Origin of the sequence: Enterococcus sp. DIV0213h, from assembly GCF_051711285.1 — a bacterium.
GTDB classification, from domain to species: Bacteria; Bacillota; Bacilli; order Lactobacillales; family Enterococcaceae; genus Enterococcus_D; species Enterococcus_D casseliflavus.
Genome location: NZ_JBIOMH010000001.1, coordinates 3,352,831 through 3,410,501, shown reverse-complemented (window position 1 = coordinate 3,410,501; position 57,671 = coordinate 3,352,831). Strand labels below are relative to the sequence as shown.

Here is a 57,671-nt window from a genome sequence, read left to right as displayed (position 1 = left end):
TTGGTGCAGTATTATGTGCAAGGAAAAACCACGTTGAAAAGTGTAGCGATCGCGCCAACGAATCCCTTATCGGCAGCCGAAAAGAAAACCTTCTTCCGAGCAGTCGTTCTGGTTCTTCTCGCATTGGCAGTGTTGTTTGGCGCAGCAGCTGCAACTGGCCATCTGACGGTGGATTTCTTCATCAACTTTATCAGTGTTCTAGGTATTTTCTTACCGATCTACTACTTTACCAAAATGCTCCGTTCGAAAGATGTCACACCAGATGAAAAGAAAAAAGTGTTGGCCTACATTCCGCTGTTTTTGTCAGCGATCGTCTTTTGGTCATTGGAAGAACAAGGCTCATCGATCTTGGCATTGTTTGCCGCTGACCGTACGCAATCAACGTTATTCGGCATCAATATTCCAGCAAGTTTGTATCAAACCTTAAATCCACTTTTTGTCGTCTTATTGACACCTGTCTTTGTCTGGTTGTGGACCAAACTAGGCTCTCGTCAGCCACGGACAGAAGTGAAGTTTGCCATCGGTTTAGTCTTAGCCGGTTTGTCCTTTCTATTGCTAATGCTGCCAAGCCTCTTGTTTGGAGTAGAAGAACGGGTCAGCCCATTATGGTTGGTATTGAGCTTCTTCATTATGATTGCAGGGGAAATGTGTCTTTCACCGGTGGGCTTGTCGGTGACGACTAAACTTGCGCCGAAAGCCTTCGAAGCACAAACCTTGGCGATTTGGTTGTTAGCAGACGCTTCTTCACAAGCCATCAATGCGCAAATCGCTCGGTTCTACACACCGCAAACAGAAGGGATGTACTATGGCATCGTCGGCGGAGTAGCCGTTGTTGTCGGTATCATCTTGTATTTAGCTAGAAAACCGATCCGCAACTTGATCGGCAACATTCATTGATCAAAAAATAAAAACTTGATTTTCCGCCTATGCATGGATTGAACAACCCATGCATACGGTAGGAAAATCAAGTTTTTTTGTTGCGAATCAATCTCTTAATCAATCAAGGGGCTCAATGGCTGGCGCGTGATCTGCTGCTGTGCAATGACCAGAGCTTCTTGGAAGTGCTGCTGTAAAAAGTAGCGGTCATGGCTGACCGCCAACAGGGTCCCTTGATAATCTTGCAGCATTTCTTCAATTTCTTCTCGGGCATAGCTGTCGAGGTGATTGGTTGGTTCATCCAAAATCAGGACGTTGATTTTTTCTAAAAAGAGTTTCAGTAACGCCAAACGGATTTTTTCACCACCAGATAAATCTTTGATTCGTTTGGCCACATCACTTTGATAAAACCCACTTTTGGCCAATTGCCGACGAGCAGCCTCTTCGTTTCCTGTCAACGTCTGTACGTAGGCCAACAAGCGACTCTCAGGATCGGCAAACTGCAGCTGTTGGGGCAAATAGCCGATTTGTAAGCTGCTGCCGCGCTTGATAGTGCCGCCGCTAGGAAGCTCCTCACCGAGAAGTAATTTGAGTAAGGTTGATTTTCCGGTACCATTGTCGCCGATGATGGCTAGATGCTCCCCACGGTAGATTGCAAAACTACTGTCTTTGAATAGGAGCTGATCGGCATATTGCTGGTGCAAGTCGCGAACGATGAACACCTCTTTGCCTGATTTTCCGCCATTTGCCAAGCCTTGCAGCCGATTTTTCGGGGGCGCTGGCGGTTTGACCAGTGTAAGTTTCGCTAGGCGGCGTTCCAATTCTTTGGCTTTTTTGAAGAAGGATTCATTGTCTCCTTCATGGCCCCACTGACGAAACCGACGAATCATGACTTTCAGCCGCTGGACTTCTTTTTGCTGCAGTTCGTAATTTTTGGTCAGCTCCGCCAAGCGAGCTTCTTTTAAGACACGAAATCGGCTGTAATTTCCAGGATACTCAACCAAGGCGCCTTCTTCCAGTTCCCAGGTCTTGGTGGTGACTTGATCGAGAAAGTGCCGATCGTGCGAAACGACTAGAACCGCTTTTTTCGTATTCTGTAAATAATTTTCCAACCAGCGAATACTGGAAAGATCCAAGTGATTGGTTGGTTCATCCAGTAACAGCAGGTCAGCATCGGCAACTAACACTTTAGCTAAAGCGACTTTGACCCGTTCACCGCCGCTAAGGTCTGTTAAGCGTGCGTCCTGTCGATGGGGAATTCCTAAGCCTTGTAAGATCGCGGAAATTCGGTCTTCTAATCCATAACCGCCCAACTCTTCAAAGCGCTGCTGCAACTCGCCATAACGGATCAGATACTTCTCTAAATCAGTATTGGGTTCTGCCATCAGGGCTTCGTAATGACTCATTTGTTGTTTGAGTTCTTGAATGGTAGCAGCAGAATGGAGCAGGTACTGGGTAACGGTTGCTTCAGAAACGGTCAGCTCTTGCTCGACCGTCCCGATCCTCAAGCCTTTTTGGCGGCTAATAACGCCACTGTCGACGCCTTCAGCGCCAGTCAAGATTTGTAAAAAGGTTGATTTGCCCGTTCCGTTGATGCCGACTAGGGCAATTTTTTCCCCAGCTTCGATTTGGCAGGATAACTCCTCAAATAACGGATTCCCGCCGATGGTTTTTTTAATAGCAATTGCTTGTATGATCATGATCTCTCTCCTTGAGACCACTCAAAAAGGCCATGGATATCCATGGCCAGTGTTATTTAAACTCAGATTCTCTTGAGAAAAATACCTTGAGATGGCCATTGATTTTACGTAAATTTCACTGTTTTGGACAGACTCGTCCCGTCAACAGCAACTGTAAAACCAATTGCATGGCTAAATGCGATATGGTATCGTTGGTAATTTTCATTACTTGTTATTTTAGTCATGCGCATCATGGTAGTTTCCCCTCCTTTGTGTCTTTGTCTTTTCAGTGTACCTGAAAGTATTAGAAAGTTCAACCAGTACTGGCGGTTTCTTAGCGTTCCTCGATGCGTAATTCTGTCAGAGAGCTTTCTTTCATCTGACCGATGACTAATGGAACGGTCTCATGAACCACATCGCTGTATTCTAAGCCGAACCAGCGTTCAGGTGAAATGGTATGGCGTTTGATAAAAAGCTTCGTCTGCATGACTTGCTTCTGCCATTTGCTTAATGCAGTTGCATTCGACAGCTCTTCTTCGATCATCACGAATTGGAAATCACCCACATTGCGTCCAGGCGTTAAGGAGTAGCGTTGCGGCTGCAGCGGCAAGCGACCATCTTTCATTAATTCTTGAATGATTTGGCGAATGTAGAGATTGACTTCTTGCGGCACCCGAAAGCCGAGATAAAGCTTTAGTTTAACGATAAAATCGGTATCTGCCATCGAAACTTCATATTTTTTCGTATAGGGTTCATCGGTGACTTCCACATTGACGAACCAATACACTTTGGCACGCTTTGGCCGTTTGTCTAAAATGGAATAGATGAACTGCTGACCGATCTGATCGTCTTGCAGTTTAGGAACCATGAAGACGACGTTCGTCTGAGATAACGGCAAAGAATCATCTTCCCGCAACTGTTTCAATTGAGGGATGTAGGTAGAAAGTGCAACTTCTTCGGCAGCATTTTCTTGAATACGATTGCCCCATTCCCAAATCAGCATCACGCCGATGATCACGCTGGCTAACAAGATGGCAACGTAACCGCCATGGAAAAATTTGGTCGCACTGGAGATAAAGAAAATCCCCTCGATCGCTGCAAAAAAGAGCGTGATGAACGGTGCCAAGAAACGGGTCTTCTTGTTTTGATGCAAGTAGAAATACAGCAAAATAGTGGTCATCAACATCGTTACCGTAATGGCCAATCCATAAGCAGCTTCCATCCGAGTAGAGGTCTGGAAGAACAAGACCACGCCAGAACAGGCGATCCACAGCAAGGTGTTCAAGGCAGGAATGTACATTTGCCCGATAGACGCCCCCGGATAGATGATTTGCATCCGCGGCAATAGTTTCAACTTGATGGCTTCAGAAACCAAGGTAAAGGAGCCAGACAGCAGGGCTTGCGAAGCTATGATGGCAGCGAGGGTGGCAAAGCTGACGCCGAAGACTGTCCACCCTTGCGGCAACGCTTGGAAGAATGGATTCAAGTTTTCGATTTCTTGATAAGTCGGGTTTTGATAGACTTGCAGCAACCACGCAGCTTGACCAAAGTAATTCAGCATCAAGCAGATTTTGATATAGGGCCAGCTGGCATAAATGTTTTTCTTGCCCACGTGACCTAAGTCTGAGTAGAGGGCTTCCGCACCAGTCGTTGCCAAAAAGATATTGCCGAGAATAAAGAGACCGGCACTGTTATCGGGACTAAAGAGCAGATTGATTGCATAACGGGGATCAAGGGCGCGAATCACCGAAAGGTCACCAGCAAAGTTCATCACACCGACGATGCCTAAGAAGGTGAACCAGCCTAGCATGATCGGTCCGAAGGCTTTGCCGACAAACTCAGTCCCAAAGCGCTGCAGGGCAAAGAGGACCAATAAGATTGCTAAGGTGATGCCGACGATGATCGATTGATCATTGCCGAAGCGATCAAAAAAGACTGGAATCCCCCGTAATCCTTCGATGGCAGTGGTCACCGTCACGGCTGGCGTCAACACGCCATCTGCTAGCAGGGCTGCGCCCCCGATGATTGCTGGAATAATCAAATAGCGGCTGTTTTTACGAACTAGGGTATAAAGGGAGAAAATCCCGCCTTCTCCATGATTATCCGCGTTTAATGCGATCAAGACGTACTTGATCGTCGTTAACAGCGTTAGCGTCCAAAAGACGAGCGAGACGCTGCCTAAGATAAAATCGGGTGTTAAGGTGCGTAGTCCGCCATTGTCCTCCACCAAGGCTTTCATTACGTAAAGCGGGCTCGTACCGATATCACCGTAGACCACCCCCATGGCGACTAAAAGTCCGCCGGCGGTCACTTTTTTCATTTTACTTGAACTCATTGACTGTTTTCCCTCCATTTTAAACTGCAAAAAGACCTAAGCGGCCCCTTGCCACTTAGGTCTTGCAAGAAACATCTTAAACCAGCGGATTCCCGCTTGCTGTTGATCTAAGATCATGGAACGATCCATGTGCTACTCCCCTAAAGTGCTCTTATTATCTTTGTTTTTACAGCTCCTGTCAATTGATTTGTTAAAAATGGCAATAAACATTTTTCATTTCCTGCTTTTCAGCGTAAGATAACAATAGGTATGGAATAAGGAGGCAGGAAAATGATTGAGATCAAGAATCTGACGAAACAGTATGGACCAAAAAAAGCGTTGTCTGATCTTTCTCTGACGATCCGTCAAGGGGAGATCTTTGGCTTTCTGGGACACAACGGAGCAGGGAAGTCGACCACGATCAAAAGCTTAGTGAGTATTTTGCAACCGACGAGTGGGGAAATCTATTTTGATGGCCAATCCCTCGTGGAACATCGCGAAGCGATAAAAAAACAAATTGCTTATGTGCCGGACACCCCCGATTTGTTTTTACAGCTAACGGCAGGGGAGTATTGGGACTTGATTGCCGCCGCGTATGAGGTGCCAGCAGCGGAAAAGGCCGAGCGTTTGCAAAAATTAGGGCGCTTGTTTGATATGCTGTCTCATGAAGAAGAGACCATCGCCAGCTTTTCCCATGGAATGCGGCAAAAAACGCTGCTGATTGGGGCATTGATCCCCGATCCTGACATTTGGATCTTGGATGAACCGTTACAAGGCTTAGATCCCCAAGCGGCGTATGATTTAAAAGAAATGATGAAACAGCATGCTGCCAAGGGCAAGACCGTGATTTTTTCCACCCACGTCTTAGACACCGCCCAGCAGTTGTGTGATCAATTGGCGATTTTGAAAAAAGGCGAGCTGCTGTACAATGGCTCAGTGGCAGATTTGCTGGCACAGCATCCGTCGCTTTCTTTGGAAACGATCTATCTGCAAATGACTGGGAGAAGTCAAGAAGAAGCGATTCTTGCAGAAGCGGAGGAAGCGTAGATGCGAAAACAACAATTTCTGACGCTGACCTCCGTTAATTTGCGGTATGCCAATCCCCAATTGACAGACAAAGCCCGCAAAAAAGGCAAGGCTGGTTCGACCTTGACCAGTTATTTGTTGTTTCAATATGCGCTTTCTGGGGTAGTGTTTCTGCTAGTCTATGGGTTGACGATGATCACATTGGATTTTAGTCAGATGCCAGGCTTTTTTACCGCTTATGTCGCTTTGTTCGGGATCTTAGGCTTTTCCCAAGGGATTTCGTCCATTTACAATGTTTTTTTCGAGAGTCAAGATCTGCCAGCGTATTTGCCGCTGCCCTTTCGACAGAGTGAAATTTTTCTGGCAAAGATCGTGGTGGTATTTCTCACCGTTGCGCCGTTTATTTTCCCTCTGTTGGTCTTATTTCTCCTGACAGGGATTCGGGCAAATGTCTTTTTCTTGCTGACGATCTTATGGGCGTTCTTGCTGTTCGGCTTGTTTTTAGTCTTGATCTTCAGCATTTGCAGCTTGATCGTCTTCAGCCTGACGCGCACCAAGTTTTTCTTGAAGCATAAAAAATTGGTCACTAGTTTATTGCTAGGCGTGACGATGCTGGTTGTTGTGATCGGGGTCTTAATGATGAATCAGGTGAATACTTATGAGACAGACGTGGTAGATCGGGGAGCGATCAGCTTTTTATTGCCCTTTTATTATGTGATGGTGGCACCGTTTCAAACGACTGGTTTGCTTAGCTTGCTAGGGATCATCGCCACAGCAGGCGTGTTGCTTTTTGCCCTCTATCGATTGATCTTGCCGAAGTTTTATGAGCAAGTGGCAGCCGCGGCACCCAACCAAGGGAGTGTTCGTCGGAAGCATAAACCCAATCAAGGCTTGGGCCAGCTGTTGTTTAATTACAATTCGCAGTTGATCCGAGATCCGAATTTGATCATGCAAGTCTTTTCTTCTTCGTTGCTGATGCCCATTATTTTCTTAGTGTCCTTTGTGTTTACAGGAGCGATTCAGTTAAGTGAATTGGATGAGCGGTTTATCGGTGTCGTTTTTGTGGCGGGGATCGCCTTGGCAGCATTGATGGTCAACCCGACTTCTTTTATCAGTAATTTGATCTCACTGGATCAGGAGAATTTCTTGTTTGTCCGCTCCTTGCCGCTATCGATGAAGCGCTACTTGCGGGAAAAATTCCGCTTTGGGGTCGTTTTGCAGCTGAGCTTAACGGCAGTCATCGTGCTGGCAGCAGTCCTTCTGTTCAAAATGCCGCTGATTTTGGCTGTCTCTTTTCTAATCGGGGCACTTTGGAGCAGTTTTCTTTTGTGCTTGAAATATTTTGCTCGTGATTATCGGCTGCTGCTTTTGGATTGGACCAACATCAGTCAATTGTTTACGAGAGGGGCGGGGAGTCTTGGGTTAGCCATTGGAACGATCGCAACGCTGTTTCTTTCCATCATTGTTATCATTCTTTACGGCTTTGCTGCGACTTCGGTTGATTTTTGGTTATTGAATGGTCCGGTTTTCTTTGTGATCCTCTTGACCAGCGTCCTTTGGATAGCCCATTATCACCATAGATTTTGGCGTCGTTTTTCCTAAGGGAAGCGACGCTTTGCTTTTTTTATTTAAGGATGGGTAAATTAACTATTTATTCAGAAAATTCAGAAAAACTATTTACAATCAAGCGGAAACATGGTTAGATAGGAGTACCTATTACTTTGCTTTCATTTTTTGCTGTACAAGTTTGGATAACCGACTTGTCAAAGAGCTGTGACCAAAGTCAAAAAGACCAATGAGACCTGAGCGCTCGTTGCCTCTTTTGCTTTTGTCACGGTTTTTTTTGTACAAAAAAAACCTGCCAAGCAGCGGCAGGTCGTCTCACTATTAAGCTTTCGTGTGGTCTTTTGCTGGGACTTTGTTTTCTAGGTCTGTCCGTACAACTAACACATCACAGCCGGCATGGCGAATGACATACTCAGAAACGGAACCGATAAAGATTCGTTCCACGGCATTTAAACCAGTGGCACCGATCATAATCAAATCGATGTCGTGATCTTCTGGCAATTGTTTGGCAATGATCGGTTTTGGCGAGCCGTATTCGATCACCGTTTTGACCGCAGTTACTTGATGCTTGCGGGCATAATCCTCATAGTCTTTCAAGGTTTGTTTGGCCATTTCGGTTGCTTGTTCAGCAAGCATGCCGTCAAAAGAAGAAACGGTTTGAAAGGCACGAGTGTCGATCACATGTGCTAAAACCAATTCAGAATCATTCCGCTGTGCCACGTTCACGGCTTTTTTGAAGGCTAATTCTGACTCGCTAGACCCATCGACGGCTACCATGATTCGTTGATATTGTTGTAACATAAGAAACACTCCCATCTGTTATCTTCTACTTTTATTGTAATGCTTTTTTCTGGAAAAAGAAAACCTAATCTTTCTTTTTTTTCATTTTTTGTGCCAACAAGATGCTGAAAGATGCGGAAGAGAGCAGCAATAAAGCCAAATAAAACAAGGCAATCAGCTCCTTATCGACAAAGCCCACAACCAATGCCACCACGCCTAAAAGGAAATGAATGAGACTATAGGTTTTTAAGAAGACCTTATTCGCCTCGGTGGTAGGGATCAAAGTGAAAAAAATCGCTTGTTTGGCATAAAGCAAATAACTGGTGCCGAATAATACGAGTGCCACGATCGTAAATAATAGAAGAATCATAAACATACGCCATCCTGTCCTAAGTTGATAAGTTTAGTATAGCGAACCCTAGAAAGAATAGCAAAAGCCACCCTTACTCTGATGTCAGGCAAGGACGTTTCACTGTTGCTATCGGTTAGAAAACGCAAAAAAGCCATCTGTTAAAAACAGATGGCACATTCTAAAAAGAATGGGTAATATCCGTTGATGCCGTTCTTTTTCCCATAGTATTGATCCCGCAAATTCTAGCAGGTGGGTTCCACGGTCTAAGCTTCGAACTACCAAAGGAAAAGGCATGTTACCAGCATTGACACAAGACGGATCCCAAGATATCAATAAAAATGTTCGGTCAACACACAAAAGGGACAACTCGTACATCACAGAATTCCCACCCTTATAGTAGCATAGGAATGACGAAGGTGCAATAAAGTTGTTTGAAAACGATACCAAAAAGTCGCTATTTTTTTTAAGTACCTAGTTTTTTTTCTTTCGCTGCTGCAATTGTTGGTACCGTTGACCTAAGGCTTGCTCATATTTACCAGTGGCTTTTGGTTGGTAATAATGAGTATTTTTCAGCTTATCAGGTAAGTATTGCTGATCGACCCAGGCATCATCAAAATTATGTGGGTATTGATAGCCGACACCCCGATTCAAGCTTTGGGCACCCTTGTAATGACTGTCTCGTAAATGATCCGGGACATCGCCAGCTTTACCGCTGCGAATATCTGCGATCGCTGCATCCAATGCCATGTAGGCAGAGTTGGATTTTGGTGACAGACATAGATCGACCACTGTATCGGCTAACGGAATCCGAGCTTCTGGCAAGCCCAAACGTTCAGCGGCTAACACAGCATTGACGGTTCGAGCAGCGGCTGCTGGGTTAGCTAAACCAATGTCTTCATAGCCGATGACCATCAAGCGCCGACAAATGATCGCCAGATCGCCTGCCTCTACTAAACGACCTAAGTAATGCAGCGCACCATCCACATCGCTGCCGCGAATCGATTTTTGAAAAGCAGAGATCACATCATAGTGCGCATCCCCATCTTTATCGTGGGTCAATGCTTTACGCTGGACGCACTCTTCGATGATCGCTAAGGTCAAATGAATAATGCCGTCTGGTCCTTTTGGGGTGGAACGAGCAGCGAGCTCTAAGCCGTTTAGCGCACTTCGTAAATCGCCGTTGGTCGCTCGCGAGAGATGCAAGCGGGCATCATCGGTCAATACGATGGTTTCTGATCCAAGTCCGCGAGTTTCATCTGCTAAGGCTTGATCAATGGCGGTCAAAATATCTTCTTCTTGGAGCGGTTTGACTTCAAAAATCTGTGTCCGACTGCGAATCGCTGGATTGATCGTAATGTAGGGATTTTCCGTCGTGGCACCGATCATAATGATCTTGCCGCTTTCTAAATGGGGCAGTAAAAAGTCTTGTTTTGTCTTGTCTAGTCGATGGACTTCATCAAGCAGTAAAATGACAGTACCGCTCATTTTGGCTTCCTCTGCCACGATCTGCAGGTCTTTTTTTGTATCTGTGGCGGCGTTCAGCATGCGAAACGCATAGCGTGTCGAGCCGGCGATCGCACTGGCAATGCTGGTTTTTCCGGTTCCCGGCGGTCCGTATAGGATCATCGAAGAAAGCATTTTGGCTTCGACCATTCGGCGAATGATTTTCCCCGGGCCAACCAAATGCTGCTGTCCGACGACTTCATCTAAGTTCCGTGGCCGCATTCGATAAGCAAGTGGCTGCTGCATAAAACGATCCTCTCCTTTTCCTGTAAGTATAACATAAGAACGTATATTCTCATAAACAAGCTGATTTGCGTCTTTACAGAAACAAAAGGGCGCTTATTTTCCACTCAGTCAGCAAAAATCAGGTTCGTTGAAAAGAAATCGTTGAGATCGTCGTAACTCTGTAGTCAAAGATAGTAAGTTCGTCGAGAATTGTGTAGAATAAAGAGGGTGATGAGAATGGATGAATTAATGGCACTTTTTGCGACACAGCCGACAACGACCATCGCACGTGCCTTATTAGGAATGTATTTGGAACATGAGACCCCAGAAGGAACAGTAGGTGGGTATATCGTGGATTGTGAAGCGTATCTAGGTCCCGATGATTTGGCGGCTCATAGTGTGGGCATGCGAAACACACCAAGGGTTCGGGCGATGTATCAGGAACCAGGTACGATTTATTTATATACGATGCATACGCATCGAATCGTCAACTTTATTACGCAGCCAAAAGGCATCCCGCAAGGAATCATGATTCGCGGGCTAGAACCGGTGGATGGGATCGCTTTGATGGAGCAACAACGACAAAAAACAGGACCGGATGTAGCCAACGGCCCCGGGAAACTGGTACAGGCACTGCAGATCCCCGCTGAGCTTTATGGAGAATCGATTTTTACAAGCCCACTGCATTTGGTTCCTGAGCGCCGACGTACCCCAAAAGAAATTTTGGCATTGCCTCGGATTGGTATCCCAAATAAAGGGGAATGGACCCAGATGCCGCTTCGTTTTGCGGTGGCTGGCAATCCGTATTTGACAAATATACGAAAAACCGCTGTTCAGCAAGACCATGGATGGTGTTAAGAAAGAAGGAATAGTGATGGCGAAAGAAACGATATTGACTTACTTAGATCACCGATTAACGAAAAAAATCACCGACTATGATGTGGCGATCGATTGGGATGCCAAAAATCATACGATCGAATTGGTGCTGCGCTTGTTTGCTGAAAATCCTCACCACGTGCAGATCGACGATGCACAAGGTGTGGCATCAGAAGAAGCGATCATTGAATTTGAAGATGGGATTTTGCTGTATGATCCACAAAAATCAACGTTTGATGAAGAAGATTATTTAGCGACGATCCCTTATGCAGGGAAAAAAGGGATCCAAAAAGCCTTGTTAGACGGATTGGTTGATTACATTCAAGAAATTTTAGAAGAAGGCCAAAGCGATCTGCTTGATTTCTTGAACGATGACAGTGAAGAAGCGATCTTTGAATTGCGATTCAACGAAGAAGAATTTGTGGAGAAAATGACGAACTATCAAGCGGGAGCTGGGGAAACCATGATCCCGTACCCTAGTTACTAAGGAGAACGAACATGAAATGGAATGAAGTAACCGTAGCGACAGCTAGCGAAGCAGTGGAAGCAGTCGCCAATATTTTAATGGAACACGGAGCAAGTGGGGTAGCGATCGAGGACGTTTTAGATATCGAAAATTTTAAAAGCGATGCGTATGGCGAAATTTTGGATAAAGAAACCTATACGACCTTAGAAGAAGGCGCCCAAGTCAGTGCCTATTTCCCAGAGACGATCTTTTTACCAGAAGTGCTGCCGATGATCAAAGCAGCCATCGACCGTCTGCCAGAATATGGTTTGGCGATCGGCAAAAACACCATCACAACGAGCGAGGTCGTGGAAGAAGCATGGGCGACGGCCTGGAAAAAATATTACCATCCAGTCCGTATCTCCCGCTATCTGACGATCGTGCCGAGCTGGGAAAACTATCAACCGCTGCAAGAAGAGGAAAAGATCATCACCCTTGATCCGGGGATGGCTTTTGGAACCGGCACGCATCCTACGACACGCTTGACATTACAAGCCCTAGAAGTCTACTTGCGAGGCGGTGAAACCGTCTTAGATGTCGGGACGGGCTCAGGCGTGTTGAGTATCGCCAGTAAATATTTAGGTGCCAAAGACGTGTTCGCTTATGATCTAGATGAAGTCGCTGTGAGGTCCGCCCAAGAAAATATGGCGATGAACCCTATTGCTCACGATGTGACCGTGCAGGCCAATGATCTCTTGCAAGGAGTGACGGTCCCTGCTGATCTTATCGTTGCTAATATTTTAGCGGACATCATTTTATTGATGATCCCTGATGCGTGGCGTCTATTGAAGCAAGAAGGGACCTTGATCGTTTCTGGGATCATTGAGACGAAAAAACAATTAGTGATCGATGCCATGATCGCACAAGGCTTTGAGATCGATCAATTGTTCAATCAAAAAGACTGGTATGCGATCGCCTTTAAAAAACCAGAGGTAGAGTAAGATGCAGCGATATTTTTTACAGGAGCCTTATGAAGCAAAAGCGGTGTTTGCCGTTTCGGGAGAACCCTTCCACCATATGATCCGAGTGATGCGCATGACTCCCGGGGCAAAAGTCGGTTTAGTCTTTGAGGATCATTTGGCGATCATTGCCAAGATCAAAGAAGCCGATGAAGAAACGGTGTACTTAGAGGAAGTCGAAAAAGAACAGCAGGACAAGGAATTGCCGCTGCAGGTCACGATCGCTAGCGGCTACCCGAAAGGCGACAAGCTGGACTTGATCGTTCAAAAAGGAACGGAACTGGGGGCGGCAGCCTTTATCGGTTTTCCTGCGCAAACTTCGGTCGTGAAATGGGATCAAAAGAAATTACAGAAAAAGCAGCAGCGGCTGCAAAAAATCGCCCAAGAAGCGGCGGAGCAATCCCAACGGCAGATCGCACCAGCCATCACGCTGCTGGATAACGCCAAAGCATTTTGGCAAAGCCTCAGTCAGTATGATGCGGTCCTAGTGGCTTATGAAGAATCAGCCAAACAAGGAGAAGCAGCGATGCTGCTGCAAGTGATCACCGCATTGCCTGTTGGCAGCAAAGTTTTAGCGATCTTTGGTCCAGAAGGCGGTCTGACCCCCTCCGAAATCGAAGAAGCCCAGCAAAACAACGCCAAATTATGCGGGTTAGGCCCTCGAATTTTACGAACAGAAACAGCACCGTTTTATTTTTTAAGTGCTGTCAGTGTGCTAACGGAATTAAAGAGGATGTGAGTTGATGAATAAGAACCAAGAAGCAATCAGTGTCCGTTTGTTGACGGCCGATCTGACCGACTGGGTCTTGAAGGATTTTATCAATCAATATAAGACGACCTTAAAGGAAGTCGTCGTTTTGCCTAGTGCCATTCGGCGAGCGAAAATCTTGGCACAAGGCTCTTCCCTACAAATCGGCGCAGTGATCGATTACCCCCTTGCCCAAGGAACACTGGCAAAGGTGGCGTTTGAAATTGGTCGGGCGTTTATGGAAGGCGCCGATTTTTTGGAAGTCTGGCTGCCAGCTTCTTCCTTCATGGAAAATGATCGTGGCTTTGCGGAGCTGACTGAAACGATCCGCTCCTTGACCTTGACAGGAGGAGAGATCCGCTTAGCTGTGCAAACCGAGATCATGAATGAATTGACGAAGATCCAAGTAGCACAACGCTTGAAAGAAGAAGCTTGGCCAAAGATTGTGTTAGGGCAAAAACAACCACTAGCAGAAGCATTGCATGACGTGAGCTTGTTTTCCTTAGATGGCGGCAGTCAACTGTCGATCCAGATCAATCCTGACACAGTAGATGAACAAGCGCTGCAATCACTACAGGCTGCTGGCGCTGAGAAAATCGGGCTCTCGTATCATGTTTTTGAAGAATTGCTTAAGGACCAGCCGTCGCCCGATGTGCTTTGAACAACAGCGATTGAAAAATAGCTGAAAAATTTGTATAATAATACTACTAAATAAGAACTGCAGGTTAGACAGGAGTCCCATGCTTAGAACGTTTGTCCGCAAGGCTTTGGGTGCGTGACGAAACGTTAACAGCGACTTCTGTCTGCCTTTTTGATAGCACAAAAAAGAAAAGCAGGAGGCGGAATGAATGGCAAAAGAAGTTATATTGACCGGGCCCAATGTCATCAAATTGGTCGCTCATTATATGAGTGAAGAGCATGTTGCCTTTGTCCAAAAAGCATTAGATTACGCGACAGAAGCCCATAAAGAACAATTCCGTAAATCCGGCGAGCCTTACATTATTCATCCAATCCAAGTTGCGGGGATCTTGGCAGAATTGCAGATGGACCCTCATACCGTTGCAACTGGTTTTTTGCATGATGTCGTCGAAGATACCGATGTGACGTTAGCCGATCTGAAAGAAGAATTCGGTGCCGATGTAGCGATGCTAGTGGATGGCGTGACCAAGCTGGGTAAGATCAAGTACAAATCTCATGAAGAACAATTAGCAGAAAATCATCGAAAAATGTTGATCGCCATGGCGCAAGATTTACGGGTCATCATGGTCAAACTGGCTGACCGTTTACATAATATGCGTACGTTGAAACATCTGCGGGAAGACAAACAACGCCGCATCGCCCAAGAAACGATGGAAATCTATGCCCCATTGGCTCATCGTTTAGGGATCAGCCGCATCAAATGGGAATTAGAAGATATTTCTTTGCGTTATTTGAATCCACAGCAATATTACCGAATCGTGCATTTGATGCAGACAAAGCGAGAAGAACGGGAATCCTACGTTTCTGAAACCGTAGAAGAGATTCGAATCGCCACCGAGGAACTAGATATCTATGCTGAGATCTATGGCCGACCAAAGCATATTTACTCAATCTATCGCAAGATGAAAGACCAAAAGAAACAGTTCAATGAAATCTATGATTTGTTGGCGATCCGAGTGATCGTTGACTCCATCAAAGATTGTTATGCGGTTTTGGGAACGATCCATACAAAATGGAAACCAATGCCTGGGCGGTTCAAGGATTATATCGCGATGCCAAAAGCCAACATGTACCAATCGCTGCATACGACGGTCATTGGTCCCAAAGGCAATCCTGTCGAGATCCAAATTCGGACCCATGAAATGCATGAGATCGCTGAATTTGGGGTTGCTGCGCACTGGGCCTATAAAGAAGGCAAGACCGAAAAAGTCAGAGCCGACAAGATGACCCAACAAGTTGGCTGGTTCCGAGAAATCTTGGAACTACAAGATGAAAGCTATGATGCTTCTGAATTTATGGAAGGTGTCAAAGGCGATATTTTCAGCGACAAAGTCTATGTATTTACGCCAAAAGGTGATGTGACGGAGTTGCCTCAAGGCTCCAGTCCCCTGGATTTTGCCTATAGCATCCATACCGACATCGGTAACAAAACCACCGGCGCCAAGGTCAACGGCAAGATGGTCCAATTGGACTACAAGCTAAAAAATGGGGACATTATCGAGATCTTGACCTCACCAAATTCCTTTGGTCCAAGCCGCGACTGGGTCAAACTAGTGGCTACCAGCAAAGCGAAGAACAAAATCAAACGATTTTTTAAAGCCCAAGATCGTGATGAAAACATCATCAAAGGGCATGAGGCAGTGGTTCGTACCTTACAAGATATGGGCTTTGTGCCGAAAGAATTTTTGACGAAAAGCAAAATGGCGGAAGCTTGCGAACGGTTCAACTACCAAACAGAAGATGATCTATTTGCCTCTGTCGGCTATGGGGAAGTTAGTCCCACGACTTTAGCCAACCGTTTGACCGAAGAAGAACGGCGCGAGAAACAAATCGAGAAGCAAAAGCAGCAAGTCCAAGAGATGATCAATCAACCGACGAAAAAAGAACCAGAAAAAATGAAGGTTCGTCACGAAGGCGGCATTGTCATTGAAGGGGTCGATAACTTGTTGATCCGTATCTCCCGCTGCTGCAATCCGGTCCCTGGAGATTCGATCGTCGGCTACATTACCAAAGGCCGAGGAATCTCGATCCACCGCAGCGATTGTCCCAATGTTCAAAACAAAGACGCCGCGAACCGTTTGATCGATGTTGAGTGGGAAGATGCCACCGACATTAACAAAGAATACGATGCCGATCTTGAGATCTACGGCTATGATCGTTCTGGGTTGCTCAATGATGTCTTACAGACAGTCAACACTGTCACGAAGCGCTTAGTGAGTGTCGAAGCCAAAACCAACAAAGACAAAATGGCAACGATCCGCATCACGGTGGCGATTCAGAATTTGACTCATTTGAAATCGATCGTTGATAAGATCAAGCAGATTCCAGATGTTTACAGCGTCAGACGTACGAAGGGATGAGAAAGAATGCGGGCAGTGATCCAGCGAGTCAGTCAAGCAAGTGTGTCGATTGAGGAGAATATCGTCGGTGCGATCCAACAAGGGTTTATGGTTTTATTGGGGATCACCCATGAGGATACAGGCGACGATGTGGCTTATCTCGTAAGAAAAATCAAAAATCTGCGGGTTTTTGAAGACGAAGAAGGTAAAATGAATCGGTCACTGGAAAGTATAAATGGCGCCGTCTTGAGTATTTCACAGTTCACCCTCTATGGGGAGACCAAGAAAGGCAATCGTCCCAGCTTCATTCAAGCGGCACCGCCAAGTATTGCGATCCCGCTTTACGAAGCTTTTAATGAAGGCTTAAAAGCAGAAGGGATCACTGTTGCTACTGGAAAATTTGGTGCAGATATGCAAGTCGCCTTGGTCAATGATGGCCCGGTGACGATTGTAATCGATACGAAAGAAAAATAAGTGATACAAAACGAAGGATTTTCTCGCTGGGAAAGAGTGAGAGAATTCCTTCGTTTTTTTATACTCTCGAAAGCGCCAAGCATTTTTGATGGAATCCAAGTAAAATTTAAGTTGAAATCGGGAAATCTTACAAAACTGTTAGCAAAAATCCCATTCTTTTATTTGTTATTTAACATCTTTTTCTTGTTCTTTTATAAGGGTTTTTAAATGGAAATATCGTTTGTACTCGTTTTTTAATATTTAAAATTCGAAAAACGACCCTTTATTGCGATTGTTCTTGAGGGAGAAGTATGGAATAATTGTTAAAAAATAATGTCACTGGAGGAAAAAACAATGAACTTTTGGCAGCGTGCATTAAAAAGTATCACCAGAAGAAAAGGGAAATCATTTATTTTATTTTTAGTTCTATTTATTCTAGGCAATGTGATCGCTGGTGCTGTAGCAATTCAACAATCCACTGCCAACGTGGAGCGAGAGACGAAACGCAAAATGGGGAACGTAGCTACGGTGGAAATGGATTGGGAAGGTTTTGATAAAGACCATGCGGATGTTTCGGAGGAAGAACGGTCTCAAGAGGATTTTTATCCGAAACCACCAGCGCTGGATGTTTATAAGCAAATCGGTCAGTTAAGCTATGTCAAACAATATGACTATCAAATGATGGGCAGTTTAGAAACGAAAGAACTGAAAGCGTATGTACCAGAAGATGGTTCAATACAGATGGGCGGTCAATATTTCACATTGAAAGGCGGCAATTTGACACAGCCAATAGATATGCAAGAAGGGTTGATTCGTCTCGATGAAGGCGAAGGCCTAACGGAAAAAGATTTAAATGAACTGACGAATGCGGTATTGATCAGTAAAGAAGTTGCTGAACTGAATAACTTGAGCGTTGGTGATCAGTTGGTTTGGGATATCCGGACAGATATCATGATGGGCGGTGGAAGCGAGATCGTGGATGACGAAGAAAACGATGGCACAGAAGAAACTAGTGATGACAGCAACAGTGCCAGCTTTGATTATCCTGTGACGATCGCTGGAATTTTTTCGGTAGTTAAAAAAGATCAGAGCAATCAAAATGATTCATCGGATCAAAGTGGTAGTCAAAACTCCGATACGATATGGCAAGTGATGGATCAAATCAATACGTTTTATGCTAGTAATAATCTAGTCCTCGATTACACTAAGATTCAAGCAGAGAAGGTTTGGGGTGAAACAATCGATGAAGATGCAGATAACTTTTATCAACCGATCTTTGTCCTAAATTCAACGGATGACGTCGAAGCCTTTAAACAAGAAGCTGGTGCGTTATTGCCCCAATACTACCGCGTCGTTGCCAATACGGATCAATACGAGCAGATCGCCGGTGGTTTTACTCGTTTAGGAGTGATCGCAAATTACATCGTGATCATTGCATCGATCGCTACCATCTTTATCATTTCCTTAGTGGTCTTGCTTTTCTTACGAGATCGGAAACAAGAATTAGGCATCTATCTTTCCTTGGGGGAAAGTCGGGGGAAAGTCATTGGTCAGATCGTGATTGAAGTCTTGCTGGTTAGTTTAGCCGCATTGCTATTGTCCTTAGTGACCGGGAACTTATTAGGTGGTGCCGTTTCAAATACCTTGATGCAAAACGATTGGATGAGCAATCAAAATGAGATGGGCGGTGTTTATTATGGCAGTATGATGGCAGCTAATATTGATTACATGGATATCAAAAATGCTTATCAAGTATCCTTCTCAGCCGGCTACATCATCACGTATCTGCTGTTAGGTCTAGGAACTGTCTTACTCTCAGCGATTTTACCGCTATTGTATATTTTACGCTTGAATCCAAAGAAAATCATGATGTAGGAGGAACCAACGATGACTTTATTAGAAACGAAAGCAGTCGATTACTATTACCAAGACGGCGATCAGCGCCGCTATATACTGAAAGAGACCTCTGTTTCTTTTGAAAAAGGGACTTTCTATGCCATCTTAGGACAATCTGGTTCGGGAAAAACGACGTTTTTGTCCTTGATCAGTGCGTTGGATAGTCCGAAAAGCGGTCAAGTACTTTATGAAGGCACCGATATCGAAAAAATCGGGCATGAGAATTATCGCCGCGACGACATCAGTATCATTTTCCAAAGCTATAATCTGATTCCCTATTTGAGTGCAGTCGAAAATGTCTTAGTGCCGATGGCGATTACGAAAAATCAGCTGCCAGACAATCAACGAGAAGTGGCGTACAATTTGCTGGATTATATAGGCATCACTAAAGAAAAAGCCGATCGTCTCGTCAATCAATTATCTGGCGGGGAACAACAACGGGTAGCGATCGCCCGGGCGTTAGCCACCAATGTCGATATCATTTTAGCGGACGAACCAACCGGGAATTTGGATGAAGAAATGGAACAAGAAATCATCGATATCTTTAAAGAGCTGGCACACGTCCACAACAAATGTGTGATCGTCGTGACCCACGCCAACGAGATCGCTCAACAAGCGGATGAAGTCCTGTATTTACGTAAAGGTGTGTTGAGCAAACATGAGTGATTTTTTATCAAATTTTAGCCCGGACAACTATGATGGCAAAAAGAAACCCACGCCCGATCGCGAGAAAAAAACCAGCGAACCTGTCGGAGATCAAAACGCAAGTGGCGCGGAGCAAGCGGGCAAACCAGCAGAGCCGACGACGGTTCACCAATCAGAAGAGTCGACCGCTAGTGAGCCACTGAGTCGTTCGGCAGCCCGACAACAAACACAGACGACTGAAGCAAAAGCGGCGAGTTCTTCGACGGAGAAGGTAGCATCAAAGGAACCAGTCAGCCGGTTTGGGAAAGAAGAAACGGAATTTGATCCGACCTACAAAAAGCGTAAGCAGAAAAAAATCTTGCTGATTGCCCTACTGACCGCCTTGGCGGTTGCCGTGATTGGGATCGTCTACTATCAAATGACCCATGTGAAGGTGCCAGATTTCACTGCCCAAGATCTGTCAGAAGCGCGGACGTGGGGCATGGAAGAAGGCGTCGCTATCAAAGTGGAGCAAGAATATGATTTTGACAAAGACGTCAACCAAGTGATCGACCAAAGTGTTGATCCTGACAAAAAGATCAAGAAGGGTGCCACATTGACACTGACGGCGAGTCTCGGGCCTGATCCTGAAGAACGCTTAGAGCTGCCAGATTTTTCAGCGATGCAAGTGACCGAAGCAAAAGAATGGATCGCCAGCAATAAAGCCGAGAACCTCTCTTTGATCGAACAATTTGACGACAACGTAGCAGCAGAAGCCTTTATTAAACAAGAGGCGGCCAACAAAGAGCTTGATTTGGCGGAATACAAACGCAAAGACCGTTTGAGTGTCTATTATTCAAAAGGGAAAGAGGTCTTTGAAAAGAATATTGAAGTACCTGATTTTACGGGCAAAGCCAAGAGTGAAGCTTCTGAATGGGCGAAAAAGAATGACTTAAAATACAAAGAAGAAACCGTCTTTTCTGACAGTGTCGCCCTGGATCTGGTGGTTTCACAAGAACCAGTCAAAGGCAGCAAACTCGCGAAAAAAGATGAATTTGTGGTGAAGGTCTCAAAAGGCCAAGCATTGACCGTTCCAGATTTTTCACAATACACGATCGAAGAAGCCCAAGGACTAGAATCGAAAATCCCGCTGCAAGTCAGCACAGTCTATTCCGATCAAGTGGCGTATGGTAGTTTCTTGAGCCAGTCGGAAGAAGCAGGCAAAGAATACAGCGAAAGCGATACTTTGCCAACCGTCAAAGTCGTCTACTCATTAGGCCGACCATATTTAAAAGACATCCGTTTCCAAGCAACGGAAGGCGACTTGCCAAAACTATTCTTTGATGAATACAAATCAAAAGGCGCCAACGTCTATTACGAAATCTACTATGTCGATTCGGCGGAACCAAAAGGAACCGTTGTTGAAATGAGCCGCTACGGCGAGTTTATTCCCCTAGAAACGTGGATCACCATCGGGATCAGCCGCGGCAATTTGCAAGGCAGTACCCAAACACCGCCGGCAGATGATGGCGGTGACGATGTCGATGAACCGATCAGTACCGCTGGTTCAAACGCTACCGAATAATCCTTACTAAGTGCATTTTCAAACCGCATCAAAAAAGCAAGCACCCTTCTTTTTGGAAGGGTGCTTTTTACTTACTAATTGTAAAAAAAACACAAGCGAGCCGCTTGAAATCGCTGGGTCGATAAAGTAAACTTGATGGTAACGATAAAAAATGGCTCCGCAGTGCCATCTATAGAAGGGACGAAACAAATGATAAAAAAATTACTCGCGAATGTTGGCAGCTATAAGAAGGATAGCTTGCTGACCCCTGTGTATGTAGCAGGAGAGGTTGCCTTAGATGTCATTATGCCCCTGATCATGGCCATGATGATCGACCAAGGGATCGAAAAAGGAGACGCCGGTGTGATTCTAAGAGATGGCGGCTTGCTTTTTTTATGTTCCTTGATCGCATTACTTTTAGGAACGCTTGGCGGACGAACGGCAGCGATCGCTTCGGCTGGTTTTGCCCGCAACCTGCGGCACAATCTGTTTCGCCGAATCCAAGATTTTTCCTTTTCAAACATTGACCGCTTTTCTTCCTCCAGTTTGATCACCCGCTTGACCACTGACGTGACCAACGTCCAAAATGCTTACCAAATGATTATTCGTATTCTGGTCCGTAGTCCGTTAGTTCTGATTTTTTCACTTGCAATGGTTAGCACCATCAGTCCAGAACTTATGACGATCTATCTGGTTGTTTTACCGATCTTAGCGATTGGTCTGGCTTTAGTTATACGTTTTGCCCACCCGCTGTTTCTAAAAGTATTCCGCATTTATGACCGCCTGAATAATGTGGTGCAAGAAAATTTACAAGGGGTTCGCGTCGTGAAATCGTATGTTCGGGAAGAACAGCAAGAAGAACTGTTTGGCGAAGTGTCCACCGATGTTTATCGGAATTTCACGCTTGCGCAACGAATCGTCTCTTTCAACATGCCATTGATGCAATTTTCTGTCTATACGTGTATGCTGCTCCTGTCATGGTTTGGTGCTCAGCTGATCGTGGAACAAAGCAGCCTGACCACTGGGGAGTTAGTCAGCATGTTCAACTACACGATGCAGATTTTGATGAGCTTGATGATGATGTCGATGGCTTTCGTGCAGATTTTGATCGCACGAACGTCTGCCGAACGGGTCGTAGAAGTATTAGATGAAGAAAGTGACTTGAAAAATCCCGCCGATCCAGTCAAAGAGATCAAAGACGGCTCCATCGTTTTTGAGAATGTCGGCTTTAGTTACGCTAATGACAAAAATAAGCTGGCGCTGACGGATGCAAATCTGCGTATCGAATCCGGGGAAGTCATTGGAGTCATTGGCGGGACCGGGAGCGGAAAATCCACCCTCGTCCAGCTAATCCCGCGCTTATATGATGTGATTGAAGGGCGTGTCATCGTCGGCGGTCATGATGTTCGCGACTATGATTTAGAAGCATTGCGGGACCAAGTAAGTATGGTCTTGCAAAACAATGTCCTTTTCAGCGGCACCATCAACGACAATTTACGTTGGGGCAATGAAGAAGCGTCGGATGAAGAGATCCAGCGCGTGGCAACGATCGCACAAGCCGATCCCTTCATTCAAGAATTTCCTGATAAATATGAAACGCAGATCTCACAAGGAGGAAACAATGTTTCTGGTGGACAAAAACAACGGTTGACGATTGCTCGTGCCTTGTTGAAGAAACCGAAAATCTTGATCCTCGATGATTCTACCAGTGCCGTCGATACCAAAACCGACCGCAGTATTCGTGAAGGCTTGAAACGAGAAATCCCTGGAACGACGACGATCATTATTTCCCAACGGATCAATTCGATCGAAGACGCCGATCGGATCATCGTAATGGATGATGGCAAAATCAACGGCATCGGTACCCATGAAGAATTATTGGCAAACAATGCCATCTATCAAGAAGTGTACCATTCGCAGCAGAAAGGATTTGGTGAAGGTGAAGAATAGACAAGCAGCAAATCCCAAGCGCACATTGAAACGCTTATTGCGGACGATGTTTGGCGACTACAAAGGACAACTTCTATTCGTCGTTGTTATGATCTTATTAAGTGCCTTTGCCAACGTTCGCGGTTCGTTGTTTTTACAAGTCGTGATCGACGATCATATCACACCGCTTTTAGGGCAAGCCAATCCTGATTTTGGCGGTTTGTTTCGGGCGATCGTTCAAATGGCGATCATCTACCTGATTGGGATCTTGGCCGCACTGATCTATAACTTTATGATGGTCAAGATCAGTGAGGGGACGCAGAAAAAAATCCGTGACCAAATGTTTACGCATATGCAGTCTCTACCCGTCGGTTACTTTGATGCCCGCTCAGATGGCGACATCATGAGTCACTTTACCAACGATACGGATACGTTGCGCCAAATGATCTCCCAAAGTATTCCAAACTTGATGATGGCGGCGGTAACCTTTTGTTCTGTCTTTATCGCTATGTTCTCCATCAGTGTCCCATTGACTTTGTTCGTGATGCTGTCGATTATTTTGATGCTGAATGTGATCCGCATCATTTCTCGCCGCAGCGGCCGCTTCTTTGGCGCACAGCAACGAGATTTAGGCGCTGTCAACGGGTATATCGAAGAAATGATGCACGGGCAAAAAGTCGTCAAGATCTTCAATCATGAAAAAATCGTCATGGAAGAATTTGATGCCTTAAATGACCAACTACAAGAAAGTGCCACTAAAGCCAATGTCAATGCCAATACCTTGATGCCGATCATGATGAACTTACTGAATGTCCAATATGTCTTGATCGCCATCATTGGGGGCCTGTTTGCCATCAATGGTGTTTCTGGCCTAACGGTCGGGATGATCGCTTCTTTCTTGCAGCTGAGCCGTTCATTAAATGGTCCTATCAGCCAGGTGTCACAACAAATCAATTTTGTGATCATGGCGTTAGCTGGTGCCGAGCGGATCTTCCATCTATTAGATGAAACGCCAGAAATCGATCATGGCTACGTCACACTGGTCAATGCCAAATGGTCGCAAGGTCAGCTAGTTGAAACCAAAGAACGAACAGGCACGTGGGCGTGGAAACATCCCCACGAGGATGGGACCATTACCTATACGGAAGTGACGGGAGACGTGCGATTTGAAGATGTTGATTTCGGCTATGTCGACAATCAACTGGTCTTACATGATATCAATCTGTATGCAGAGCCTGGGCAAAAAGTTGCTTTTGTTGGTGCCACAGGTGCTGGTAAGACAACGATCACCAATTTGATCAATCGGTTCTACAACATCCAAGACGGGAAGATTCGTTATGATGGCATCAATATTGAAAAAATCCATCTTGAATCCCTGCGCCGCTCCTTAGGGATCGTGTTGCAAGACACCCATTTGTTTACTGGAACGATTCGCGAGAATATTCGCTTCGGAAAACTAGATGCTAGTGATGAAGAAGTGCTGGCAGCTGCGAAATTAGCCAATGCCGACATGTTTATCAACCACTTGCCAGAAAAATACGACACCGTGATCACGGGCGATGGCGAAGGGCTTTCCCAAGGGCAACGTCAGCTGTTGGCAATTGCGCGGGCAGCGATCGCTGATCCGCCAGTGATGATCTTAGACGAAGCCACCTCAAGCATCGATACCCGTACAGAGCGGATCGTCCAATCAGGGATGGACCGTTTGATGTCTGGACGGACCGTGTTTGTGATTGCCCATCGATTGTCTACGATCCAAAACTCAGATGCCATCATGGTGATGGACCATGGCCGTATCATTGAGCGGGGGACTCATGAAACGCTATTGGCGGAAAAAGGCACCTATTATCAGCTCTATACTGGAAAAATCGAATTGGATTGATCCTGCCATGGCTACGGATTGAAGCTGCAGCGACTGGCGATCTACCTATTTTTCCCTTGTTTGCAACGACCGATTGGCAGTAAGCCAGTCGGTTTTTTTGCGCAGCTCGAAAAAATGGTATACTGTCACTGAGACAGCCGCACAACGGCGGCAGCACGTCAGCAGTTGTGCTGCGAAAAATGGATTCCATGAGGTGAAAACATGAAACTAGCATTGGCAAAGATCGTTTTAGATGATGAGTGGTATGAAGTGGTCCAATCGGAAAAAGGGTTAGTTTATTTTGGTCGGCAGCAGGATCATCATGAATTACTCAAGTTCTTTCCATTGGCTGAAATCAGTAGTACAGCTGACCTTGATCCAGTAATTGAAGCGCAGCTGCAAGCGTATTTTGCAGGGGAACCAGTGACATTTACTTTTGCGTTTGATTTTGTCGGGACACCGTTTCAACAAACCGTTTGGCAAGCACTGACCCAAATTCCTTATGGGCAAACCACTACGTATAGTGACTTGGCGCTACGCATTCAACGACCGACTGCTGTCCGCGCTGTCGCAAATGCAGTGGGGCGTAACCCGATGATGATCGTGGTTCCTTGTCATCGTGTGTTAGGAAAAAACGGTCGCTTGACGGGGTACCGGGGCGGGTTAGCAACCAAACGCCGACTACTGCAACTGGAAGGGATTCCGTTTAAAGAGTAAGGGAAGCAAACTATTTATAGTAAAAAATACTAAAAAGCAATTTCATTTCCTTTTTTCTCTGGTATAATAAAATTGATTCCGGTTACAAGAAGGGGTGGAGGAAATGAACATCGTTGATTTGCAAAATGGTTCTGATATTCGAGGAATTGCGATCGCAACAGAAAAAGAGCAGGTGACACTGACAGAGCAAGCGGTTCGGCAAGTTGCTTCGGGCTTGCGCAACTGGTTGGCAACAAAGGGCAGCGGTCCTTTTCGCGTGGCAGTCGGTCGTGACAGTCGCTTGAGTGGCGAAGCACTGCAAGAAGTGGTGATGGCACAGCTGCAGCAAGAAGGCGTGGCAGTGATCGATTGCGGCTTGGCAACGACACCTGCCATGTTTATGAGTACACAGTTTGCGGATTTCGACTGTGATGCTGGTGTGATGCTGACAGCGAGTCATTTGCCTTATTACTTTAATGGAATAAAAATTTTCAGCCGCCAAGGCGGTGCCGAAAAAACGGATATCCACTATATTTTGACCCATACTACCGTTCATGAGGCAGCGGAAAAAGGAAGCTATCAGCAAAAAGACTTGCTGACGCCTTATGCCCAAGATCTACTGCAAAAAATTCGCCAAGGGATGGGAACCAATGAGGAAAAACCTTTGGCTGGATTAAAGATCATTGTTGATGCAGGCAATGGCGCCGGCGGCTTTTTTGCTGAAAAAGTGTTGCTGCCGCTAGGGGCAGATACGAATGGCTCGCAATTTTTAGAACCGGATGGGCATTTTCCCAATCATATCCCGAATCCAGACAATAAAGAGGCAATGGCAAGTATTCGCGAAGCCGTCTTGCGGGAACAAGCTGATTTAGGCATTATTTTCGATACCGATGTCGACCGCTCGGCCGTCGTGACCAAAAGCGGTGAGCCCTTGAACCGCAACAATATGATCGCTGTATTAAGCAAGATCATCTTAGCGGAACACCCTGGCACGCGTATCGTCACCAATTCGCCAACCTCTAATCATTTAAAAACCTTTATCGAAGCACTGGGAGGCCAGCAAGTACGCTATATTTCTGGCTACCGCAATGTGATCAACAAAGCGATCGAATTGAATGAAGCAGGACTGGACACACAGTTAGCCATCGAAACCAGCGGGCATGCCGCGTTTAAAGAAAATTTCTTTTTAGATGACGGGGCGTACGTGATCGCCAAGCTCTTGATGATGCTGCCTCAATTGCAACAGCAAGGCACGACACTGGATGAGCTGATCGCGGCGTTGCAACAACCCGCCGAGACCCAAGAATTGCGCTTTGCGATCCAACAAGCCGACTATCAAGACTATGGTCGCCAAGTGATCGCGGATTTAGCCGATCATTTGCTGCCAGGCTGGCAGATCGATCCAGAAAATGAGGAAGGCATTCGCATCAACTTGACAGCGCCTTATGGCCAAGGCTGGTTCTTGCTGCGAATGAGCCTGCACGAACCACTGCTGGTGCTGCAGATCGAAAATGATGAAGCGGGTCATCTACCGGCAGTCGTTCAAGCGATCGGTCGCTTCCTATCGCAGTATGAAGCCATCGATCAAAGCAAACTGACACAGTTTTTAGCACAGCAACCAAAAATTTGAAGAAAAGCAGGGAACTAAAATGGTGATCTTGATGCTGCTGATCATGGCAGTGACGTATGGTGTGAATTTTTTCTTGTTTCGTTACTTGAACAAACGACCAAAAATCGATGTCGTTGAACGGTTATCGATGTTATTAGGTGTCAACATGAGTGTGCTTTTTTTCGATGGAATCTTATTGTTTATCGGTAAATTACTGATCGAGACGGTAGAGATCATTGAATAACCCAATAGACATTTTTGCTTTGCCTCGCCACTGGCTTCTACCGTCAGTGGCGAGGTTTTTTAGGGTTTGCTAAAAACGGCGATTAATGTTCGCATTCGTTTTTGATATTTGATAAAGTAAAGAGGAGAAAATTACACAAAGTGAGGGAATTCACGGATATGGCAAAAATAATGGTAGTAGAAGATGAAGCGGTGATTCGCCAACTGATTATCGAAGAACTAGAAAAATGGCAGTTTGAGACCTTTGGCACGACGGATTTCCATCAAGTGTTGACTGACTTTGAAGAACAAGAGCCCCAACTGATTTTACTGGATATCAACTTGCCGGTTTTTGATGGCTACTATTGGTGTCAAAAAATCCGCGAAGCTTCCAAAGTACCAATCATTTTTATTTCTAGCCGCAATACCAATATGGATATGATCATGGCCATGAATATGGGAGCGGACGATTTTGTGACAAAACCTTTTGAGATCGACGTTCTGATTGCAAAAATCAATGCGCTGCTGCGCCGTTCCTACAACTATGTAGAAAGTAGCAGTGAAACATTAGTGCATAACGGTTTGACCCTCAATATCGACAACAGCAGCATGTATATCAATGGCGAAAGCATCGATCTTAGCAAAAACGAATACCGCCTGCTGTATATTTTGATGAAAAATCACGGCAAGATTTTAAGTCGGGAAAAACTCTTGCGGGCCTTATGGGATGACGAGCGATTTGTAGACGACAATACCTTGACGGTCAATATCAATCGTTTGCGACGAAAAATCGAACAAGCGGGGATGAACGGCTACATTGAGACCAAGGTTGGTCAAGGGTACATCGTACCATGACAAAGTGGCGGGTTTTGCGCAGTTTTTTGAAAGATCGTTGGCTGCTGTTTATCGGTTGGCTAGTCTTTTTCGTGTTGACGGTCTTAGTTTTTTGGCTGACTCCTCATTCCCCGATGGATTGGGGCACAGTCGGCTATCTCTTTTTGATGCAAAGTGTCTTGATGGTGTTCTTTTTAGCAATCAGCTACTTATCTAAGCGGCGTTTTTGGCAAAAAATCACCCCCAAGCCTGGAGACAGCTTGCTGCAAAACTACTTGCAAGGAGCACGCTCGGCGGAAGAAGAACGGATCGAATCCTACATCAATCAGTTGATCCGAGAGCACCAAGAATTGATGCAGCAAGTCGTCAGCAATCAAGAAGAACAAAAGGAATACATCGATTCGTGGGTCCATGAGATCAAAGTCCCTTTAGCTGCATCACGATTGCTTTTGCATTCGATCGAATTTGATATTCCCGATGAAAAATTCATCTTACTAGAAAATGAATTGAACCGCATGAACGAATACGTCGAGCAAGTCTTATACGTCGCCCGCTTAGACAGCTTTTCAAAAGATTATCTGGTCCAAGAAATTTCATTGAAAGCCGTCATCCAGCCAGTTTTACGCAGTCAGGCCAATTATTTTATCCAAAAGAACCTGCACTATGCCGTTGAAGGCGAGGATCAGCAAGTGTTGACCGATGAAAAATGGCTCGGCTTTATCTTTCGACAGCTGGTCAGCAATGCCGTGAAGTACACACCACAAAATGGGCAGCTGACGATTCGGATCGAAAAAGATGCCCAAGGGACCTATCTCCACTTGCAAGATAGTGGGATCGGCATTCCTAAAGAAGACATGCGGCGCATCTTTGATAAAGGCTTTACGGGCGAAAATGGGCGCCAAACGGACACCCACTCGACGGGATTGGGGCTCTTTTTAGCGAAAAGTTTAGCGAAGGAATTAGGCATCGAGCTAACGGCTTCGTCGACAGTTGGAAAAGGAACCACCATGACGCTGTTCTTTCCGTTGTTGAGTTATTATGAGGAAAAACGTTAATCTGCTTTTTTTCGAGTATCTTTTTGTGTTTTTTGACAAAAATCACTTGTCCCTAGAACGTTTTCACTGATACACTAAAGCCTGTGTTTAAAATTGAATGGTAAGGATGAATGAAATGGAGATACTCGTTGCATTAGTACCAATGTTTGCGTGGGGCAGCATTGGTTTAGTAAGTGCCAAACTTGGCGGGGATGCGAACCAGCAAACGCTAGGAATGACGATTGGTGCCTTTTTCTTTTCGCTGGTCGTATTTTTTGTGACGATGCCAGTGATTGATGGAAAGGTGATTTTGATCGGTCTTTTGTCTGGTCTCTTTTGGTCCGTCGGTCAAAATGGTCAATTCCATGGCATGAAATATTTAGGTGTGTCTGTTGGACTGCCGCTTTCAACCGGCATGCAGCTGATTTTAAATACAGTCGCAGGTGCATTGTTTTTTGCAGAATGGACACAGACCCGCGATTATGCACTAGGTGTTAGCGCATTGATCTTGTTGGTGATCGGGGCGTATCTGACCGCTCGTCAAGATGGCGAAAGTCCGGTAGAAGCTGGCAGCAAGATGCTTGATTTTCCTAAAGGATTTCGGGCATTGATCTCATCAACGATCGGTTACGGCGCCTATACGATTTTGATTACTTGGGCAGGATTGGACCCCTTGGCGATCATTTTGCCACAAAGTGTCGGGATGCTGATCGGTGCCAGCCTATTTGCTTTAAGGAAGACGAAGGTCGACCGTTTTGTAGGGAAAAATACTTTGTCAGGGTTGTTATGGGGCATCGGAAATGTCTGCATGCTGATCACGGTTCAGCAAGTCGGACTCGCGGTGGGCTTCTCATTGTCGCAGATGGGGATCATCATTTCAACGCTAGGCGGGATTTTTATTCTCGGCGAAAAGAAAACCAAGAAAGAACTGCGTTATGTGGTGATTGGTTGTCTGCTGGTGATTATCGGTGGTGTTTTGCTGGGGTATATGAAAGCAACATAAACTTATATTTTTGAGGAGGAGTTATGGATTTATTTCGAAAAAAAGTCATACAACGGGAAAGTGTGACGAATTTAAAAAAAGAGTTGAAGTTAAAAGATTTGTTTATGTTGGGGATCGGCGCCATTATCGGCACAGGTATCTTTGTTGTTACAGGGACTGCTTCTGCTGAGTATGCCGGACCGGCATTGATTCTTTCCTTTGTTGTAGCTGGTATCGTTGTTGTGTTATCAGGGCTTTCTTTTGCGGAATTTGCTTCTCGGATCCCTGTTTTAGGGGGCGCCTATTCGTATCTGTATGTCGTTTTCGGTGAATTTACCGCGTGGCTGGCAGGCTGGTTTTTGATTTGCGAGTTCTTATTGGCCGTTTCTTCGGTGGCATCTGGCTGGTCAGGCTATGTGCAAGGCTTCTTGGCCAGTGCGGATATCCATTTACCAACCGCTTTGACGGGCGGATATGATCCAAGCAAGGGGACCTACATTGATCTGATTGCTGGTTTAGTCATTATTTTTGTAACCTTATGGGTCAGCCAAGAAGCGAAAAAAGCGTTGCGTTTGAATAATGCCATGGTATGGGTGAAATTCGGCGTGATCCTCTTGTTTATCGTCTTTGGTGCCTTTTTCGTGGAACCAGACAACTGGCAGCCCTTTATGCCCTTTGGTTTTTCAGGCGTCTTTAATGGTGCAGCGTTAGTCTTCTTTGCTTTTCTTGGCTTTGATGCCGTCGCAATGGCGGCGGAAGAAGTTGAAGATGCAAAGAAAAATGTCCCTCGGGGGATCATTGGGTCCATTGCGATCGCAACAGTCCTTTATATCATTGTCACACTGATCATGACGGGAATCGTGCCGTTTGCTGAATTAGGAGTCAATGATCCGGTGGCTTTTGCGATGCGTTATGTCGGTCATGGAGTGGTCGGATCAATCATTTCCGTAGGGGCGATCTTGACCTTATTAACAGTGACGATCGCTATGATGTACTCCTTGGCGCGTCTGTTATATGCCATCAGTAAAGATGGGTTATTGCCAAAAGCCATGCAAGCCATCGATCCTAAGCATAAAACACCAAAGAAAGCGACCTACATCGCTGGTGTTTTTGCTTTCTTCTTTGCGGCAGCTTTCCCGTTGAATATCTTGGCAGAATTGACCAACATTGCGGCATTGTCGTATATGATCTTAATGTCCTTAGGGATCATCAAGCTGCGGAAGATGATGGGGCCACCTGCTAAAGGTGAATTTAAAGTACCTCTGGTACCGTTATTGCCTTTGTTGTCCGTTGCCAGCTGTCTCTTCTTGATGACCCGTCTAAAAACGGCGACCTGGATCGTTTTTGGGATCTCTTTAGTGATCGGAATCGCGATCTATTTTGTATATGGCTATCGTAACAGCGAATTAAATGAGAAAATCGACGAATAAGATAGCGAAAAGACAAAGACCCAGATGTGGTCTTTGTCTTTTTTTGTGTTAACTATAGCAAAGCCTCCCAAAGAAATCTTTTGGGAGGTATTTTCTTTTGTCATTCACATTCCGATGATTGCTTGAGTCGATCATTGAAACAACAGTCTTTTTTATCAAACGTTCCCTACGATTCTGCTTTTTTTGAAAAAATTTGCAAATGACAGATTCACTAAAGGTTCATCCAGTATGCTTTTGTTAGAGAAAAAAAGAGAGGATGTTGGCAAGTGAATTATATGAAACGAGCATGGCTGAGTGTGACGAGAAAGCGAGGGAAATCTGCGATATTGTTTGCTGTTATTCTGATATTAGGAAATGTGATCGCTGGCGCAATTGCGGTCAATCAATCGACTCAAAATGTCGAAAAGCAGATCAAAAACCAATTAGGCTCACTGGCAACGATTGAGATCGATTATGAAGCGTTGATGGCAAATAGTGATAGCGGCGCAAGAATGGAGGAGATTCAGCCGCTGTCAGAAGAGCTGATCAAGCAGATCGGTGAACGCTCCGAAGTCAAGCAGTACGATTATTTACGAGAAACAGTGATTGCAGTTGAAAACTTCAAACCCTATAGTTTCAGCCCACAAGAGGAAGATGAGAATATCATGATCGTTGGGGGCATGCCTTCTGCGGTCTATTTAACAGGAACCAATCTCCTACAGCCGTTAGATTTTGAAGAGGATACGGTGAATTTAACGCAAGGTCGCTTCTTTAACGAAGAGGAGCAGCGTACGGGAAAACGTGTCGGCTTGATTTCTGAAGAGCTTGCTCAGGAAAACGGCTTGACCGTGGGAGACACTATGGTCTTAGACGGACAGTTTGTCGATTATTCGTCAGGGATGGACCCTGAGAAGCAAAAAGGCAATGATTACCCAATCGAAATCGTCGGGATCTTTAAAAATACCAGCTTAGAACAAGCGAACGATCAAGGACAAGATGGCATGGTCAGCTCATTTGCATTTGATGATCGGCCCTTCAATCGTATCTATATGCCCAATGATGCTGTGAAAACGATTGTTGAAGAGGAACGTGCGGGCCAGCAAGCGGCGTTTCCAGCGACAGATTTCGGTTCTGATGAGGAGTTCTTCACTCCGCAATTCATTTTGAATCAACCAGAAGATGCAGAGCAATTCAAACAAGAGGTGACACCGCTCTTGCCAAATGGCTATAAGGTCAATGCCTCTACGGATGAGTACGATCGTGTGGGAACCAGCATGAATCGCTTATCACAAATTTCTTCATATGTCGTAGTGATTGCGGTGATTGCTTCCTTGATTATTATCTCCTTGATCATTGTGTTGTTTACCCGAGATCGGAAATATGAGTTAGGCATCTACCTTTCGTTAGGGGAACGACGGAAATACGTGTTTGCACAAATCGTGCTCGAACTCCTGTTGATTGGTGTCAGTGCAATGCTGATCTCCTTGGTCACAGGGAATATGCTGGGCAAGATGGTTTCTGAATCTTTGTTATCCAGCAGTATGCTAGAGGCAAATCAAGCAGGGGTGGAGCAATTCTTTGTGGGCGTTGCGGGCGTACCGAAAATCGATCAAGCAACGATCAACGAAGCGTTTCGCGTTCAATACACCTTGCCTTATATCATTGCCTTTTTAGTGACCGGGATCGTGACGATCTTGCTTTCGGCAGTGGTGCCACTATTATATATTCTGCGTTTGAATCCGAAAAAAATCATGCTGTAAGGAGCGAAGAACATGGCAATTTTAGAGACCAAAGAGATGACGTATTACTACCAAGATGGTGAGAATCGTCGGAAGATTTTAGATAAAACCAATATCTCCTTTGAAAAAGGTAAATTTTACACGATTTTAGGGAAATCAGGCTCTGGAAAGACCACCTTTCTTTCCTTGATCAGCGCATTGGATCAACCAACCGATGGGGAAGTATTTTTCGAAGGGAAAAATATCAAAACGATCGGCTATGAAGAGTATCGCCGCAACAAGATCAGTTTGATTTTTCAAAGTTACAACTTGATCCCATATTTGACGGCATTAGAAAATGTCCTTGTTTCGATGGCGATCTCAGACAACAAGCTCCCCGATCAACACGATCAAATTGCGTATCGCTTGTTGGATTATATCGGAATCACCTCCACGAAAGCTGATCGTTTCGTCAATCAGCTCTCCGGTGGGGAACAACAGCGGGTCGCCATCGCTCGTGCCTTAGCGACCAATGTTGATATCATTTTAGCCGATGAGCCAACGGGAAATTTGGATGAAGGCATGGAGCAAGAAATCGTGGATATTTTTAAAGATTTAGCTACTTTACACAACAAGTGCATCATCGTAGTGACGCATTCGACTGAAATTGCCAAGCAGTCGGATCAGACCTTTTATTTGAAAAATGGCGAGTTGACGGCCTATGAGTGATTTTTTATCGAAGTTTGAAGAAGAACCGAAAGAGCCAGACAAGGAATCAGCTACAGCTAAAGCAGCTTCTTCCCGTGCTTCCCGCAAAGAAAAAGGTTCAGCTTCTTTAGAAGAGGGGATCGAACACGATCCCTCCTTCAAAAAGAAACGGCGGAAAAAACGACTGCTGGGGCTTGGTGCATTACTCGGACTACTTCTACTCAGCGGCTTTTTATTTTTCCAATTGGCGTACGTCCGACTGGATAACTTTGTGGACAAAGAGATCTCAGAAGTCAGGGAATGGGCGGCGGAACATGATCTTGCGATTGATGTGACGCCTGCCTATGATGAAGCCCCAGCCAATCAAGTGATCGCCCAAGAAGAAGCCGCCAGAAGTCGAGTCAGAAAAAGAAGCACCCTGCATCTAACGGTGAGCCAAGGCCCAGATCCAGAAGAGAAATTGGCATTGCCAGACTTTATGGAGATGACGAGGGACGAGGCAGCAGAGTGGATCGAAAAAAATCAAGCCAGCAATTTGACGATCGTCGATGAATACCACGATGAGATCGAGGAAAAAGCACCGATTCGAGTAGAATTTACCAATAAAGAAGTCTCGCAAGAAAACTATCATCGTCGAGATGTCGGACGAGTCTTTTATTCCAAAGGCGAAGAAACCTTTGAAAAAGATATTGAAGTACCAGACTTTCGTGATAAAACCCGTGCAGAGGTAGAAACATGGGGGAAAGCCCATGAGCTGGAGCTTGAAATCAAAGAACAGGCTTCGGATACTGTGGAAGAAGGCAAAGTCATTGAACAAAGCGTGGCACCAAAAGAAAAAATCGCGAAACGGGATGCGTTTCAAGTAACGATTTCTCTAGGGAAAGGGGTCACCGTACCAGACTTTTCAACGATTTTACCAGATGATGCCCAGGCCGCTGTTGAGGGTGTCACTGTGCGGATGCGGATGCAGTTTACTCAGAGTCTGCCTTACGGACAATTGATCTCGCAAAGTGAGACCGCCGGGACCGTTTTAACCAGCAAAGATGACCAAGGCATTGAAGTCGTCTATTCAGCAGGTCAACCGTATATCAAAGATTACCGTCGAAGCGAGCTCCTTGAAGGGGATCTGCAAAAACTCTTCTTTGATGAATTCCGTTCAAAAGGGGCGAACATCAGCTATCAAGTCCGTTATGTCAATTCAGCAGAACCCTACGGGACAATCGTGGGGATGAGCAAGTTCAATCAGTTTTTACCGTTAGAAGATACGATCACCTTCGATATCAGCTTAGGCAATCAGACAGCCCCAGCGGCTACTGATCCAGAATAGCCGAGCGGATTTATCGATGACCTGAAAAAAGGAGGAAACCCATGCGTCATCAAGAGAATTTTCAAGACCTTAGGAAAAAGCTGTTTGTCTTTTTGTTAAGCGGTATGGTAGCATTGTTGCTACACATGTGGATTCATCAATCCAGCGAACACGTGCGGATCGTTTCAACAGAACGGTTTATTGGAGAACAATTGGAATGATCCTACAGGAATGATTGTGCTGACCGAAAAGTGATTGAAAAAAGAAATGATGAGTGTAAAAGGGGGACTGACCGATGCGGATCTTATTCGTAGAAGATGAGCCATCGATCGCAGAAGCGGTTGCCAGCTTATTGAAAAAACAGCATTATTCCGTTGATTTGGCGTATGATGGCGAGACTGGGTTGGACTACGCAGCAAGTGGGGTGTATGACCTTCTCGTTTTGGATATCATGCTGCCAAAAATCGATGGGATCACATTACTAAAGACGTTACGCAAGCAAAATATTCGCACGCCGATCATTATGTTGACGGCCAAAAGCGAAGTCGATGACAAAGTACTCGGCTTGGATGCAGGGGCAGATGATTACTTGACGAAACCCTTTCAAATGAAAGAGCTGCTGGCACGGATTCGTTCATTAAGTAGAAGAAAAGACTTGGATTATCAAGAAGACCAGTTAGCATTTGGCAACGTGGTCTTGGCGCGTAATGAGCTGCAGTTGGCTACGACGACCAATCAAGTGGTGCTGTCACCCAAAGAAATGAAACTGATGGAGCTATTTTTATCCAGACCTAAAGTGATTTTATCAAAAGAAACCATCATCAATAAGATTTGGGGCTTTGATCCCGATGTGGAAGAAAACCGCGTTGAGATCTATGTGTCGTTGCTGCGGAAAAAACTGACGCTGCTTGAAGCGGATATCGGCATTCGCACGATCCGCAATGCGGGGTATATTTTGCAGAGCAAGGAGCCGCCATGTTAAAAAAATTACGGAATAAAATGCTGTGGTTTAATATGGCGTTGATCTCAATCATTGTCTTAGGTGCCTTTACCTTTATCTATATTTTGAATGCCACCCAAATTGAAAACGAGATCCAATCATTGATCTCGCAAGAAGCCAACACCTTAGCTGCGGTACCGTTGGATGAGGAGGAGGCCCGGCAATCACTGACAGACCCAGAGTATCCAATGATATTGACCATCACGAATAGTACCAGTGAGTTCAGAGAGATCGCTCTAGTCGACGTGGATCAAATGGATGTCGTGATTCAAAGTATTGATGAGGGTGTCGATGAGAGTGATCTTTATGAAGCCTTGGTCGATGCCGCAACGAAACAAGAGGAGATTCCCAATGAAGTGAAGGTAAATGACCGAGACTGGCGGTATGCGCTCTTTTTGGTGACTTCCATTAGTCATTATTCGATCAATCATGATTCGACGGGGGAATATTCCACCAGCATCAATAATTACGAGCCATTTTATCAAGTGCTGTTCTTTGATGTCACCGACTACAAAACTAGTCTAAGCAACTTAAGAACCACGCTTTTGCTCATCGGGGTCTTAGCCTTAGTCAGTATTTATATTGCTAGCTTTTATGTCGCCAATCGGGCATTGCGACCAGTTGAGCTGGCTTGGCGCAAACAAAAAGAGTTTGTCTCTAACGCTTCCCATGAGTTGAAAACACCACTGGCGATCATTCAAGTCAATGCTGAGGTATTAGCTGGCAGTCCAGAAGAAACCTTGGAAAGCCAAATGAAATGGCTGGAAAACATCCAGTTAGGTTCCGAACGGATGGATGAGCTAGTAAATAGCTTATTGATGCTGACCAAATTCGAAAGTGCCGAGCAAGAAGTCGTGCGTTCGGTGATCGATGCCAGCCAAGTCGTGCAAAGTGTTTATCAAAGCATGGAGGCCATTGCACTGGAAAAAGGGATCCACTATCAGGAACAGATCGCTAAACAGGTGCGCCTTGAAAGCAATGAGCAAGCCTTACGGCAATTGACCATGATTTTGGTAGACAATGCCTTGAAATATACACCTACTGGAGAAACCGTCACAGTGGCACTCGTTGAACGCCAACGAAAAACGGTGCTGCAAGTGTCCAACAGTGGTTGCCCGATCCCTGAAGAAAAAATTCCCTATGTCTTTGATCGCTTCTACCGCGGGGATCCTTCTCGCAACCATCAAGACGGTGGCTATGGGTTAGGTTTAGCCATCGCCAAAGCCATCACAGAAATGCTGCAGGCACAAATCAGTTTGACGGTGGATCAAGACGGCGTCAATCACTTTGAAGTTTTATTTCATTGAGATTGGATCGCTGCTTTCACTTAAATAAAATTTTTCAAAAAAAGAGGACTTCCATTCATGGAGTCCTCTTTTGATAGATGAAATTTACTTGTTGCTGGTTAAATCCAATAAGCGGTCTTTCAAGTCTTCTTCTAGATGACCCAATTCCACTTCGGCAGCACGACGTTTTTCTTTTCCTTCTTTTTGGATCCGTAATGTTTCTTGGATCGTTTCCACAAGGTCGTTTTGTGTTTTTTGCAAGGTTTCGATATCGACGATGCCGCGCTCGTTTTCTTTCGCTGTTTCAATAGCAGAAACTTTCAACATTTCTGAGTTTTTCTTCAATAGATCATTGGTGGTCTCAGAAACTTGGCGTTGTGCCGTAACTGCATCTTTTTGACGCAATAAAGTCAAGGCAATGACCACTTGGTTTTTCCATAGTGGGATCGCTGTATTGACAGAAGCTTGGATTTTTTCTGCTAACGCTTGGTTCGTGTTTTGGATCAGGCGAATTTGCGGTGCCTGTTGGATCGTGATTTGACGTGCCAAGCGCAAGTCATGAGTCCGTTTGTCTAAACGATCAAGAAATTGCGTGTAATCGTTGGCGATCTGTACGTCCATTTGATCATTCGTTTCTTCTGCTTTTTTCATGGCTTCAGGAATGATTTTGGTTTGCAATTCTTGCATCTTCAACTCGCCAGCGGCAATGTAGATGTTCAATGCATCAAAGTAATCTTTGTTCTTTTGATACAACTGTTCCAACATCATGTTGTCTTTTAGTAAACCGTCTTTTTCTTTATCCAATTTGACGGCGATCTTGTCGATTTGGGCACCGATTTTTTGGTATTTAGCGGTGATTTCAAAAATGGATTGTTTTACTTTACCAAACATTCGCTTGAATAAGTTGCCTTCCCCTGCACGCAGTTCGTCTGGATTGGCTTCTTGCAAGCGATACATCAACTCCGTCAATGAGTCGCCCACAGGGCCGATATCAGCTGCTTGGACATGGTTCAACATGGATTGGGAAAACTCTCCAAGTTTGGTTTGGGCAGCTGCACCATAGGTGATGACCGCTTGCTGGTCGGTCGCATCGATCTTGCTGGCTAATTCTTGGGCCTGTGCTTGACGCTCTGGCGGTAATTTATCAATCAAACGCGGTGCCGTTTGCTGTTCTTTCAGCTGACTGATTTCCGCTTGTTGAGTGGTGGTCAAAGTGTCGACAGGGGTTGAAAATGGGTTGTTCAATAAATCGTCAAGCGTATCCGTTACGGGTTTTACTTGATTTGGTGTTTCACTCATAATAACTCCTCCTAATAATTGTCTGCTTTCGAAAAAAATCTAGCCTGGGCTAGATTTTTTTTTAGATTCTTTTCTTGTTGCCAATCAGAATCTATCCCTATTCATTATCTCGTTTTATGCTTTGTTTGGCAATGGATAACTCAACATCCATGTCATCAAGATCGTCTGCTACAAATTGGGAGTAGTCTTTGGCGATCAAGGAAGCCATTTGCTCGATGATTTGGGTGCTTTCCTCGATTTTATCATAGGTCTCACGACTTTTGATCTCATGGCTATTGATTTCAATGAACTTATCGGTCAAATCGACCATGTTGGGCAAGTGGGTATAAAGGAAATGACTTGCCAAAGGCAGTTTGGTCGGTTCTTTCACGAGTTCTTTGAAAAGAGCTTTTGAGGCACGCAAGGCATCGTGACGCAAGTCAATGGCTTTTAACTTGTTATTACTAGTGATATTTTTTTGGTATTTATCGATTTGGTGTTTCGTCTGATTCATCGTTTCACGGAACAATTCGATCTCACGAGCAGTCATTCCGCTTTTCAAGTAATGGGCTTCTCGTTCTCTCGTTAAAGAAGGCAAAACTTGTGGATCGGCTGCTGGAACTTTACGCCCTCTAATACCGACGTAGACTAAAATCGCACCGACGATTAATAATAGGCTCGCAAATGAATCGCCTACTACGTTAAAAATAATACTGATGAGGACGATCGCACCAACGATCAGCCAGATGTTTTTTTTCATTTTTCCTCCTCCTAAAAATCTCTTGGACAAGTAGATTGGGTTATTCGACATCTTTATTTTAGCATGTTCACTAAAAGAAAAATATCAGACTTGGGGTGGATTTTCCGATTTTTAGTAAATTCATAAGCTTTCTTGCTATTTCTTAAGAAGATATTTTTTCTAAATTATGCTAAAGTGTTTGATAGATAAGACGTATGAGGAAAGTTAGGTGTCGATAGATGTTAGAATTTAAAGATTTTGAAGAAAAAACGATCCAACGGAATGAAATTTTCCATGGCAAGATCATTGATGTGGTCGTTGATGATGTCTCCTTGCCAAATGGCGGGACCAGTAAACGCGAACTTGTCTTTCACCCTGGCGGTGTTGCCGTGATCGCCTTGACAAGTGAGAACAAGATGCTGTTCGTTCGTCAATTCAGAAAACCGTTAGAGCGAGTGATTTTAGAGATACCAGCAGGAAAAATCGATCCAGGAGAAGGCGCTCGTCCAGATTTGACTGGTGCCCGGGAATTAGAAGAAGAGACTGGCTATCGTGCAAAAACGCTGGAGCACGTTTCTTCTATGTACCTTTCACCAGGCTTTGCTAATGAGCTCTTGCACGTCTATTATGCCAAAGAGCTGGAAAAAGTGACAAATCCCTTACCGCAAGACGAAGATGAAGTGCTGGAAGTCTATGAATTGACCTTAGAGCAAGCACAAGCCGCTATCGCTGATGGAACGATCTGTGATGCGAAGACCGTGTTTGCGATCCAATTTTGGGAGTTGCTGGAATTGAAACGGAGGAACGGACTTGCCTAAAGAACCATTGATCACCCGCAGTGAGCTTCGACGCAGACGCGAAGAAGAACAAGCGGCAGCTGAACGCAATCAGCAAATCGTAGAAAAACAAAGCAAGAAAGAATGGAAACAAAAAGAAAAACAAATTGATAACCACTACCGAAAAGTGCGCAAGAAAAACAAAGAAATCACGAAGACCCGTGCCGGTGAGAACCAGAAATCTCGGGATCTGAACCGTTTTTTAATGAAAGCCATTGTGATCGTCACTTTATTGTTAGTCGTCGTTGGTTTAGCGATCTTTTTGTTGTGATTCATCTAGTACTAAGAAAAAGCCGCCCCTGCATCTTCTGCAAGTGCGGCTTTTTTGTTATTCGGTCGGCTTTTTCAAAATAGCTAAAAACATGGCCGCTGACTGATTCATGAACAAATGATCCGCTTCATGAAAAACGGTAAAGGAAGTGGCAGTAAACCCAGTCGTCTCTGCCAGTTGAGTCAATGCGGCAGGATCGAACCCATTATGAACCAGCGGGTGAGACACGGCGGGATTTTTGAGGAAATCCACTAGATAAAGGGTTTCTCCTGGCTGTAGCAAGGCGTATAGTTTTTCCATCATAGCGGCTGTGTCAGGAATATGCAGCAAGACGAGGGATAGCAGCACCGCGTCTGCTTTTGCTTGTAAGGATTCTTGCAGCAGATCGTGGACAGTTGCAGAAGCATTGGCCAGCTGCAGTTGGTTGATTTTTTTTTCAGAAACCTCGATCATGTTAGGGGCAGTATCCCAGATGGCTAAGTGCTGGATATAAGCTGCTAAGGGCAGACTTACTAGGCCGGTACCGCCGCCGATATCGATCAGAGTTTGGTGCTGGTTGTCTTTAAAATAAGGTTCAAGGGTTTGGGTGACTAATTGTGCTAACGCGATCCGTTCAGGGGTATCGTATTTTGCTGCCATGGCGTTGAAAATTTCAGACATAAGTGCCTCCTTTTATAATGACAAAAAACTGTTCGTTTCGTCAAAACTAGTTTATCATGAAAGGAGAAAAACACGTCAGTAGATACGTGGGAATTTCTGTTGTTTTTCATTTTAAAGGGTGAAAAATAAACGAGAAGCAGGAGGCAGACACATGAAAATTGGTATTATTGGTGCAATGGAGGAAGAAATCAAGGCGTTGCGGGAACAGTTGATTTCACCGCTTTCTTGGGAACGCGGCGGCGCACTATTTATTTCAGGAAGTATCGGCAATCATGAAGTGATCGTCGTTCGTTCAGGTATCGGCAAAGTTCTGGCATCGATCACCACTAGTTTATTGATCCAACAATATGGGGTCAATATGGTGATCAATACTGGATCAGCTGGTGGGATCGGTGCCGGCTTACAAGTAGGGGATTTAGTGATTTCAGATAAAGTGGCCTATTTTGATGTCGATGTGACGGGCTTTGGTTATGAATATGGCCAGCTGCCTGGCGGGATGCCTTTGTATTATGAAGCCAGCCGCTATTTGATCAGTGAGATGACGAAAGCCGCAGAAGCGACTCATCATACCGTGAAAAAGGGACTGATCGTTACCGGTGACAGCTTCATTCATGACCCGCAAAAAGTACAGGAGATTTTAGGACATTTTCCAGATGCCTTGGCTTGTGAGATGGAAGGCGCCGCGATCGCACAGACCGCGCAGCAATTCAATATTCCTTTCTTGATCGTGCGCGCGATCAGCGACACCGCCGACCACGCAGCAACCGTCTCTTTTGATGAGTTTATCTTAGAAGCTGGCAAGCGTTCCGCTGAAATGGTCTTGGCATTCGTTGAAACATTAAAGTAATTTAAAAAACAGGAGAGCCGATCCGTACGAGGAGGAAGGAAGCATGAGAGCATTACTATCCATTGATTATACGTTTGATTTTGTTGCAGATGAGGGACGATTGACCACGGGTGCTGCTGGGCAAGCGATTGAAGCTGCCTTAGTGGCTCGGACGCAAGCCTTTATCGAAGCCGGTGAGTATGTCGTTTTTGCCATTGATCGTCATGAGGAAACAGACAACTATCATCCTGAAAACCGCTTGTTCCCACCCCACAATCTTGCGGGCAGTACGGGGCGACATCTCTACGGCCGTCTAGCCCCGCTTTATGAAAACTATCAGGAAGCGCCAAATGTCTATTGGATCGACAAGCGCCATTACTCCGCGTTTAGTGGTACCGACTTGGACATCCGACTGCGGGAAAGAGGGATTACGGAATTGTATCTGACCGGTGTTTGTACCGACATCTGTGTCTTGCACACAGCAGTGGATGCCTATAATTTAGGCTACCAACTGGTGATCGATGCAGATACCGTTGCCAGCTTTGACGCGGTCGGACATGAATGGGCACTACGCCATTTTGAAAATACCCTGGGCGCGAAAATCATTTCTGCGAAGGAGGAAGCATAAATGGGATGGATGGATCAATTAAAAGCAAATTTCAGTTTCAGTGAACTGACTAGCCTTTATCAAGCGTATCAAAAAGGGGATCTTGATGTGAAGGCGTTGTTGAACAATGACTTCTTACAAAAGTATACGGATTTTCAGAACTTGGATGAGTTTATGGCTAAATTAGGCATCCAGAATGAAAACCAAATCTTCGACTTTCTAAAAGACCGCCCCAATCGGCAAAAAGCCGATCAAGTCGTCAATGAGCATTCCCAATTTGATTCTGTGATCAGTATGATGAAAAAAGCTTTACAGAAATAAACAATTGGCGAAGAAAAAGCGCAAGCAGAAAAATCTGCTTGCGCTATTGTTTACCAGATCTGCACACGATCTTCTGGTGCACGATACATAGGGTCACCAGGTTTGATATCAAAGGTTGTATAGAATTCATCGATGTTTTGAACTTGGATATTGGCACGTAGTTTCGCTGGTCCGTGGACATCGATCGATAGTAAGAGCTGTTGGTATTGTTCTTTGGCTTTTGTACGCCAGATCTTCGCCCAATTGGTGAAGAAGTCTGCTAAAGAAACATCGCTTTCTTTTTGCGCTGCTTCTAGCGCACAGCTTAGTCCGCCTGCATCGGCGATGTTTTCAGAAACAGTCAAGGTTCCATTTACGGTACCGCCGGCAAAGGGCAGTCCATCAAACTCGTCGATCATCGCTTGAGCTAAGCGTTCAAAGTGTGCCAAATCTTCCTCTGTCCACCAATTGTTTAAATTACCATATTCATCAAATTTTGCTCCGTTGTTGTCAAAGGCGTGGGAGATCTCATGAGCAATGACCGCGCCGATCCCCCCATAATTTGCGCTGGTGGATTGTTCCAAACTATAAAAAGGTGCTTGTAAGATTGCCGCTGGGAAAACGATCACGTTTTTAAATGGGTGATAGTAGGCATTCACGGTAGCGGCGGACATTTCCCATTCCTCGCGATCCACGGGCTGCTGCCATTTTTTGAAGGCATCTTCTCGGAACAAACGATTGAAATGCAGGGCATTTGCCAGCAGACTTTTCTCTTCATCGGTATGCAATTGGTCATAAATGGCAGGAACTTGATCAGGGTACCCGACATGGATGCCTAAACGATTCAATTTGATGATCGCTTTTTGGCGAGTTTCTTCACTTAACCACGTGTTGTTGCGCAAACGATCTTGGTAGACAGCAATCATTGTTTCCACCATGTGTTTGACGTCTTTTTTCGCCGTTTCCCCAAAGTACTTGCGTCCATAATAATCACCGATCACTTGACTAAAATGACCCATCGTTAAGTAATAAGCCGCTTTTTGTTGGGGAGCCGCTTCATCGATCCCTGATAAGTAGCGGCTGTAGGTTCCGCCTAACTGACGCAATTCTTCACTCAGATAGCTAGTATAGCGCAAGCTTTGGTTGACGATCATCCAGCCTTTCAAGAGTTCAAAATGGCTATCAGAAACAATAATGTCAAAGGCTTCAAAGTAAGCGGGTTCCGTTACGATCAGCTCTTCTGGTGTCCCTGGTAAAAGGGCCGTCAAGAGTTGTGTAAAATCGATCTTGCTGGCTTGCTTTGCAAATTCTTCCAAGGAGCGAGGATTGTAATTTTTGCTATAATCCGCACTTTCTTCCGCACTGCGGACGTGAGGGGCGATCAATTTATCAAAAGCGATCGCTTGCTCTACCAACGATTCCGCTTCTGCTTGGTCTTTTCCATAAGCAACTAAAACGTTGACGGCCATCTCAAAGTAGACTTGCAGCATTTCGCTTGCTTGGGGATTTTCTGTGTAATAAGTTTTATCCGGCAAAATAGTAGTAGGCGGATAGACCGACAAAGTATTCATTTGCGCATTTTTCATGTCTGCAACGACATCTAGCTGGAAAGGCAAGGCAATGCCCTCTAAAACGAAACTTGCCAGTTGCTGATTCAATTCCTCATAAGAACGCAACGTTTCGATTTTTGCTAATAGTGCATTTGCTTCAGTAGCGCCAGCTGCCTCTCGTTGGGCAAAATCGCTGGCTAAGCGGTAAAAAGCCACAGCATCCTTCATGCGGCCTTTTGGCGTAGCATGGGGATCGTGTGCCATATTTTCAAATTCTGCGATCATTAAGGAATCGATTCCGTCAACGAGATCTTGGAATCCACCCGTAGCGGGTTTATCTGCTGGAATAACAGCGGTCTCCAGCCACTCGCCATTTACATAGTCATAAAAATCATCTTTTAACAAGGTTGTCATGTCTTTCGCTCCTCTCGCTTTCTACTATTATGAAACAAAATCTGTAAGGACGCAAAGAAAAGTTTTCTAGACGAAAAAGGGTTTTGATCCAAGTAGGAGGAGAATCTAAGGTATAATAAGAAAAAAGGCAGGTGAACGAGATGGAACAAGTAGAGTGGAAAGGGATCGCCGAAGAGCGGTTTCGTCCGTATAAGCAGTGGGTCACTCCTTCAGGGTATTTATGCGGCACCTATGCGGCAGCCGTCTTTTTGGCCTACTATCAAGATTACATCGATGAAACGATCATCCCGAAAGCGTTTCGTAGAAAAAAACAGCGGGATCTGACAGTAGTGACGGAAATGCTGCGGGTGCTGATTCAGCCTCATGGGTTGCCGACGATCGCTTGGCAGGTCAGTCATGGATTGACTCGGTTTTTCGATCAATTCCAATTGCCTTACCGCGGACGTGCGACTGTTGTTGGCGGCTGGCATCGAGCGTGCAAACGAATCGATGAAGGCAAACCGGTGATCATCGGTATTTTGAAGCCTTTAGGCAGCACGTATGGCAATCATTGGGTCGTGGCTTACGCCTACGCTGAAACCGCCAGCGGAGAACGCTATTTTAAAGTTCATGACAACTGGGGCAACTACAAAAAAGTGATTCCCGCCAGTTGGGTAAACGGTACCGTCACACTTCCTTGAACGAGACGGTTAAAAAAACAGTCACTTTGTGCTAGAATAGAAGAAAACAACCACATTCATTGGAGGCAATCATGGGCGAAAGTTATAAAGATAGTTCGTTGAAAATTTTTAGTTTAAATGGAAATTTACCATTAGCAGAAAACATTGCGAAAGTTTTCGGTACAGAACTAGGGAAGTCAAAAGTGACACAGTTTAGTGATGGAGAGATTGCCATCAATATCGAAGAAAGTGTGCGGGGCGACCATATTTATATCATTCAATCGACGAATGAACCCGTCAATGATCACTATTTAGAGCTATTGATCATGATCGATGCGATGAAACGGGCTAGTGCGAAGACCATCAATGTCGTTTTGCCTTATTACGCATATGCGCGGCAAGACCGAACCGCCAACCCGCATGAGCCGATCACTGCAAAATTGATTGCCAATATGCTGGTGGAAGCAGGGGCTTCTCGAATCTTGACGCTTGATCTGCATGCCGTCCAAGTTCAAGGATTTTTCGACATCCCAGTGGATAATCTCTTTACGATCCCATTGTTTGCCCATTACTATCGCGAACAAAAAATGACGGGTGACGACTATGTCGTGGTTTCACCAAAAAACAGCGGTGTCCAACGGACCCGTAGTTTGGCAGAATACTTAGATACAGCGATCGCGATCGTCGATCAAGATGAAGCCGATGGCGGCTATGTGATCGGTGATGTCGTTGGGAAAAAATGTATTTTGGTTGATGACATTTTAAATACCGGCCATACATTGGCAAAAGCGGCAGACTTGTTGAAGGAAGCTGGTGCCAGCGAAGTGTATGCTTGTGTCTCTCACGCCTTGCTTTCACCGCCTGCTAAAGAAATTTTGGATCAATCAGCGATTGAAAGTATTTGTGTCACCGATTCTTGCTGGACCAGCGAAGAACGCCATCCAGAAAAACTGCACTACATTTCTTGTGCCGAATTGATGGGGGAAGCCGTTCGCCGCATTCACGAAAATACACCAATGAGTCCATTGTTCCGTCTGGAAAGCAAAGAGTATAAATAAAAATATGAAAAGCACCCGCTATCCTTAGGGACAGCGGGTGCTTTTGCATGTAAGGGGAAGTGGACAAGACCCAGCGGATCAGTTCAACTGGTTGCGGTTTAAGACCGTTTCTCGTTTGATCAGCTTATGTGGTACGACCAGCTGTACGCCGTTTGAATCTTCATGATTCAATTGCGCCATCAGCCGTTCGGTAGCGATTTTTCCTAAGGACAACACGTTGATATCGATACTAGTCAAATACGGATGGGTCAAAGTAGCAAAGATCGAATTGTTGAAACTGATGATGGATAAATCGTCGGGGACTTTGTAGCCATACATCGTCGCTAATTGAATGATCCGCACAGCGAACAGATCATCGATCACGACGATGGCCGTTGCTTGGGATTCTTTGATCGTTTCTTCAAACGTGACGTAATCTTCCGCTTTTTCAAAGGTCAATGCTGGATAAAAGGGGAGATTTGCCAGCATCATGGCTTTTTGGTAGCCGAAGAAACGCTCGAAATACAGGTTTTCATGGGTCGTATTGGTAGCAAATAATATCTTCGTATGCCCTTGGGCGATCAGATGCTCGGTTGCTTGCTTGCCTAACAACTGGTTGTCATTATCGACAAAAACGATTTTGTCTTCATTGCTGTATGGTTGACCAATCAAGGTAAAAGGGACTTCTTTTTCGACCAGATAGTCGATGATGGGGTCTTTTTCATCGGAATAGACCAAGATAAAGCCATCTACTTGTTTTTGCAGGTGCATCCGTTCCACGTTTTTTAGTAATGTAGCAAAGTCACGGGCGGAGGCAACGGCAACCGTCATTTGATGATGGCGGGCCTCTTCATTGATGGCTTCGATCGTTTCTAAATAAAAGGGGTTTCCTAGTCGTTCTTTCGAATCAAGAGGCGGCAAGATCACGCCGATGGCACTGGATATCTGTTTGCCGAGATTTCGAGCCGCAAGATTGGGGACATAGCCCATTTCTGCCATTACTTTGCGCACTTTCTTCTTGGTATCTTCAGAAATGCTGGGATGATCGTTTACGACACGAGAAACCGTGGATGTAGCGACGCCAGCCTTTTTGGCGACATCTTTGACCGTAATGCTCACTGATTTCCCTCCTTTTTTAGCTTATAGTATCACAAAGTGTCGGCACAAGGGTAGAGCCAATCAAAAGAAAGAAGAAATGCAGACATTTCTTCTTTCAGAAGGCTTGTTTAGTTGATCGCTGTACTGATTTCGTCTTCTAAAACATAGTCTTTGCCATACAACTTGATTGGCAATGCCTCACCGCTGATTTTCTTCAAAGTCACCGTTGACTCATTGACGGAAACAAAGAGCAGACGACCACGATAGTTGATGTGGAAGGCGTAGCGGCTCCACGTTTTAGGTAAGAATGGCGCAAACCCTAAGTGATCGTGATCAGTTTTCATTTGAGCAAAACCTTGAACGATCGCTAACCAGCTGCCGGTCATAGAAGTGATGTGCAAGCCATCATCGGTATCATTGTTGTAATTGTCCAAATCAAGACGAGCAGTCCGCTCATACATTTCCAACGCTTTTTCTTCCATGCCTAATTCCGCTGCTAAAATCGCATGGATACTTGGAGAAAGGGAAGATTCATGCACTGTCATCGGCTCATAGAAATCAAAGTTCCGTTGTTTTTCTTCTTTGCTAAATTGATCGCCGAAGAAGTAGATACCTTGCAAAACATCGGCTTGTTTGATAAAGCAAGAGCGCAAGATATGATCCCACGACCAATTTTGGTTCAACGGCAAATGTTTTGGATCAAGATCGGAAACGGGCATCAAGTCTTTGTCTAAGAAGGTATCATGCTGGACGAACACACCAAGATCTTGGTCTTCTGGGAAGTACATATTGTCGATGATGTCTTGCCATTTGGCTTGTTCTTCGTCAGAGATCGTGACCGTCGCTTCGTCTTTGAAGGTTTCATAGCTGGCTAAGGTATAAGCTAAGACCCAAGTAGCCATTTTATTGGTGTACCAGTTGTTATTGATATTGTTTTCGTATTCGTTTGGTCCTGTAACGCCATGGATCATGTATTTTTGCTGGCGTTTTGAATAGTGGACACGATCTGCCCAGAAACGTGAAATCGCGCTTAACACTTCTAATCCTTCTTTTTTCAGGTAACTTGTATCGCCAGTATAATTCGTATAGTTGTAGATGGCATAAGCGATGGCACCGTTTCGGTGGATTTCTTCGAAAGTGATCTCCCACTCATTGTGGCATTCGATCCCAGTGAAGGTCACCATTGGGTAAAGGGCACCTGCTAAGCCTTGTTTTTGCGCATTGATATGGGCTTGCGGCAATTGGTTGTGACGGTATTTCAACAAGTTACGGGTCACTTCTGGTTTTGCTAATGCCAAATACAATGGAACTGCATAGGCTTCGGTATCCCAGTAAGTCGCACCGCCATATTTTTCACCAGTAAAGCCTTTCGGTCCAATGTTCAAGCGCTCGTCTTCGCCATAATAGGTTGAAAACAATTGGAACAGGTTGAAACGAATCCCTTGTTGCGCCGCAGCATCGCCTTCAATGATCACATCAGCTAAATCCCAGCGGGCTTTCCAAGCAGCGACTTGTTCTGCACGCAACGCATCATAATCTGCTTTGTATAAAGTGCCTAATTCGGTGACTTTTGCTGGATGATCATGAGCGGGAACATCACGACTCGTAACGATCAAGACTTCTTTGATCAATGAGAAGGTGTCACCGGCTGTTCCAGAAAAGGCAAAGGTATCAGCAACGCAAAGCTCGCTTTTCACGGAATCGATCGGTGTTTGGCTATGACGCATAGCAGAAGTGACAGTAAAGCGTTCAATGTCAAAATTATTTTCTACGGTCCGAGTGGTCAAGTAATGGAAAGTTTCGGTTTGACCATGAGCCAATTCTTCCCAGAAACGTTCGTCGTAGTTGCTGTCTTCGTTATGGACATTGTTATCTAGTTTAGAAACGACTTTGATCTCAGCGTCGCCTTCAATGATCTCAGCGTCCATCTTAATGAGGGCAAGTTCACGTTTTACGATGCTCAAGAAGCGTTCAAAAGAGAATTTTACGGTGGCGCCTGCCAAAGTGACAGTAAAGTTGCGGCGTAAAATCCCGGTTTCCATGTCTAGTTCTAAACGGAAATCACTTGGGCTGATTTTTGCTAAGTCGACTAATTGGTCATTGACAAATAGGTCCATTGCAATAAAGTTGACCGCGTTGATCACTTTGCCAAAATAGTCAGGGTAGCCGTTTTTCCACCAGCCGACACGGGTTTTGTCTGGGTACCAGACACCAGCGATATAAGTACCTAAGTGATGATCGCCGCTGTATTGTTCTTCAAAGTTGCCGCGCATTCCCATGTAGCCATTCCCGATACTTGTTAGCGACTCTTGCAGTCGACGATTTTCTTTATCTAAGGTAGATGTCGCGATTTTCCATGGATCGATCTCGAACAATCGTTGGATTTTTTTCATGAAAGTCCCTCCAGAATCTTTTTGATATCTCTATCATAAGCGCAAACGATTGCATCGTCAAGTGAAAGTTGTTGCGTTTAAAGAATTTCCTATTAGGAAACATCGAGAAAGAGAGATCCAGTTATATAAAGGTGAAAAAGCGAATAGAATCCCTTTTGATATTTCTGGGTTTACAAAATCTTTTTTCTCCGTTAGAATGAACTCATTAAGAAACCGATTGCGTAAATCGATTCAGGGAAGGAAGAAGGAAGATGAAAAAATTATTGAGCTTCGAATTTTGGCAAAAATTCGGAAAAGCGCTAATGGTGGTTGTCGCTGTTATGCCAGCCGCTGGTTTGATGATCAGTATTGGGAAAACGATCCCAATGATCAATGCCGACTGGGCATTTTTGATCACTACAGGAGGCGTCATTGAAAACATTGGTTGGGCAATTATTGGGAACCTGCATTTATTATTTGCATTAGCTATTGGTGGTAGTTGGGCTAAAGAGCGAGCTGGTGGGGCATTTGCTGCTGGGATCGCCTTTATTTTGATCAACCGAATCACTGGTTCGATCTTTGGCGTGACGAGCGCGATGTTAACCGAAGAAGGCGCCTTTACCCATACGTTATTTGGGACGAAGATCATGATCGACGGCTTCTTTACTAGTGTATTAGAAGCACCTGCTTTGAACATGGGTGTCTTTGTCGGGATCATCGCCGGTTTTGTGGGAGCAACAGCTTACAACAAATACTATAATTTCCGCAAATTACCGGATGCGCTTTCCTTCTTTAACGGCAAACGCTTCGTACCTTTCGTAGTGATCGCCCGTTCAGTAGTCGTCGCATTAGTGTTATCGATCGTTTGGCCCTATATTCAGGCAGGCATCAACAACTTCGGTTTATGGATCGCGCAATCACAAGAAAGTGCGCCCGTTTTAGCACCGTTCTTATTTGGAACCTTGGAGCGGCTGCTCTTACCATTCGGGCTGCATCACATGTTGACGATCCCGATCAATTACACCGAATTAGGTGGAACTTACACGATTCTTTCTGGCGCACAAGCCGGCACCCAAGTCTTTGGACAAGACCCATTATGGCTTGCTTGGGCAACGGATCTAGTGAACATGCGCAATGCTGGCGATACGTCACAATATCAATTTTTATTGGAAAACTTTGTTCCTGCCCGCTTTAAAGTTGGACAAATGATTGGTTCATCTGGGATCTTGATGGGCTTGTCTTATGCCATGTATCGCAATGTCGATGCGGACAAACGGCACAAATATACCTCTATGTATTTATCAGCTGCTATCGCTGTCTTCTTGACAGGGGTAACGGAACCGTTGGAGTTCATGTTTATGTTTGCTGCCGTACCGCTTTACATCGTTTATGCAGTCGTACAAGGGGCTGCGTTTGCGATGGCGGATATCGTCAACTTACGGGTCCACTCTTTTGGGAATATCGAGTTGTTGACCCGTACCCCAATGGCGATCAATGCCGGCTTAGGACAAGATTTGATCAACTTTGTGTTAGTGACCATCGTCTTTGGTGTTGGGATGTATTTCTTGGCCAACTTCTTGATCAAAAAATTCAACTTTGCAACACCAGGTAGAAACGGCAACTACGAAACAGAAGGAGCCAGCGATGCGCCAGCAACAGCTTCGGCGGATGGCAATTTGAACCCAGATTCGCAAGTCGTGAAAATCATTCATTTATTAGGCGGACGTGAAAATATCGCCGACGTTGATGCATGTATGACCCGTTTACGGGTCTCTGTGAAAAATCGAGAAGCAGTCGGCGATGAAAAAGCATGGAAAGCCGCAGGGGCTTTAGGCTTGATCGTAAAAGACAACGGCGTGCAAGCAGTCTATGGACCGAAAGCAGATGTCTTAAAATCAGACATTCAAGATATCTTAGATTCTGGTGTCACGATTCCCGAACCGACGGCTAGTCAAGCACCAGTAGAAACCACTACCCACCAAAGCCAAGGCGTGACAGCTGAACTAGCTGCCGTTGCCACTGGAGAAGTGATGCCGATCACCTCTGTCAAAGACCAAGTGTTTGCGGAAAAAATGATGGGTGACGGTTATGGCGTGCGTCCAGAGCAGACGACAGTTGTCGCACCAATCAGCGGGAAAGTCACCAACATCTTCCCAACGAAACATGCGATTGGCTTGCTTTCTGATGAAGGCATCGAAGTATTGGTTCACATGGGCTTAGATACCGTTGACTTAAACGGTGCCCCCTTTACGGTAGCTGTCACTGAAGGACAACAAGTGGCGGTGGGTGACAAGTTAGCGGAGATGGATCTCGCTGCAGTAAGTGCTACTGGCAAAGACACCACCATCGTTGTAGTGTTGACCAACAGCGATCAAATCGATTCCTTTGAATTGACCCAAATCGGCAAGCAACAAGCAGCCGCAGTTGTTGGAATCGTAAAACTATAATAAAATGACAAGCGGGTCGACTCTTTTGTTGATCCGCTCTCTTTTATTTTTTAAAGGAATCGTACAAGCAAACCGAGAGAAGGAGCCTTATTCATGAAGGTATTAACATTGAACACCCATAGCTGGTTAGAAGAAAATCAGCTCGAAAAATGCAAGATGATCGCACAAGAGATTGCAACAGGCGACTATGACATCATCGCCTTGCAAGAAGTCAACCAAACGATCGCTGCTCAAACCATCGTTCCTGATGGGCTATATTGCCCCACAGATACGCTGGTGGAAATCAAGGAGGACAATTTTGCTTTACGCCTAGTGGAAGAACTGCAACTGTTAGACTGTGATTACTACTGGTCATGGACCTACAGTCACGTAGGCTATGACATTTACCACGAAGGCAATGCCTTATTGTCCAAACAGCCCATCATTGCCAAAGAATACCTTGCTTCACAAGCCACGGATGTCTGGGATCATACCACACGCAAAAACCTGAGCGGCGTGACTGAAGCCGATGGACAGATCGTACAAGTCGTTAGCTGTCATTTTTCTTGGTGGCAAGACGGTAAATTTGCCTACGAGTGGCAACAGACAGAAGCATTTTTAGCAGAACGGGCAAATACCTTATTGATCCTAGGAGATTTCAACAACGATGCGGCCAGTTCTGGTCATCAACTCGTCCTTGACAGCTCCTTACAGCTGCAAGACAGCTTTTTAACGGCTACCGAAACGATCGGTGAAGCCTCTGTCGTTAAAGCCATTGATGGTTGGCAAGACAATCGAGAAGCATTGCGGATCGATTATGTTTTTGCATCCAATGACCTGCAAGCAACGGAATATGAAGTCGTTTTTGACGGAACGCGTACTCCGATCGTCAGCGATCACTTTGGAATCAAAGTGGTTTTTGCTTCAAAAACAGAGCCAAACTAGCAGAAGCGACAGCAAAAAAGCAGTGCCAACTGGCACTGCTTTTCTTTTTGGGGAAGTTAAATCGCTGATCGAACAAGGAGGAAAAAGAATAAACTCAATAAAAGAATGAATGCTAATGCCCCATAGGTAAAACTCTTTTCGCCCCAGGTTGCGTTTTCCTCCTGACTCGAAAGACTCCTTCTTGTAAAAAAGACGAGTCCTGCGCCGATGACATTCGCTGTCAGTAACTGTTGAAAGAAGATCAGGAATAAATACTGACCCAAAAGGCCTTTTTTACTCATGGAAAACCGTTGAATAAAGTACAGGCAAGCCCCTTGCAGCAAAAGGAGACTACTTAACAAGACCCCTAAAGCGGCTAACGGTTGCGAGTTGAGGTACTGGGCAAAGGTCATCCCATGGTTGAAGGCAGTCAAGGAAAGATAAAGATAGTAAGCACCGGCGATCAAAAGCCAATAACTCAGTAAAATCAATGAAAACGCCCATTTTCGTTTAGTCATGGTTGCCCTCCTGTAAAGTGAATAGTCCGTAGGAACGGATCAAATAATCAATCAAGCAGCTTAGTCCAATCAAAGACTGGCTAGGGATTTTCTTGCGACCGATTTGAAAAAAATCGCAATAATAGGTCAGGTGAAACGTTGAATGGCGAGCAAAATAATTATCTCCTGGCGCACTCAATGTCAAAACGGGAATCTGACGAATCGCAAAAGTCGTCAGATTCTCTTTGACGTTTTCTGTTTCGCCGCTCAGTGAGGCGATGATCACACAATCTTCGGCAGTGATCATCGGCATGACCATATCAAATTCCGTTTTGTTCGGCAATACGATCACTCGTTTTTCCATAGAAAGCATCATTTTGGAAAACTCCTCCAGTGCTTTCTTTTGGGAAAACCCAGTTGGGTAGCAGTAGATAGTTTTGCTGCGGTCAAACAAGCGGTTGAGGGCAGCTAAGTCTACCGTTTTTACATAGTTGAGGGTGGCGAAAATATCCTCTTGTTGCTTTTCAAAAATCGTTTTTTGTTGCGAAATCGTTGTTGCCTGTTCTTGCTGATGCCGTAGAAAATATTTGAACTCGGAATAGCCAGAAAAACCAAGTTTTTTCGTCAACCGTAAAATAGAAGACTTGGAGACGTGAACCTGCTCGGATAGCTCGACGATCCCCATAGATAGAACGGTGTCGCCGTTGGAAAGAATGTAGTTTAGAATGCCACGATCAAGTTCACTTAACTCTGATTGGTGCTGTTGAATCAAATACTGTAATTTCACAAAAACCCCTCCTTATGGATTAAGTATAGCTGAAAAGCCAGGAGGGGAGGCGAAGAACGCTGGCTAGTGTAATTCTGGCCAAAAGGCTTGATTTGCTTCAATCAATTCATCGAGTAATTCTTTGGCTACACGGGCATTTGGGACCACTTTTGAAAGAATCAGTGCTTGCCATAATTTTTGGTAAGAACCCTCTGCCCAAGCCTCCACGACTAATTTTTCTACGGCGACTTGTTGCTCCATCAATCCTTTTTGGAAGCGAGGGATCTTGCCTTGTGTGATTGGTTCTGCCCCGTTACTGCCGACGATACAAGGCACTTCCACCATTGCCTGCTCATCAAAGTTGACGATCGCTCCTTCGTTAGGCACGATCAACAGCATCCGTTCTTGCGTGTTATAAGCGATCGCTCGTGCAAGGTCCACGATGTAGCTGGCGTGTTCATCCACTTCAAGCGTGGTGTCAGTCGCTGTCTGGTTTTCTACGATGCGTTGGCATTCACCAAAGACGTGTTTTTCGCGGCCAGCCATGACTTCATTTGCCCGTGTAAAAGATGGGTTGGTGTGCGCCACTTCATCTTGAGGGAAAAAGTAATATTTCAAGTAGGTATTTGGCAAAGTGGATGGATCAACTTCGTACACTTCTTTTGCTTTGGCAAAGGTGTGCATCCAGCTGGCATCAGCATGTTGGCTCGCTTCGATTTCTTCTGGCAATGAATAGCCGTATTTTGCCACATGCGCCTGGATCTGCGGCAGCAAATCATTGCCAGCTTTGTCTCGTATATCTGTCCACCAGCCAAAGTGATTCAAGCCATAATAGCGAACCACCAACTCTTTGCGAGAAGCTAAACCGATCGCTTGCGCCATCCGTTCTTCGATTCCCACTGGCATATCACAAATATTAATGATCTTGGCATCAGGGCGCAATTTACGAGTCGCTTCTGCGACAATCGCTGCAGGATTGGAATAATTCAACATCCATGCATCAGGGGAATATTTTTCCATGTAATCGACTAACTCCAATACACCGCCGATAGAACGCATCCCATAAGCGATCCCGCCAGGACCACAAGTTTCTTGGCCGACCACACCATATTTCAAAGGGATTTTTTCATCCTTTTCGCGCATCGCATACAAGCCAACTCGGATATGCGCCATCACAAAATCGACATCCTGAAATGCGGTTTCGGGATCAGTGGTTGCTAAAAAGCTGATTTCTGGTGCGCGTTCTTTTAATAAAATCTCGCAAGCTTGTGCAACTTTTTCTTGTCGTTCTTCCAAATTGTCGTAAAACTTGATTTGGCGAATCGGGAAACGATCCAAGTGTTCCAAAAGCATCAAGACGATTCCTGGGGTAAAGGTACTGCCGCCTCCGGCGATCACGATTGAAAATTTTTTCATTTTTGTTTCCTCCTTAGTCTGATACAGCTAATAATTTTTCGAATTGTTCTCTCACTTGTGGCACATCCAGGCCAACGATCACTTGGAAGGCGTTGCCGTTGCGAACGACACCATGGGCACCAGCGCCTTTAAAGATGTCATCTGGCAGCACTTGGTCTTGATCTTTGACGGTGATTCTTAGGCGAGTGGCACAATTAGTGACTTTATCAATGTTGTCGCGACCGCCAAACCCTTCTAAGTAGACTGCGGCTTGTTCGGTGTAGCGATTGGCACCAGCAATCACTGGCGTTCCAGTGTTGGCTTGTTTTTCTTTGTAATCTTTTTTGGTGTACAGTTTGACTTCGCTATTGTTTTCTTCCCGTCCTGGTGTGGCTAACTTAAACTTGAGGATCAAGAAGCGGAAAACAAGGAAATAAAGGGCAGTAAAGGCTAACCCGATCACCAGCTGCGTGAAGATCATACTGCGATGATTTTGAAATAGCGGAATCCAGACCTTCGCCAACAGATCAATCAAGCCGCCCCCCATATCTCCAACGACCCCGAAGGCAAACATCGTTGCCGCCATGGTCGCTGCTAAAACAGCGTGCACCGCAAAGAGGGGTGGTGAGATAAAGAGGAAGGTGAATTCCAATGGCTCGGTGATACCAGCTAAAACGGCAGTTAAAGTGGCAGGGATCAAAATCGCTAAGACCTTCTTTTTGTTTTCAGGCTTGGCTGTGAAATAAAAAGCAGCAGCGATCCCCGGTGCAGCAAAGATCTTAGAATTGCCATGTAAAGCAAAGCCCCCTTCAGGGAAAAGCTCTTTCAATGGTCTGGTGGATTGGGTAAATTCTTGTAAATGTGCCATCCAGTATTTGGAGATTCCTTCTTCGACGACAGCGGGACCAAAAACAAAGGGGGTATACACGAAATGATGGAGACCTGTGGGAATCAATATTCGCTCTAAGAAAGTATAGAGCCAGACCCCAAAGACCCCAGCACTTGCTAGAAACCCTTGCATGGACCCAATGCCAGCTTGGACTTTCGGCCAAATCAATGCGATCAAGAAAGCAACTGGCAGCATTAAAAAGAAACCGAGGATCACGACAAAGGAAGAGCCTTGGAAGATTCCGAGAAAATCAGGCAGCTTTGTATCGAAAAACTTGTTGTGAAGATAGACGACGATCGCCGAAATAAAAATTGCTCCGATAATACCAGTATCTAATGTTTTGATGCCAGCGATCATTTTCAAACCACTCTCACCGCCGGGATCAGCTGCAAAGTTGACACCGAAGAAGTTACCAAAGTACTCGATCATGCCAGAAATAAAATAATTACAAGTAATATAGACGACAAAGGCTTCCATTGCCGCTCGCGCATTGGCTTTTTTTGCGAGACCGATCGGTAATCCAATGACAAATAATAATTCCATTTGGTT

The 57,671-nt window shown here is 45.2% G+C and carries 53 protein-coding genes and 1 other RNA gene (2 of these 54 only partly in view); 37 read left to right on the top strand and 17 right to left on the bottom strand.

Going from position 1 to position 57,671, the window contains the following annotated elements:
• Positions 1–897: the 3' portion of a peptide MFS transporter gene (locus IGI77_RS15900; RefSeq protein ID WP_005227746.1), read on the top strand. It extends 564 nt beyond the left edge of the window; 897 of the gene's 1,461 nt are visible here — the last part of the coding sequence; the start codon falls outside the window, past its left edge; the stop codon is at positions 895–897.
• Between the two features lie 95 nt (positions 898–992).
• Here IGI77_RS15900 and abc-f read toward each other — a convergent pair whose 3' ends face one another.
• From abc-f to IGI77_RS15885, 3 genes are all read right to left on the bottom strand, one after another.
• Positions 993–2,576, bottom strand: coding sequence for a ribosomal protection-like ABC-F family protein (gene abc-f, locus IGI77_RS15895; RefSeq protein WP_438770335.1), 1,584 nt, complete (start codon positions 2,574–2,576; stop codon positions 993–995).
• A 104-nt stretch (positions 2,577–2,680) separates the two neighbouring features.
• The gene (locus IGI77_RS15890; protein ID WP_005233423.1) at positions 2,681–2,809 is read right to left on the bottom strand and encodes a hypothetical protein; all 129 of its coding nucleotides are present in this window, start codon (positions 2,807–2,809) and stop codon (positions 2,681–2,683) included.
• An 80-nt stretch (positions 2,810–2,889) separates the two neighbouring features.
• Complete coding sequence (locus IGI77_RS15885) at positions 2,890–4,890, bottom strand: KUP/HAK/KT family potassium transporter (RefSeq protein ID WP_005227748.1); 2,001 nt, start codon at positions 4,888–4,890, stop codon at positions 2,890–2,892.
• Between the two features lie 270 nt (positions 4,891–5,160).
• Between IGI77_RS15885 and IGI77_RS15880 the strand changes: the two genes are divergently transcribed.
• Both IGI77_RS15880 and IGI77_RS15875 read left to right on the top strand, forming a co-directional pair.
• Positions 5,161–5,916, top strand: coding sequence for an ABC transporter ATP-binding protein (locus tag IGI77_RS15880; RefSeq protein ID WP_005227750.1), 756 nt, complete (start codon positions 5,161–5,163; stop codon positions 5,914–5,916).
• Positions 5,917–7,497: an ABC transporter gene (locus IGI77_RS15875; RefSeq protein ID WP_159160635.1), complete on the top strand. Its 1,581-nt coding sequence runs from the start codon at positions 5,917–5,919 to the stop codon at positions 7,495–7,497.
• Between the two features lie 285 nt (positions 7,498–7,782).
• On the opposite strand, the gene IGI77_RS15870 is transcribed toward IGI77_RS15875, so the two are convergent.
• The 4 genes from IGI77_RS15870 to IGI77_RS15855 all read right to left on the bottom strand — a co-directional run bounded on the left by IGI77_RS15870 (position 7,783) and on the right by IGI77_RS15855 (position 10,342).
• Entirely contained in the window at positions 7,783–8,262 is a 480-nt protein-coding gene (locus IGI77_RS15870) for a universal stress protein (protein ID WP_010749033.1), read from the bottom strand.
• A gap of 64 nt (positions 8,263–8,326) precedes the next feature.
• The gene (locus tag IGI77_RS15865) at positions 8,327–8,617 is read right to left on the bottom strand and encodes a hypothetical protein (protein ID WP_010749034.1); all 291 of its coding nucleotides are present in this window, start codon (positions 8,615–8,617) and stop codon (positions 8,327–8,329) included.
• Between the two features lie 167 nt (positions 8,618–8,784).
• A non-coding RNA gene (gene ssrS / locus IGI77_RS15860) (6S RNA) lies at positions 8,785–8,979 on the bottom strand.
• 85 nt (positions 8,980–9,064) lie between these two features.
• Complete coding sequence (locus IGI77_RS15855) at positions 9,065–10,342, bottom strand: replication-associated recombination protein A (RefSeq protein WP_015510472.1); 1,278 nt, start codon at positions 10,340–10,342, stop codon at positions 9,065–9,067.
• A gap of 216 nt (positions 10,343–10,558) precedes the next feature.
• Here IGI77_RS15855 and IGI77_RS15850 point away from each other — a divergent pair, with 216 nt between their 5' ends.
• The 25 genes from IGI77_RS15850 to IGI77_RS15730 all read left to right on the top strand — a co-directional run bounded on the left by IGI77_RS15850 (position 10,559) and on the right by IGI77_RS15730 (position 37,599).
• Complete coding sequence (locus tag IGI77_RS15850) at positions 10,559–11,179, top strand: DNA-3-methyladenine glycosylase (RefSeq protein ID WP_010749036.1); 621 nt, start codon at positions 10,559–10,561, stop codon at positions 11,177–11,179.
• Positions 11,180–11,195: 16 nt separating this feature from the next.
• Positions 11,196–11,684 carry a DUF3013 family protein gene (locus IGI77_RS15845; RefSeq protein WP_159160638.1) on the top strand — a complete coding sequence of 163 codons (489 nt, stop codon included), beginning with the start codon at positions 11,196–11,198 and terminating at the stop codon, positions 11,682–11,684.
• A gap of 11 nt (positions 11,685–11,695) precedes the next feature.
• On the top strand, positions 11,696–12,643 hold the full coding sequence (gene prmA / locus IGI77_RS15840; protein WP_438770334.1) for a 50S ribosomal protein L11 methyltransferase: 948 nt from the start codon (positions 11,696–11,698) through the stop codon (positions 12,641–12,643).
• A 1-nt stretch (position 12,644) separates the two neighbouring features.
• Positions 12,645–13,400 carry a 16S rRNA (uracil(1498)-N(3))-methyltransferase gene (locus IGI77_RS15835; RefSeq protein ID WP_015510470.1) on the top strand — a complete coding sequence of 252 codons (756 nt, stop codon included), beginning with the start codon at positions 12,645–12,647 and terminating at the stop codon, positions 13,398–13,400.
• A 4-nt stretch (positions 13,401–13,404) separates the two neighbouring features.
• Positions 13,405–14,070, top strand: coding sequence for a hypothetical protein (locus IGI77_RS15830; protein WP_005227769.1), 666 nt, complete (start codon positions 13,405–13,407; stop codon positions 14,068–14,070).
• Positions 14,071–14,257: 187 nt separating this feature from the next.
• A complete protein-coding gene (locus IGI77_RS15825) occupies positions 14,258–16,468 on the top strand; it encodes a RelA/SpoT family protein (protein ID WP_005227770.1) in 2,211 nt (736 codons plus the stop codon).
• A 6-nt stretch (positions 16,469–16,474) separates the two neighbouring features.
• Positions 16,475–16,921 carry a D-aminoacyl-tRNA deacylase gene (dtd, locus tag IGI77_RS15820; RefSeq protein WP_005227772.1) on the top strand — a complete coding sequence of 149 codons (447 nt, stop codon included), beginning with the start codon at positions 16,475–16,477 and terminating at the stop codon, positions 16,919–16,921.
• Between the two features lie 312 nt (positions 16,922–17,233).
• Positions 17,234–18,775: an FtsX-like permease family protein gene (locus IGI77_RS15815; protein ID WP_123834773.1), complete on the top strand. Its 1,542-nt coding sequence runs from the start codon at positions 17,234–17,236 to the stop codon at positions 18,773–18,775.
• Positions 18,776–18,787: 12 nt separating this feature from the next.
• Positions 18,788–19,462: an ABC transporter ATP-binding protein gene (locus IGI77_RS15810; RefSeq protein WP_005227776.1), complete on the top strand. Its 675-nt coding sequence runs from the start codon at positions 18,788–18,790 to the stop codon at positions 19,460–19,462.
• The gene (locus IGI77_RS15805; RefSeq protein WP_015510468.1) at positions 19,455–21,005 is read left to right on the top strand and encodes a PASTA domain-containing protein; all 1,551 of its coding nucleotides are present in this window, start codon (positions 19,455–19,457) and stop codon (positions 21,003–21,005) included. Before IGI77_RS15810 ends, IGI77_RS15805 begins: the two co-directional genes overlap by 8 nt.
• 189 nt (positions 21,006–21,194) lie before the next feature.
• Entirely contained in the window at positions 21,195–22,934 is a 1,740-nt protein-coding gene (locus tag IGI77_RS15800) for an ABC transporter ATP-binding protein (RefSeq protein WP_010749042.1), read from the top strand.
• Positions 22,873–24,795: an ABC transporter ATP-binding protein gene (locus IGI77_RS15795; protein WP_005227782.1), complete on the top strand. Its 1,923-nt coding sequence runs from the start codon at positions 22,873–22,875 to the stop codon at positions 24,793–24,795. The genes IGI77_RS15800 and IGI77_RS15795 overlap by 62 nt, the downstream gene beginning before the upstream one ends.
• A 201-nt stretch (positions 24,796–24,996) precedes the next feature.
• Positions 24,997–25,491, top strand: a complete 495-nt coding sequence (locus IGI77_RS15790) for a methylated-DNA--[protein]-cysteine S-methyltransferase (RefSeq protein ID WP_015510466.1) — start codon at positions 24,997–24,999, stop codon at positions 25,489–25,491.
• 103 nt (positions 25,492–25,594) lie between these two features.
• Entirely contained in the window at positions 25,595–27,100 is a 1,506-nt protein-coding gene (locus IGI77_RS15785) for a phosphomannomutase/phosphoglucomutase (RefSeq protein ID WP_438770333.1), read from the top strand.
• A 19-nt stretch (positions 27,101–27,119) separates the two neighbouring features.
• Positions 27,120–27,323, top strand: coding sequence for a hypothetical protein (locus IGI77_RS15780; RefSeq protein ID WP_005227790.1), 204 nt, complete (start codon positions 27,120–27,122; stop codon positions 27,321–27,323).
• A 158-nt stretch (positions 27,324–27,481) separates the two neighbouring features.
• Positions 27,482–28,156, top strand: coding sequence for a two-component system response regulator SapR (gene sapR, locus IGI77_RS15775; protein WP_005227794.1), 675 nt, complete (start codon positions 27,482–27,484; stop codon positions 28,154–28,156).
• Positions 28,153–29,190, top strand: a complete 1,038-nt coding sequence (gene sapS, locus IGI77_RS15770; protein WP_016621950.1) for a two-component system sensor histidine kinase SapS — start codon at positions 28,153–28,155, stop codon at positions 29,188–29,190. The genes sapR and sapS overlap by 4 nt, the downstream gene beginning before the upstream one ends.
• A 115-nt stretch (positions 29,191–29,305) precedes the next feature.
• Entirely contained in the window at positions 29,306–30,172 is an 867-nt protein-coding gene (locus IGI77_RS15765; protein WP_015510464.1) for a GRP family sugar transporter, read from the top strand.
• A gap of 23 nt (positions 30,173–30,195) precedes the next feature.
• The gene (locus tag IGI77_RS15760) at positions 30,196–31,581 is read left to right on the top strand and encodes an APC family permease (RefSeq protein ID WP_438770332.1); all 1,386 of its coding nucleotides are present in this window, start codon (positions 30,196–30,198) and stop codon (positions 31,579–31,581) included.
• Positions 31,582–31,856: 275 nt separating this feature from the next.
• Entirely contained in the window at positions 31,857–33,320 is a 1,464-nt protein-coding gene (locus IGI77_RS15755) for an ABC transporter permease (RefSeq protein ID WP_438770542.1), read from the top strand.
• A 12-nt stretch (positions 33,321–33,332) separates the two neighbouring features.
• Positions 33,333–34,007, top strand: coding sequence for an ABC transporter ATP-binding protein (locus tag IGI77_RS15750; RefSeq protein ID WP_005227805.1), 675 nt, complete (start codon positions 33,333–33,335; stop codon positions 34,005–34,007).
• A complete protein-coding gene (locus IGI77_RS15745) occupies positions 34,000–35,313 on the top strand; it encodes a PASTA domain-containing protein (protein WP_438770331.1) in 1,314 nt (437 codons plus the stop codon). Before IGI77_RS15750 ends, IGI77_RS15745 begins: the two co-directional genes overlap by 8 nt.
• A 41-nt stretch (positions 35,314–35,354) precedes the next feature.
• Complete coding sequence (locus IGI77_RS15740) at positions 35,355–35,513, top strand: hypothetical protein (protein WP_005233508.1); 159 nt, start codon at positions 35,355–35,357, stop codon at positions 35,511–35,513.
• A 74-nt stretch (positions 35,514–35,587) separates the two neighbouring features.
• Positions 35,588–36,274, top strand: coding sequence for a response regulator transcription factor (locus tag IGI77_RS15735; RefSeq protein ID WP_015510460.1), 687 nt, complete (start codon positions 35,588–35,590; stop codon positions 36,272–36,274).
• Positions 36,268–37,599: a sensor histidine kinase gene (locus IGI77_RS15730; RefSeq protein WP_015510459.1), complete on the top strand. Its 1,332-nt coding sequence runs from the start codon at positions 36,268–36,270 to the stop codon at positions 37,597–37,599. The genes IGI77_RS15735 and IGI77_RS15730 overlap by 7 nt, the downstream gene beginning before the upstream one ends.
• A gap of 84 nt (positions 37,600–37,683) precedes the next feature.
• Here the strand turns inward: IGI77_RS15730 and IGI77_RS15725 are convergent, their stop codons facing one another.
• Positions 37,684–38,877, bottom strand: a complete 1,194-nt coding sequence (locus tag IGI77_RS15725) for a toxic anion resistance protein (RefSeq protein WP_005227814.1) — start codon at positions 38,875–38,877, stop codon at positions 37,684–37,686.
• 97 nt (positions 38,878–38,974) lie between these two features.
• Positions 38,975–39,616: a 5-bromo-4-chloroindolyl phosphate hydrolysis family protein gene (locus IGI77_RS15720; RefSeq protein ID WP_010749055.1), complete on the bottom strand. Its 642-nt coding sequence runs from the start codon at positions 39,614–39,616 to the stop codon at positions 38,975–38,977.
• A gap of 218 nt (positions 39,617–39,834) precedes the next feature.
• On the opposite strand from IGI77_RS15720, the gene IGI77_RS15715 reads away from it, so the two are divergent.
• Entirely contained in the window at positions 39,835–40,413 is a 579-nt protein-coding gene (locus tag IGI77_RS15715; RefSeq protein ID WP_005227818.1) for an NUDIX hydrolase, read from the top strand.
• A complete protein-coding gene (gene macP, locus IGI77_RS15710; RefSeq protein ID WP_005227820.1) occupies positions 40,406–40,702 on the top strand; it encodes a cell wall synthase accessory phosphoprotein MacP in 297 nt (98 codons plus the stop codon). The genes IGI77_RS15715 and macP overlap by 8 nt, the downstream gene beginning before the upstream one ends.
• Before the next feature lie 57 nt (positions 40,703–40,759).
• On the opposite strand, the gene IGI77_RS15705 is transcribed toward macP, so the two are convergent.
• Entirely contained in the window at positions 40,760–41,362 is a 603-nt protein-coding gene (locus IGI77_RS15705; protein WP_438770330.1) for a class I SAM-dependent methyltransferase, read from the bottom strand.
• A 151-nt stretch (positions 41,363–41,513) separates the two neighbouring features.
• Here IGI77_RS15705 and IGI77_RS15700 point away from each other — a divergent pair, with 151 nt between their 5' ends.
• Genes IGI77_RS15700 through IGI77_RS15690 form a run of 3 tightly spaced genes read left to right on the top strand, consistent with a single transcriptional unit; the run spans position 41,514 to position 43,116 of the window.
• Positions 41,514–42,209: a 5'-methylthioadenosine/adenosylhomocysteine nucleosidase gene (locus tag IGI77_RS15700; protein WP_005227823.1), complete on the top strand. Its 696-nt coding sequence runs from the start codon at positions 41,514–41,516 to the stop codon at positions 42,207–42,209.
• Between the two features lie 43 nt (positions 42,210–42,252).
• Positions 42,253–42,816, top strand: coding sequence for a cysteine hydrolase family protein (locus IGI77_RS15695; RefSeq protein WP_005227824.1), 564 nt, complete (start codon positions 42,253–42,255; stop codon positions 42,814–42,816).
• On the top strand, positions 42,817–43,116 hold the full coding sequence (locus IGI77_RS15690; protein WP_005227832.1) for a hypothetical protein: 300 nt from the start codon (positions 42,817–42,819) through the stop codon (positions 43,114–43,116). It abuts the gene before it with no gap.
• A gap of 50 nt (positions 43,117–43,166) precedes the next feature.
• On the opposite strand, the gene IGI77_RS15685 is transcribed toward IGI77_RS15690, so the two are convergent.
• Positions 43,167–45,059 carry a M13 family metallopeptidase gene (locus IGI77_RS15685; protein WP_438770329.1) on the bottom strand — a complete coding sequence of 631 codons (1,893 nt, stop codon included), beginning with the start codon at positions 45,057–45,059 and terminating at the stop codon, positions 43,167–43,169.
• 140 nt (positions 45,060–45,199) lie between these two features.
• Here IGI77_RS15685 and IGI77_RS15680 point away from each other — a divergent pair, with 140 nt between their 5' ends.
• The gene (locus IGI77_RS15680; protein WP_005233534.1) at positions 45,200–45,739 is read left to right on the top strand and encodes a C39 family peptidase; all 540 of its coding nucleotides are present in this window, start codon (positions 45,200–45,202) and stop codon (positions 45,737–45,739) included.
• 71 nt (positions 45,740–45,810) lie between these two features.
• Complete coding sequence (locus IGI77_RS15675; RefSeq protein ID WP_010749060.1) at positions 45,811–46,776, top strand: ribose-phosphate diphosphokinase; 966 nt, start codon at positions 45,811–45,813, stop codon at positions 46,774–46,776.
• 78 nt (positions 46,777–46,854) lie between these two features.
• Here IGI77_RS15675 and IGI77_RS15670 read toward each other — a convergent pair whose 3' ends face one another.
• Both IGI77_RS15670 and IGI77_RS15665 read right to left on the bottom strand, forming a co-directional pair.
• Positions 46,855–47,874: a LacI family DNA-binding transcriptional regulator gene (locus tag IGI77_RS15670; RefSeq protein ID WP_005227844.1), complete on the bottom strand. Its 1,020-nt coding sequence runs from the start codon at positions 47,872–47,874 to the stop codon at positions 46,855–46,857.
• Positions 47,875–47,981: 107 nt separating this feature from the next.
• Positions 47,982–50,246: a glycoside hydrolase family 65 protein gene (locus IGI77_RS15665; RefSeq protein WP_262119988.1), complete on the bottom strand. Its 2,265-nt coding sequence runs from the start codon at positions 50,244–50,246 to the stop codon at positions 47,982–47,984.
• A gap of 251 nt (positions 50,247–50,497) precedes the next feature.
• Between IGI77_RS15665 and IGI77_RS15660 the strand changes: the two genes are divergently transcribed.
• Both IGI77_RS15660 and IGI77_RS15655 read left to right on the top strand, forming a co-directional pair.
• On the top strand, positions 50,498–52,672 hold the full coding sequence (locus tag IGI77_RS15660; protein WP_438770328.1) for a PTS transporter subunit IIBC: 2,175 nt from the start codon (positions 50,498–50,500) through the stop codon (positions 52,670–52,672).
• 93 nt (positions 52,673–52,765) lie between these two features.
• Positions 52,766–53,596 (top strand): endonuclease/exonuclease/phosphatase family protein, encoded by an 831-nt coding sequence (locus IGI77_RS15655; RefSeq protein WP_438770327.1) that lies wholly within the window; start codon positions 52,766–52,768, stop codon positions 53,594–53,596.
• Positions 53,597–53,652: 56 nt separating this feature from the next.
• On the opposite strand, the gene IGI77_RS15650 is transcribed toward IGI77_RS15655, so the two are convergent.
• From IGI77_RS15650 to IGI77_RS15635, 4 genes are all read right to left on the bottom strand, one after another.
• Complete coding sequence (locus IGI77_RS15650; RefSeq protein ID WP_438770326.1) at positions 53,653–54,093, bottom strand: hypothetical protein; 441 nt, start codon at positions 54,091–54,093, stop codon at positions 53,653–53,655.
• Positions 54,086–54,859 carry a MurR/RpiR family transcriptional regulator gene (locus IGI77_RS15645; protein WP_010749064.1) on the bottom strand — a complete coding sequence of 258 codons (774 nt, stop codon included), beginning with the start codon at positions 54,857–54,859 and terminating at the stop codon, positions 54,086–54,088. Before IGI77_RS15645 ends, IGI77_RS15650 begins: the two co-directional genes overlap by 8 nt.
• Positions 54,860–54,922: 63 nt before the next feature.
• Complete coding sequence (locus IGI77_RS15640) at positions 54,923–56,254, bottom strand: 6-phospho-alpha-glucosidase (protein WP_008379332.1); 1,332 nt, start codon at positions 56,252–56,254, stop codon at positions 54,923–54,925.
• A 13-nt stretch (positions 56,255–56,267) separates the two neighbouring features.
• Positions 56,268–57,671: the 3' portion of an alpha-glucoside-specific PTS transporter subunit IIBC gene (locus IGI77_RS15635; protein WP_438770325.1), read on the bottom strand. The gene runs 189 nt beyond the window's last position; 1,404 of the gene's 1,593 nt are visible here — the last part of the coding sequence; the start codon falls outside the window, past its right edge — the gene reads right to left on this strand; the stop codon is at positions 56,268–56,270.

Bases quoted from the DNA above. Each gene is read 5' to 3' on its own strand.
- IGI77_RS15870 (WP_010749033.1), bottom strand. From the start codon at position 8,262: ATGTTACAACAATATCAACGAATCATGGTAGCCGTCGATGGGTCTAGC.
- IGI77_RS15735 (WP_015510460.1), top strand. From the start codon at position 35,588: ATGCGGATCTTATTCGTAGAAGATGAGCCATCGATCGCAGAAGCGGTT.
- IGI77_RS15815 (WP_123834773.1), top strand. From the start codon at position 17,234: ATGTCACTGGAGGAAAAAACAATGAACTTTTGGCAGCGTGCATTAAAA.
- IGI77_RS15760 (WP_438770332.1), top strand. From the start codon at position 30,196: ATGGATTTATTTCGAAAAAAAGTCATACAACGGGAAAGTGTGACGAAT.
- sapR (WP_005227794.1), top strand. From the start codon at position 27,482: ATGGCAAAAATAATGGTAGTAGAAGATGAAGCGGTGATTCGCCAACTG.
- IGI77_RS15780 (WP_005227790.1), top strand. From the start codon at position 27,120: ATGGTGATCTTGATGCTGCTGATCATGGCAGTGACGTATGGTGTGAAT.
- IGI77_RS15865 (WP_010749034.1), bottom strand. From the start codon at position 8,617: ATGTTTATGATTCTTCTATTATTTACGATCGTGGCACTCGTATTATTC.
- IGI77_RS15695 (WP_005227824.1), top strand. From the start codon at position 42,253: ATGAGAGCATTACTATCCATTGATTATACGTTTGATTTTGTTGCAGAT.
- IGI77_RS15850 (WP_010749036.1), top strand. From the start codon at position 10,559: ATGGATGAATTAATGGCACTTTTTGCGACACAGCCGACAACGACCATC.
- IGI77_RS15765 (WP_015510464.1), top strand. From the start codon at position 29,306: ATGGAGATACTCGTTGCATTAGTACCAATGTTTGCGTGGGGCAGCATT.
- sapS (WP_016621950.1), top strand. From the start codon at position 28,153: ATGACAAAGTGGCGGGTTTTGCGCAGTTTTTTGAAAGATCGTTGGCTG.
- prmA (WP_438770334.1), top strand. From the start codon at position 11,696: ATGAAATGGAATGAAGTAACCGTAGCGACAGCTAGCGAAGCAGTGGAA.
- IGI77_RS15745 (WP_438770331.1), top strand. From the start codon at position 34,000: ATGAGTGATTTTTTATCGAAGTTTGAAGAAGAACCGAAAGAGCCAGAC.
- IGI77_RS15730 (WP_015510459.1), top strand. From the start codon at position 36,268: ATGTTAAAAAAATTACGGAATAAAATGCTGTGGTTTAATATGGCGTTG.
- IGI77_RS15700 (WP_005227823.1), top strand. From the start codon at position 41,514: ATGAAAATTGGTATTATTGGTGCAATGGAGGAAGAAATCAAGGCGTTG.
- IGI77_RS15680 (WP_005233534.1), top strand. From the start codon at position 45,200: ATGGAACAAGTAGAGTGGAAAGGGATCGCCGAAGAGCGGTTTCGTCCG.
- IGI77_RS15885 (WP_005227748.1), bottom strand. From the start codon at position 4,890: ATGAGTTCAAGTAAAATGAAAAAAGTGACCGCCGGCGGACTTTTAGTC.
- IGI77_RS15825 (WP_005227770.1), top strand. From the start codon at position 14,258: ATGGCAAAAGAAGTTATATTGACCGGGCCCAATGTCATCAAATTGGTC.
- IGI77_RS15880 (WP_005227750.1), top strand. From the start codon at position 5,161: ATGATTGAGATCAAGAATCTGACGAAACAGTATGGACCAAAAAAAGCG.
- abc-f (WP_438770335.1), bottom strand. From the start codon at position 2,576: ATGATCATACAAGCAATTGCTATTAAAAAAACCATCGGCGGGAATCCG.
- IGI77_RS15830 (WP_005227769.1), top strand. From the start codon at position 13,405: ATGAATAAGAACCAAGAAGCAATCAGTGTCCGTTTGTTGACGGCCGAT.
- IGI77_RS15675 (WP_010749060.1), top strand. From the start codon at position 45,811: ATGGGCGAAAGTTATAAAGATAGTTCGTTGAAAATTTTTAGTTTAAAT.
- IGI77_RS15810 (WP_005227776.1), top strand. From the start codon at position 18,788: ATGACTTTATTAGAAACGAAAGCAGTCGATTACTATTACCAAGACGGC.
- IGI77_RS15705 (WP_438770330.1), bottom strand. From the start codon at position 41,362: ATGTCTGAAATTTTCAACGCCATGGCAGCAAAATACGATACCCCTGAA.
- IGI77_RS15750 (WP_005227805.1), top strand. From the start codon at position 33,333: ATGGCAATTTTAGAGACCAAAGAGATGACGTATTACTACCAAGATGGT.
- IGI77_RS15715 (WP_005227818.1), top strand. From the start codon at position 39,835: ATGTTAGAATTTAAAGATTTTGAAGAAAAAACGATCCAACGGAATGAA.
- IGI77_RS15890 (WP_005233423.1), bottom strand. From the start codon at position 2,809: ATGATGCGCATGACTAAAATAACAAGTAATGAAAATTACCAACGATAC.
- IGI77_RS15800 (WP_010749042.1), top strand. From the start codon at position 21,195: ATGATAAAAAAATTACTCGCGAATGTTGGCAGCTATAAGAAGGATAGC.
- IGI77_RS15725 (WP_005227814.1), bottom strand. From the start codon at position 38,877: ATGAGTGAAACACCAAATCAAGTAAAACCCGTAACGGATACGCTTGAC.
- IGI77_RS15845 (WP_159160638.1), top strand. From the start codon at position 11,196: ATGGCGAAAGAAACGATATTGACTTACTTAGATCACCGATTAACGAAA.
- IGI77_RS15655 (WP_438770327.1), top strand. From the start codon at position 52,766: ATGAAGGTATTAACATTGAACACCCATAGCTGGTTAGAAGAAAATCAG.
- IGI77_RS15790 (WP_015510466.1), top strand. From the start codon at position 24,997: ATGAAACTAGCATTGGCAAAGATCGTTTTAGATGATGAGTGGTATGAA.
- IGI77_RS15660 (WP_438770328.1), top strand. From the start codon at position 50,498: ATGAAAAAATTATTGAGCTTCGAATTTTGGCAAAAATTCGGAAAAGCG.
- IGI77_RS15685 (WP_438770329.1), bottom strand. From the start codon at position 45,059: ATGACAACCTTGTTAAAAGATGATTTTTATGACTATGTAAATGGCGAG.
- IGI77_RS15755 (WP_438770542.1), top strand. From the start codon at position 31,857: ATGAAACGAGCATGGCTGAGTGTGACGAGAAAGCGAGGGAAATCTGCG.
- IGI77_RS15720 (WP_010749055.1), bottom strand. From the start codon at position 39,616: ATGAAAAAAAACATCTGGCTGATCGTTGGTGCGATCGTCCTCATCAGT.
- dtd (WP_005227772.1), top strand. From the start codon at position 16,475: ATGCGGGCAGTGATCCAGCGAGTCAGTCAAGCAAGTGTGTCGATTGAG.
- IGI77_RS15835 (WP_015510470.1), top strand. From the start codon at position 12,645: ATGCAGCGATATTTTTTACAGGAGCCTTATGAAGCAAAAGCGGTGTTT.
- IGI77_RS15690 (WP_005227832.1), top strand. From the start codon at position 42,817: ATGGGATGGATGGATCAATTAAAAGCAAATTTCAGTTTCAGTGAACTG.
- IGI77_RS15875 (WP_159160635.1), top strand. From the start codon at position 5,917: ATGCGAAAACAACAATTTCTGACGCTGACCTCCGTTAATTTGCGGTAT.
- IGI77_RS15740 (WP_005233508.1), top strand. From the start codon at position 35,355: ATGCGTCATCAAGAGAATTTTCAAGACCTTAGGAAAAAGCTGTTTGTC.
- IGI77_RS15665 (WP_262119988.1), bottom strand. From the start codon at position 50,246: ATGAAAAAAATCCAACGATTGTTCGAGATCGATCCATGGAAAATCGCG.
- IGI77_RS15785 (WP_438770333.1), top strand. From the start codon at position 25,595: ATGAACATCGTTGATTTGCAAAATGGTTCTGATATTCGAGGAATTGCG.
- IGI77_RS15640 (WP_008379332.1), bottom strand. From the start codon at position 56,254: ATGAAAAAATTTTCAATCGTGATCGCCGGAGGCGGCAGTACCTTTACC.
- IGI77_RS15805 (WP_015510468.1), top strand. From the start codon at position 19,455: ATGAGTGATTTTTTATCAAATTTTAGCCCGGACAACTATGATGGCAAA.
- IGI77_RS15855 (WP_015510472.1), bottom strand. From the start codon at position 10,342: ATGCAGCAGCCACTTGCTTATCGAATGCGGCCACGGAACTTAGATGAA.
- IGI77_RS15650 (WP_438770326.1), bottom strand. From the start codon at position 54,093: ATGACTAAACGAAAATGGGCGTTTTCATTGATTTTACTGAGTTATTGG.
- IGI77_RS15795 (WP_005227782.1), top strand. From the start codon at position 22,873: ATGCCATCTATCAAGAAGTGTACCATTCGCAGCAGAAAGGATTTGGTG.